The 57252-nt window shown below is 63.3% G+C and carries 52 protein-coding genes (2 of these 52 only partly in view); 22 read left to right on the top strand and 30 right to left on the bottom strand.

Annotation, left to right across the window (positions count from 1 at the left end; translation table 11 throughout):
- Both JQ628_RS04300 and JQ628_RS04295 read right to left on the bottom strand, forming a co-directional pair.
- Position 1, bottom strand: a 1-nt sliver of a protein-coding gene (locus JQ628_RS04300) for a GDP-mannose 4,6-dehydratase (protein ID WP_212219802.1). It extends 932 nt beyond the left edge of the window; only 1 of the gene's 933 nt is visible here; only part of the start codon is in view: it crosses the left edge, with 1 base visible at position 1; the stop codon falls past the left edge of the window.
- A gap of 78 nt (positions 2–79) precedes the next feature.
- Positions 80–1324 carry a class I SAM-dependent methyltransferase gene (locus JQ628_RS04295; RefSeq protein ID WP_249127480.1) on the bottom strand — a complete coding sequence of 415 codons (1245 nt, stop codon included), beginning with the start codon at positions 1322–1324 and terminating at the stop codon, positions 80–82.
- 163 nt (positions 1325–1487) lie between these two features.
- On the opposite strand from JQ628_RS04295, the gene JQ628_RS04290 reads away from it, so the two are divergent.
- From JQ628_RS04290 to JQ628_RS04255, 8 genes are all read left to right on the top strand, one after another.
- The gene (locus JQ628_RS04290; protein ID WP_212219796.1) at positions 1488–3281 is read left to right on the top strand and encodes a hypothetical protein; all 1794 of its coding nucleotides are present in this window, start codon (positions 1488–1490) and stop codon (positions 3279–3281) included.
- Between the two features lie 331 nt (positions 3282–3612).
- Complete coding sequence (locus JQ628_RS04285) at positions 3613–5523, top strand: peptidylprolyl isomerase (protein ID WP_212219793.1); 1911 nt, start codon at positions 3613–3615, stop codon at positions 5521–5523.
- 76 nt (positions 5524–5599) lie between these two features.
- Positions 5600–6613, top strand: coding sequence for an anthranilate phosphoribosyltransferase (gene trpD, locus JQ628_RS04280; RefSeq protein WP_212219790.1), 1014 nt, complete (start codon positions 5600–5602; stop codon positions 6611–6613).
- 83 nt (positions 6614–6696) lie between these two features.
- On the top strand, positions 6697–7518 hold the full coding sequence (gene trpC, locus JQ628_RS04275) for an indole-3-glycerol phosphate synthase TrpC (protein ID WP_212219787.1): 822 nt from the start codon (positions 6697–6699) through the stop codon (positions 7516–7518).
- Between the two features lie 3 nt (positions 7519–7521).
- A complete protein-coding gene (gene moaC, locus JQ628_RS04270) occupies positions 7522–8025 on the top strand; it encodes a cyclic pyranopterin monophosphate synthase MoaC (protein ID WP_212219784.1) in 504 nt (167 codons plus the stop codon).
- A gap of 38 nt (positions 8026–8063) precedes the next feature.
- Complete coding sequence (locus JQ628_RS04265; protein ID WP_212219782.1) at positions 8064–8363, top strand: hypothetical protein; 300 nt, start codon at positions 8064–8066, stop codon at positions 8361–8363.
- Between the two features lie 73 nt (positions 8364–8436).
- Positions 8437–8706, top strand: a complete 270-nt coding sequence (locus JQ628_RS04260) for a hypothetical protein (protein WP_212221158.1) — start codon at positions 8437–8439, stop codon at positions 8704–8706.
- A 291-nt stretch (positions 8707–8997) separates the two neighbouring features.
- Entirely contained in the window at positions 8998–11727 is a 2730-nt protein-coding gene (locus JQ628_RS04255) for a bifunctional diguanylate cyclase/phosphodiesterase (protein ID WP_212219779.1), read from the top strand.
- A gap of 79 nt (positions 11728–11806) precedes the next feature.
- Here the strand turns inward: JQ628_RS04255 and JQ628_RS04250 are convergent, their stop codons facing one another.
- Entirely contained in the window at positions 11807–13132 is a 1326-nt protein-coding gene (locus JQ628_RS04250) for a S41 family peptidase (protein ID WP_212219776.1), read from the bottom strand.
- A 118-nt stretch (positions 13133–13250) separates the two neighbouring features.
- Positions 13251–14423 carry an NADH:flavin oxidoreductase/NADH oxidase gene (locus JQ628_RS04245; RefSeq protein WP_212219773.1) on the bottom strand — a complete coding sequence of 391 codons (1173 nt, stop codon included), beginning with the start codon at positions 14421–14423 and terminating at the stop codon, positions 13251–13253.
- Positions 14424–14529: 106 nt separating this feature from the next.
- On the opposite strand from JQ628_RS04245, the gene JQ628_RS04240 reads away from it, so the two are divergent.
- From JQ628_RS04240 to JQ628_RS04220, 5 genes are all read left to right on the top strand, one after another.
- Positions 14530–15159 (top strand): HAD-IA family hydrolase, encoded by a 630-nt coding sequence (locus tag JQ628_RS04240; protein ID WP_212219770.1) that lies wholly within the window; start codon positions 14530–14532, stop codon positions 15157–15159.
- Positions 15160–15185: 26 nt separating this feature from the next.
- Positions 15186–16397 (top strand): molybdopterin molybdotransferase MoeA, encoded by a 1212-nt coding sequence (locus JQ628_RS04235; RefSeq protein WP_212219768.1) that lies wholly within the window; start codon positions 15186–15188, stop codon positions 16395–16397.
- A 193-nt stretch (positions 16398–16590) separates the two neighbouring features.
- The gene (gene lexA / locus JQ628_RS04230; RefSeq protein WP_212219765.1) at positions 16591–17295 is read left to right on the top strand and encodes a transcriptional repressor LexA; all 705 of its coding nucleotides are present in this window, start codon (positions 16591–16593) and stop codon (positions 17293–17295) included.
- A gap of 316 nt (positions 17296–17611) precedes the next feature.
- A complete protein-coding gene (locus JQ628_RS04225; RefSeq protein WP_212219763.1) occupies positions 17612–18031 on the top strand; it encodes a hypothetical protein in 420 nt (139 codons plus the stop codon).
- 56 nt (positions 18032–18087) lie between these two features.
- The gene (locus JQ628_RS04220) at positions 18088–18306 is read left to right on the top strand and encodes a hypothetical protein (protein ID WP_212219760.1); all 219 of its coding nucleotides are present in this window, start codon (positions 18088–18090) and stop codon (positions 18304–18306) included.
- Between the two features lie 3 nt (positions 18307–18309).
- Here the strand turns inward: JQ628_RS04220 and JQ628_RS04215 are convergent, their stop codons facing one another.
- The 4 genes from JQ628_RS04215 to JQ628_RS04200 all read right to left on the bottom strand — a co-directional run bounded on the left by JQ628_RS04215 (position 18310) and on the right by JQ628_RS04200 (position 22472).
- A complete protein-coding gene (locus tag JQ628_RS04215; RefSeq protein ID WP_212219757.1) occupies positions 18310–20589 on the bottom strand; it encodes a ComEC/Rec2 family competence protein in 2280 nt (759 codons plus the stop codon).
- 200 nt (positions 20590–20789) lie between these two features.
- Positions 20790–21650, bottom strand: coding sequence for a hypothetical protein (locus tag JQ628_RS04210; protein WP_212219754.1), 861 nt, complete (start codon positions 21648–21650; stop codon positions 20790–20792).
- Positions 21651–21874: 224 nt separating this feature from the next.
- The gene (locus JQ628_RS04205; RefSeq protein ID WP_212219751.1) at positions 21875–22219 is read right to left on the bottom strand and encodes a hypothetical protein; all 345 of its coding nucleotides are present in this window, start codon (positions 22217–22219) and stop codon (positions 21875–21877) included.
- Between the two features lie 10 nt (positions 22220–22229).
- On the bottom strand, positions 22230–22472 hold the full coding sequence (locus tag JQ628_RS04200; RefSeq protein ID WP_212219748.1) for a hypothetical protein: 243 nt from the start codon (positions 22470–22472) through the stop codon (positions 22230–22232).
- 368 nt (positions 22473–22840) lie between these two features.
- Between JQ628_RS04200 and JQ628_RS04195 the strand changes: the two genes are divergently transcribed.
- The gene (locus tag JQ628_RS04195) at positions 22841–23014 is read left to right on the top strand and encodes a hypothetical protein (protein WP_212219745.1); all 174 of its coding nucleotides are present in this window, start codon (positions 22841–22843) and stop codon (positions 23012–23014) included.
- A gap of 2 nt (positions 23015–23016) precedes the next feature.
- On the opposite strand, the gene JQ628_RS04190 is transcribed toward JQ628_RS04195, so the two are convergent.
- Entirely contained in the window at positions 23017–23196 is a 180-nt protein-coding gene (locus JQ628_RS04190) for a hypothetical protein (protein WP_212219743.1), read from the bottom strand.
- 782 nt (positions 23197–23978) lie between these two features.
- Here JQ628_RS04190 and JQ628_RS04185 point away from each other — a divergent pair.
- The 3 genes from JQ628_RS04185 (at position 23979) to JQ628_RS04175 (ending at position 26675) form a co-directional block, all read left to right on the top strand.
- Positions 23979–25220, top strand: coding sequence for a glycosyltransferase (locus JQ628_RS04185; RefSeq protein ID WP_212219740.1), 1242 nt, complete (start codon positions 23979–23981; stop codon positions 25218–25220).
- Between the two features lie 61 nt (positions 25221–25281).
- Entirely contained in the window at positions 25282–26379 is a 1098-nt protein-coding gene (locus JQ628_RS04180) for a glycosyltransferase family 4 protein (protein ID WP_212219737.1), read from the top strand.
- Between the two features lie 137 nt (positions 26380–26516).
- Positions 26517–26675 (top strand): hypothetical protein, encoded by a 159-nt coding sequence (locus tag JQ628_RS04175; RefSeq protein ID WP_212219734.1) that lies wholly within the window; start codon positions 26517–26519, stop codon positions 26673–26675.
- A 757-nt stretch (positions 26676–27432) separates the two neighbouring features.
- Here JQ628_RS04175 and JQ628_RS04170 read toward each other — a convergent pair.
- The 3 genes from JQ628_RS04170 to JQ628_RS04160 all read right to left on the bottom strand — a co-directional run bounded on the left by JQ628_RS04170 (position 27433) and on the right by JQ628_RS04160 (position 30162).
- A complete protein-coding gene (locus JQ628_RS04170) occupies positions 27433–27813 on the bottom strand; it encodes a nuclear transport factor 2 family protein (RefSeq protein WP_212219733.1) in 381 nt (126 codons plus the stop codon).
- Positions 27814–27822: 9 nt separating this feature from the next.
- Positions 27823–29505: a glutamine--tRNA ligase/YqeY domain fusion protein gene (locus JQ628_RS04165; RefSeq protein ID WP_212219730.1), complete on the bottom strand. Its 1683-nt coding sequence runs from the start codon at positions 29503–29505 to the stop codon at positions 27823–27825.
- 69 nt (positions 29506–29574) lie between these two features.
- On the bottom strand, positions 29575–30162 hold the full coding sequence (locus JQ628_RS04160; RefSeq protein WP_212219727.1) for an NAD(P)H-dependent oxidoreductase: 588 nt from the start codon (positions 30160–30162) through the stop codon (positions 29575–29577).
- A 67-nt stretch (positions 30163–30229) separates the two neighbouring features.
- Here JQ628_RS04160 and gltX point away from each other — a divergent pair, with 67 nt between their 5' ends.
- Together gltX and gltA are read left to right on the top strand one after the other, a co-directional pair.
- A complete protein-coding gene (gene gltX, locus JQ628_RS04155; RefSeq protein WP_212219724.1) occupies positions 30230–31657 on the top strand; it encodes a glutamate--tRNA ligase in 1428 nt (475 codons plus the stop codon).
- 170 nt (positions 31658–31827) lie between these two features.
- On the top strand, positions 31828–33132 hold the full coding sequence (gene gltA, locus JQ628_RS04150; RefSeq protein WP_212219721.1) for a citrate synthase: 1305 nt from the start codon (positions 31828–31830) through the stop codon (positions 33130–33132).
- Positions 33133–33194: 62 nt separating this feature from the next.
- On the opposite strand, the gene lpxB is transcribed toward gltA, so the two are convergent.
- From lpxB to dnaE, 17 genes are all read right to left on the bottom strand, one after another.
- Positions 33195–34376, bottom strand: coding sequence for a lipid-A-disaccharide synthase (gene lpxB, locus JQ628_RS04145; protein WP_212219718.1), 1182 nt, complete (start codon positions 34374–34376; stop codon positions 33195–33197).
- Positions 34373–35230: an LpxI family protein gene (locus JQ628_RS04140; protein WP_212219715.1), complete on the bottom strand. Its 858-nt coding sequence runs from the start codon at positions 35228–35230 to the stop codon at positions 34373–34375. The genes lpxB and JQ628_RS04140 overlap by 4 nt, the downstream gene beginning before the upstream one ends.
- A gap of 20 nt (positions 35231–35250) precedes the next feature.
- Positions 35251–36048, bottom strand: coding sequence for an acyl-ACP--UDP-N-acetylglucosamine O-acyltransferase (gene lpxA / locus JQ628_RS04135; protein WP_212219712.1), 798 nt, complete (start codon positions 36046–36048; stop codon positions 35251–35253).
- A 170-nt stretch (positions 36049–36218) separates the two neighbouring features.
- Entirely contained in the window at positions 36219–36854 is a 636-nt protein-coding gene (locus JQ628_RS04130) for a histidine phosphatase family protein (RefSeq protein ID WP_349628016.1), read from the bottom strand.
- Positions 36855–36995: 141 nt separating this feature from the next.
- Positions 36996–37454, bottom strand: a complete 459-nt coding sequence (gene fabZ / locus JQ628_RS04125; RefSeq protein ID WP_212219708.1) for a 3-hydroxyacyl-ACP dehydratase FabZ — start codon at positions 37452–37454, stop codon at positions 36996–36998.
- Positions 37454–38515, bottom strand: a complete 1062-nt coding sequence (gene lpxD / locus JQ628_RS04120; RefSeq protein WP_212219705.1) for a UDP-3-O-(3-hydroxymyristoyl)glucosamine N-acyltransferase — start codon at positions 38513–38515, stop codon at positions 37454–37456. The genes fabZ and lpxD overlap by 1 nt, the downstream gene beginning before the upstream one ends.
- Positions 38516–38647: 132 nt before the next feature.
- Positions 38648–41212: an outer membrane protein assembly factor BamA gene (gene bamA, locus JQ628_RS04115; RefSeq protein ID WP_212219702.1), complete on the bottom strand. Its 2565-nt coding sequence runs from the start codon at positions 41210–41212 to the stop codon at positions 38648–38650.
- 177 nt (positions 41213–41389) lie between these two features.
- On the bottom strand, positions 41390–42547 hold the full coding sequence (gene rseP / locus JQ628_RS04110) for an RIP metalloprotease RseP (protein WP_212219699.1): 1158 nt from the start codon (positions 42545–42547) through the stop codon (positions 41390–41392).
- 43 nt (positions 42548–42590) lie between these two features.
- On the bottom strand, positions 42591–43814 hold the full coding sequence (gene dxr / locus JQ628_RS04105; RefSeq protein ID WP_212219696.1) for a 1-deoxy-D-xylulose-5-phosphate reductoisomerase: 1224 nt from the start codon (positions 43812–43814) through the stop codon (positions 42591–42593).
- Positions 43815–43818: 4 nt separating this feature from the next.
- A complete protein-coding gene (locus JQ628_RS04100; RefSeq protein ID WP_212219693.1) occupies positions 43819–44667 on the bottom strand; it encodes a phosphatidate cytidylyltransferase in 849 nt (282 codons plus the stop codon).
- Positions 44664–45422 (bottom strand): isoprenyl transferase, encoded by a 759-nt coding sequence (locus tag JQ628_RS04095; protein WP_212219690.1) that lies wholly within the window; start codon positions 45420–45422, stop codon positions 44664–44666. Before JQ628_RS04095 ends, JQ628_RS04100 begins: the two co-directional genes overlap by 4 nt.
- An 11-nt stretch (positions 45423–45433) precedes the next feature.
- Positions 45434–45997: a ribosome recycling factor gene (frr, locus tag JQ628_RS04090; protein ID WP_212219687.1), complete on the bottom strand. Its 564-nt coding sequence runs from the start codon at positions 45995–45997 to the stop codon at positions 45434–45436.
- 69 nt (positions 45998–46066) lie between these two features.
- The gene (pyrH, locus tag JQ628_RS04085) at positions 46067–46783 is read right to left on the bottom strand and encodes a UMP kinase (RefSeq protein ID WP_212219684.1); all 717 of its coding nucleotides are present in this window, start codon (positions 46781–46783) and stop codon (positions 46067–46069) included.
- Between the two features lie 75 nt (positions 46784–46858).
- A complete protein-coding gene (tsf, locus tag JQ628_RS04080; protein ID WP_212221090.1) occupies positions 46859–47782 on the bottom strand; it encodes a translation elongation factor Ts in 924 nt (307 codons plus the stop codon).
- Positions 47783–47971: 189 nt separating this feature from the next.
- On the bottom strand, positions 47972–48964 hold the full coding sequence (locus tag JQ628_RS04075; RefSeq protein ID WP_212219681.1) for a 30S ribosomal protein S2: 993 nt from the start codon (positions 48962–48964) through the stop codon (positions 47972–47974).
- Between the two features lie 225 nt (positions 48965–49189).
- Positions 49190–51685, bottom strand: coding sequence for a caspase family protein (locus JQ628_RS04070; protein ID WP_212219678.1), 2496 nt, complete (start codon positions 51683–51685; stop codon positions 49190–49192).
- Between the two features lie 127 nt (positions 51686–51812).
- Positions 51813–55316 carry a DNA polymerase III subunit alpha gene (gene dnaE, locus JQ628_RS04065; RefSeq protein ID WP_212219675.1) on the bottom strand — a complete coding sequence of 1168 codons (3504 nt, stop codon included), beginning with the start codon at positions 55314–55316 and terminating at the stop codon, positions 51813–51815.
- A 505-nt stretch (positions 55317–55821) separates the two neighbouring features.
- Here dnaE and JQ628_RS04060 point away from each other — a divergent pair.
- The 3 genes from JQ628_RS04060 to JQ628_RS04050 all read left to right on the top strand — a co-directional run bounded on the left by JQ628_RS04060 (position 55822) and on the right by JQ628_RS04050 (position 56708).
- The gene (locus tag JQ628_RS04060; protein ID WP_212219672.1) at positions 55822–56112 is read left to right on the top strand and encodes a DUF3551 domain-containing protein; all 291 of its coding nucleotides are present in this window, start codon (positions 55822–55824) and stop codon (positions 56110–56112) included.
- 84 nt (positions 56113–56196) lie between these two features.
- On the top strand, positions 56197–56448 hold the full coding sequence (locus JQ628_RS04055; RefSeq protein ID WP_212219669.1) for a DUF3551 domain-containing protein: 252 nt from the start codon (positions 56197–56199) through the stop codon (positions 56446–56448).
- Positions 56448–56708: a DUF3551 domain-containing protein gene (locus JQ628_RS04050; protein ID WP_212219666.1), complete on the top strand. Its 261-nt coding sequence runs from the start codon at positions 56448–56450 to the stop codon at positions 56706–56708. The genes JQ628_RS04055 and JQ628_RS04050 overlap by 1 nt, the downstream gene beginning before the upstream one ends.
- A gap of 3 nt (positions 56709–56711) precedes the next feature.
- Here JQ628_RS04050 and JQ628_RS04045 read toward each other — a convergent pair whose 3' ends face one another.
- Positions 56712–57252, bottom strand: the 3' portion of a protein-coding gene (locus JQ628_RS04045; RefSeq protein ID WP_212221087.1) for an ABC transporter ATP-binding protein. Its footprint extends 164 nt past the window's final position; only the last 541 of its 705 coding nucleotides appear in the window; the start codon falls outside the window, past its right edge; its stop codon occupies positions 56712–56714.

Raw genomic sequence — 57252 nt, 5'->3', positions numbered from 1 at the left:
CGACAGCCGTCCGGGTTTCGGCGCGACTCGGGGATATTGTGGCGTCGTTTACAGCCGGCGGCATTTTCTTCGCAAAACTCTATTTCGTTACGATGTCGAACACCGGCAGCGGAAAAACGAACTTGCCGCCGCGCTCGATAAACGCCCTCTCCCGCTTGAGAAATGCATCCCGGAAATGCCAGGGCAGGACGAAATAGTAATCCGGCTTTGCCGCACGAGACTGCTCTTCCGAAATGATCGGGATGCCGGTCCCGGGCGTTCGCGCGCCGTCCTTGTCAGGGTTGCGATCGGCAATCACCGGAAGAAGGCGCGAGGTAATTCCGAAATACTGGAGCAAGGTGTTGCCCTTCGTCGAAGCGCCGTACCCATGCACGGTTTTTCCACTCGCAAGGCAGTGCTCGAGAAAGTCCAGCGTTTGCTGACGGGCGGCTTCCGCGTTGCTGCGCAGGGATTGCAAGGGCCGCTTGCCAAGATATCCCTCTAGCCGTTCCTTGCGGAGCAAAAGATCCACGGCCGCGGCGTTGGTCGGATAGGGTCCGCCGAGGTGACACGCCCAGATCTGGAAGCTGCCGCCATTGACGTCGTTGACGCGGACGTCGAATGCTCGCAGTCCATGCCGCGCCAGCAAATCGTTGATCTGATGCATGCCGTAATATTCAAGATGCTCGTGGCATATCGTATCGAAAGACCCGCGCTCGACCATGAGCGGCAGATAGCTCTGCTCGAATACCCAAAGCCCGCCGGGGGCAAGGACGGAGGCGATGTCGCCGACGAATGCGTTCGGGTCGGGCAGATCGTACAGCATCGCTATGCTGGTAATGGCTTTTGCCTGGACGTCCCCGACGCTTTTCCGGTACTGGGCAGCGGTGAAGAAATCCTCGACCGTCTCGATGCCGCTCTGATAGTAGGATTTGAATTTGGCTATCGTGGGATCGATACCCAGTCTTCGTATTCCCTTCTCGTCCTCGTAAAACGAGAGCAGCGTTCCATCGTTGCTTCCGATGTCGAGAACGATGTCTCCAGGCGAGAACGCCACCCGGTACTTCACGTTGAACACGATTTCGCGCAAATGCCGGATCATGCTCTCGTTGAGCCCGGATCGATATCCGTAAGAGAGCCGGAATAGATCGTTGCCGTCGAAATTGTGCGCGAGTTGAACGAGGCCGCACGATTCACACTGCATGAGCTGAAGCGGCGCGCTTGTCGGATCGGGCTGGCCCTTCGACGAGAATGCGCCGCAAGAAACCAGATCGCCTAACGCAAACACTTCTTCCAAATTTTCCCCGCCGCAAATTCTGCAGCGACTAATCGGGAAACTACGCATAGGTTATTACTTTCAGTGGCTTGTTGATCGCGCGCATTTTGCGTAATTGCCCTTGAAACGCAAGACGAACGGCCGGTGTCGACAGCACACCAGGCCCCTCCTACAGCCAACCGCGACGGCGAAGGTCGAGCAACGATCGCGTCGTCCATCAATTCCGAGTAGCATGTTGCATCCAATCCGCAAGCCCCTTAACTTCTCCGAAGATCGGCTTTTTGGAGTTGGACCAATTCCGGCAATCAGGCTTTTGAATAGAACTGCGCCCTGGTTTCTCGCGGCCCTAATTGTCCTGATCTGCGCCGCCTTGATTACGCGAACAGTCTGGTTTCTGGACCGCGGCTTCGACTTTACCGACGATTCCTTTTATCTGATGACCATTCAGCGGCCATCCGATTACAAGTGGAACTATGGTCTGTTTGGCTACGCGTTAAAGCCTCTGTTCGGCTTAGCCGGAGAATCGATTGCCGGCTTGAGACGAATAGGCGCGCTCATTCTCGTGGGACTTGGGGCGGCGATCGGGCTCATCGTTCTGAACAAGGCAAAGCTGAGTTGGCGAGGCCCGGCGGGAATGCAGGTCCTGGCCGTTTGTGCAGCTCTTCCGCTTTGTTATTACGCGCTGTGGCTAACCAGTCCCTCCTATAATTGGTTGGCGCTGGTGGGCGCCCTCCTTTTGTTTATCGCGATCCTGCTTCTTCATCCGCCGGGTACGACCTCATATTCAGCCGTCTGCGCGGCGATGGCGGGTGCTGTGGCGGCGCTTGGGCGTCCGCACGGCGTGTTGAGCTTTGGCGTAATATACTTGGCTGCCGTCCTCCTCATGCTTCCGACCATGAAGGCTCGGCTAACTCAAATTATCCGGGCAGCCGGCGCTGGCATTTTAGTCATCGCCATCGTGGCGTTATTCCTGCCGATAGACGCCATCTTCAGCCAGATCAAGGAATACAACACGATTTTCGGAACATCTCATCCCGTCAATTTTTCTGTTCTGGACCGGCAAGTGGCGTTTCTGGCCCAGGGCAAGACGTGGTTTCTGTCCGTTTTGATGTTCGTTGCCGTGCTTTTCATGAGGCGTGGCGGCAGAAATATTCCAAATCTTCTGACACTGCTCCTGTTTGCTGCCGCGCTCGCAATCGTATTTGCTGCCACGCTCAGCCAGCTTCTTCACCCTCGCGAATATGATTTCGGCATAAAAGCGACAGCGGTTGCATTCTCGGTGCTGACGTTGTGTTGTCTGAGGACAACCGTCGATATTCGGCTGATCACGCTTCTTGCGTTGGCTGCTCTCATCCCCTCGGCCGCAACGGCCGGTTCATCCAACACGGTATCTCTGACATTCGCACAGCTCTTCGGCCTGTCGATCGCGGGCGCGTTCGCAGCATTTGTCCTGGCCTTCGAAAAAAGCACAACGGCGATTGCGGCAGCTTCCGCCGTTGCGCTTTGTCTCGCATTCTCCGGTTTCAACTTCGGACTAACCTCGCCTTACCGGCTGGCCGGCCCACTCGCGATGCAAGTTGTCCCCACGCCGGTCGGATGGGGCTCCGAGTTGAAACTCGATCGCAAGACAAGCGAGTTCATCGAGGCTCTGCGGAATACGACGAAGGCAGGCGGATTCTGCAAAGGTGGCCTTGCCATTGACCTGAGCGGCTCTTCGCCCGGCCTGGTTTTCGTCATCGACGGCCAGATGCCGGTTTTCCCATGGATCTTCGGCGGCTATTCGATCTCGGATCATTTCGCCCAGGAATATTTCAGACGCCTGCAACCGGATCACTTGAAACAATCATGGTTGTTCACCAGATCGTCCGGATCATTCTCGATCGAAGAATTGCAGGCGCTTGGGGTCGATTTTGCAGCGTATCGCCTCGCTTCGGAATTGCGATATCCCGTCGATGATTCATTGGTGAAAATCTACGCTCCCTTGCAGCCGGCCGCCTGCCCGGCCGGCCAGGACAATGGGCGGTAACCATGAGCAGCGATGGGACGGCACTTCGTGGCAGTCAAAGCTTCGCTGTCGTCCGTCAATTTGCGGAATCGCCGCAGGGCCTGCCGCGACCGGATATGCTAACGATGGGCGCCCCAATGCGATCTTCGGTTGATCGGCAGGGCGGATGGTGAAGCCCTCGGGAGAGCGCAAACGGGACCGGGCCTTGCAGTAAGGGCCATAGGCAAGCTAGACCCGTGCCGGGATCGAAAGTGGCACAACTGTTCGCCGTACCTATCGGCTGAGGTGCGAGCGTAGGCCAAAAATTTTCTAGTAAAATCAGCCTCTTAACTTACCGATAGAAGTTGGACCCATGCTTCGAGGAATGCGCAAAGCCTCATCAAACTGGCTCGGCAAGATTGTCATGGCCGTGGTGATGGGCGTCCTGATCGTCAGTTTCGGCATCTGGGGCATTGCCGACATCTTCAAGGGCTTTGGGCAGTCGACGCTCGCTACAATCGGCCGCACCGAGATTTCGACCGAACAGTTCCGCCAGCTCTACACCGACAAGCTCCAGCAGATCGGCCGCCAGTTCGGCCGGCCGCTGACGCAGGAGCAGGCGCGCGCCTTCGGCTTCGACCGCCAGATCTTGCAGCAGACCATCGCGGAAGCAGCCCTCGATGAGGAGGCGCGCCGCATGGGCCTTGCGATGTCCGAGGCCGAGATCATCCGGCAGATCCATAGCGATCCGAACTTCAAGGGCATCAACGGCCAGTTCGATCCCGCGCGCTTCCAGGCCGTGCTCAGGCAGTTCGGCTACAGCGAGCCGCGCTATTTCGCCGAACAGCGCAAGGTGTCGCTGCGCCGGCAGATCGCCGGCACCATCACGGCCGGGGTCGAACCGCCGCAGGTGCTGATCGATGCGCTGACGCGCTTCCAGAACGAGCAGCGCTCGATCGACTACATCAAGCTGGATGCAGCCCAGGCCGGCACGATCGATCCGCCCTCGCCGGAAACGCTCGCCGCCTATTTCGAGGAGCGCAAGGTTCAGTTCCGCGCCCCTGAATACCGAAAGATCTCGTTTGCGGTGATCACGCCGGACGAGCTCGGCAAATGGAGCGAGATCTCCGACGAAGAGGCGCGAAAGGTCTTCGACCAGCGCAAGGACAGGCTCGGCACGCCGGAAAAGCGCGAGGTGTCGCAGATCATCTTCCCGAACATGGGCGAAGCGGAGGCCGCGCGCGCCAAGATCACGTCCGGAACCTCGTTCGAGGACCTCGCCAAGGAGCGCGACCTCAAGCCGTCGGACTATGAACTCGGGCTGGTCGCGAAGTCCGCGATCCTCGAACCCGCCGCCGCGGACGCCGCATTTTCTCTCGCCTCCGGCGCGGTCAGCCAGCCCGTGCAGGGCCGGTTCGGTGCGCTCCTCGTCAAGGTTGGCAAGATCGAACCCGGGACCACGGCGACGTATGAGAGCGTTGCAGCCGAGATCAAGAAGCAGCTCGGCGCCGAGAATGCGCGCGTAAAAGTCTCCGAGCTCCAGAACAAGATGGAGGACGAGCGCAGCGGCGGCGCCAGTGTCGCCGAGGCCGCCAAGAAGCTGGGCCTTACCGCCGTCACCATCGAGGCGGTCGATCGCTCCGGCCGCACGCCGGACGGTCAGCTCGCCACCAACATTCCGCGCGGGCTCGACGTTGTCTCGCAGGCCTTCAACAGCGATGTCGGCGTCGACAACGATCCGATCTCCTTCAACGGCGGCTATGTCTGGTACGACGTGACGGGCATCACGCCGTCGCGCGAGCGCACGCTCGATGAAGTGCGGTCCCAGGTCGAGGCGAAATGGCGCGAGGACCAGATCTCGAGCCGGCTGCGGACGAAGGCGACCGAGATGGTGCAGAAGCTCGAGCAAGGCTCGACGCTGGCCGAGCAAGCCACCGCGATCGGCGCCAAGGTCGAGACCGCAAAGGACTTCAAGCGCGAGGGATCGCCAGCGGGCTTGCCCGCCAGCGCCGTCACGGCCGCCTTCCGCACCGCCAAGGATGGTTTCGGCCAGACATCGAGCGGCGGCGGCAGCGAATGGGTCGTGTTCAAGGTCACCGACATCACGGTCCCGCCGGTCGACATGGCTTCCGACGAGGTCAAGAAACTGAAGGAGACGCTCGATCGCGGCCTGTCCGACGAACAGGTCGCCCAGTTCGTGAACAAGATCGAGCAGACCATCGGTACATCCATCAACCAGGCCGCATTCGCGCAGGCGACGGGCGCAGCCAGTTCGAATAATTGAGCTACATCATGATCCGAAAAAGTGGGAACCGGTTTTTCGAATCGGATCATGATCAAACAAGAGATTTGGCGGGGCGATGGACGACCTGAAATCGATTATCGGAAAAGTCGCGACCGGCGCGACGCTGTCGCGTGACGAGGCGGCTGCCGCCTTCGACGCCATGATGTCGGGCGAAGCCACGCCCTCGCAGATGGGCGGGCTGTTGATGGCGCTGCGTGTGCGCGGCGAGACGGTCGAGGAGATCACCGGCGCAGTGTCGGCCATGCGCGGCAAGATGCTGCGCGTGACGGCACCGGCCGATGCGGTCGACGTGGTCGGCACCGGCGGTGACGGCTCGGGCTCGGTCAATGTTTCCACCTGCGCCTCCTTCATCGTCGCCGGCGCCGGGGTGCCCGTTGCAAAGCACGGCAACCGTGCGCTGTCGTCGCGCTCGGGCGCGGCCGACGTCTTGTCCTCGCTCGGGGTGAAAATTGATCTTACGCCGGAAAAGGTCGGCGACTGCGTGCAGGAGGCCGGCATCGGCTTCATGTTCGCGCCCGCCCATCATCCCGCGATGAAGAATGTCGGGCCGACCCGCGTCGAGCTTGCGACCCGTACGATCTTCAACCTGCTCGGACCGCTCTCCAATCCCGCCGGCGTGAAGCGGCAGATGGTCGGCGTGTTCTCCAAACAGTGGGTGCTGCCGCTGGCGCAAGTGCTGAAAAATCTCGGCGCGCAAGCCGTCTGGGTGGTGCACGGCTCCGACGGACTCGATGAGATCACCCTCACCGGCCCGACCTCGGTCGCCGCGCTCGAAAACGGCAGCATCCGCAGTTTTGAAGTGACTCCGGAGGAAGCCGGCCTGCCGATCGCTCCGGCCGGCGCTCTCAGGGGCGGCGACGCCGACGCCAACGCAGCGGCGCTCAGAAGCGTGCTCGAGGGCAAGCCGAGCGCGTACCGTGATGTCGCATTGTTGAACGCGGCCGCGGCCCTGATCGTCGCGGGCCGTGCTAGCAATCTGAAGGAAGGCGTCGCCATCGGCACCAAATCGCTCGACAGCGGCGCCGCGGCGGCACGGCTGAAGCAGTTGGTCGCGGTCTCCAACGCATAGAGCATGATCCGGAAAAGTGGAAACCGGTTTTCCGAAAGGATCATGCTCAAACAAGAAGATGAGAGCATGATGCAGGCACGGCGATGTCGGACATCCTGAGCAAGATCGAGACCTATAAGCGCGAAGAGATCGCTGCCGCCAAGCGCGCACATCCGCTTGCCAGCGTCGAGGCGTTGGCAAGGTCGGCGCCGCCACCGCGTGGCTTTGTGCGGGCTATCAAGGAAAAGCTCGCTCGCGGCGACTACGCGCTGATCGCGGAAGTGAAGAAGGCCTCGCCCTCAAAGGGCCTGATCCGCGCCGACTTCGATCCGCCGGTGCTGGCCAAGGCCTACGAAGCGGGTGGCGCCGCCTGCCTGTCCGTGCTGACCGACACGCCCTCTTTCAAGGGCCATCTCGATTTCATGGTGGCGGCGCGCGCCGCAACCAATCTGCCGGTGCTGCGCAAGGATTTCATGTTCGACACCTACCAGGTGGCGGAAGCCCGCGCCCACGGCGCCGACTGCATTTTGATCATCATGGCGGCGCTGAACGACGGCGCAGCCAGGGATATCGAGGATGCCGCGATCGCGCATGGCATGGACGTGCTGATCGAAATCCACGACCGCGCCGAGCTCGACCGTGCGCTAACACTCCGTTCGCCGATGATCGGCGTCAACAACCGTAATCTGCGCACCTTCGAGACCACGCTGGCCACCAGCGAAGCGCTGGCGCCACTGATCCCCAAAGATCGCCTGATGGTCGGCGAGAGCGGCATTTTCGCGCCTGCGGACCTTGCGCGGCTGGAACGCGTCGGCATGTCGACCTTCCTGGTCGGCGAAAGCCTGATGCGGCAGGCCGACGTCGCGGCCGCTACGCGCGCGCTGCTCGCCCGCGACCGCACGACCCGCGCTACCGGGACAGGCTAGGTCATGGCGCGGAAGGTTTTGGGGAAAACCTCCACTCTCACCCATATCGACGCCAGGGGCGAAGCCCGCATGGTCGACGTATCCGAAAAGCCGGCGACCGAGCGCGTGGCGGTCGCCGAGGGCCGCGTCATCATGAGCAAAGCGACGCTGGACTTGATCGTCTCGGGCAACGCGAAGAAAGGCGACGTGCTGGGAACCGCCCGCATCGCCGGCATCATGGCAGCCAAGCGCACGTCCGAGCTGATCCCGCTCTGCCATCCGCTCGCGCTGTCCAAAGTCACCGTCGATATCACGCCGGACAGGAAGCTGCCCGGTTGCGTCGTGCAGGCCACCGTCAAGGTCACCGGCCCCACCGGCGTCGAGATGGAGGCGCTCACCGCCGTATCGGTCGCGTGTCTGACGATTTACGATATGATCAAGGCCGCCGAGCGTGGCGTCCGCATCGAGGGCATTCACCTCGTCGAGAAAATGGGTGGGAAGTCCGGGCATTATCGCTCAGCCGGCTGACAAGCCGGCGGCGAACAGCCCCAAAAAGGAAAGAAAACATGCTGAAGCTCGCTGCATGCAGCGCCGCCGCACTCCTGTACATCGCAACCGTTCCACAAGCGCTTGCCTGGGAAGCCAACCCCGAGCCCGGCTATTGCGCTCAATTCTTCACGAACATCGATTGCAACACCATCGGCGCCGATCCGCCGGGCAAAGGCCTGGTAGCGGAACCGGAAGAAGAGGTGCAGGCCGCTCCTGTCGTTCCGCCAAAGCCCGAAAAGAAAAAGAAGAGCAAATCGGCCGCCGCGCCGCAGCAAGCAAAGCAGCCGCCCGCGGGAGCCGCACCCGTTTCACGCTAGCGTGAAGGCCCCTCCGGACTAACGGGCGGACCGCGGTGTTTTTCCTTTGGCCAGACTTGCAAGGAGGAATGCGATGTCCGCCTTCAGGCTATTTGCGTCAGCAGCAATCCTGCTCTGCCTCACTGCCCCCGCACTCGCGCAGCAGGTGATCTCGGAGCCGGGCTATTGCGCATTTTTCTATCCCAATGCGAATTGCCAGAATAAGGGACCGGGCAATCCGTACACCGATCCCAACGCGCAGCGCAGTATGAATCCCTACCCGCAGGGCAGCATGTCGGCGCAGGGTCAAACAGTGGGTGTCGCCGTCAAGCGGCCGAAGAAACCGGCTACCCGCAGGTACTAGCGCCATCGAGACGGCGAAGCGATCCGGTCCTCGCCGCAGGCCGCAGTACTTCGGCTCGCGATCGCTTCAACGACAAGTTGATCGCACTTTTACGAGAATTAGCGCTGCATCGCACGCCTGACGTCGGGACTGCCTGATTGCACTGCCATATTGCACCGCCTGCCCGTCCCGGTAACGACTCATTAACCAGAATTCCTAACCGCAACTCCATCTCGCTGCGATACCCGTTCTGGATGTCGGGGGCATGAGAAGATCGCCTCCGGGTGAGTCGCGGCCGCAGCAAAAAAAGAAATGCATTCAAACAATTCCGCCACCCCCAATGCAGCAAACGCTCTTCGCGGCAGCCCGATCCGCTGGCTGATCCTCGGCGGCACGTTGCTGATCGCGGCCATTGCCGTCGGCGCCACCGTGATGGCCAGCAATTTCCGCGAGCGCGCGCTGCGCAACGCCGAGCGCGAGCTCGACAACACCGTGCTTCTGCTCGCCCGTCATTTCGACCAGCAGCTCGAGGATTTCGAGGTCGTTCAAAAAGACCTGATCGACTACATGCGCGTCAACGGCATCGCAACGCCCGAGAACTACCGGCGTCAGATGTCGACCGAGGCGATCCACCTGATGTTGAAGTCGAAGATGAGCGCGCTGTCCTATGTCGGCGGCATCAACGTCTTCGATGCCGACGGCAAGCTGATCAATGCGTCGGCGGCCTGGCCGGTGCCGCCGGTCAATGTCGCCGACCGCGCCTATTTCAGGAACTTCCGGTCGGGTCCTCACTCGCCGGACATGATCACCGAACCGGTGTACAGCCGCATCACCGGTGTCTGGACCACCGTGATCGCGCGCAAGGTGAAGGGACCGCGTGGCGAATTCCTGGGCGTCATCGGCCGGGGCATCGAGCCTGCCAATTTCGAAAAGTTCTTCGCCTCCGTAGCGCTCGGGGACGGCGCCGCAATTTCGATGCACCATCGCGACGGCACCCTGCTCGTCCGGCATCCCCATGCCCCGCAGATGATCGGCAAGAACTTCAAGACGGGGCCGGCCGCACAGCAGCAGGTGTTCGAGCTCAGCCACAGCGCCAGCCGCCTCGCCAGCCCGATCGACGGCAAGGACAGGTTGGTCGCCTCGCGGGCGCTTGCCAATTTCCCGATCGTCATCGTCGCCACCAACACGACGGAAGCCGCGCTGGCCGACTGGCGCGAGCAGATCACGATCCTGGTCGTGATCACCGGTCTCTTCGTGACCGCGATTGCGTTCCTGCTGTTCCTGGTCGTCCGCAAGCTGTCGCAGCAGCATCGCGCGTCACAACAGCGCCTGACCCTGGAGAAGCTGCGGCTCGATACCGCCGTCAACAACATGACGCAGGGCCTGTTGCTGTTCGACTCCTCGCAGCGGCTGGTGATCTGCAATCACCGCTACATCGAGATGTATGGCTTGTCGGCCCAAATCATCAAGCCCGGCTGTACGTTCCGCGAGGTGATCGTACACCGCAAGCAGACCGGATCGTTCACCGGCGACCTCGAGCAATACGTCAATCTGGTGCTGCGCGACATCGGCGTGCGCAATTCGATGGTGATCGAGACGCCCGATGGACGCTCGATCCACGTCGTCAACGAGCCCCTCGCCGACGGCGGCTGGGTCGCGACCCACGAGGACGTCACCGAGCGCCGCCGCGCCGAGGAGCGCATTACCCGCCTCGCCCATTACGACGCGCTGACCGACCTGCCGAACCGCGCCCTGTTCCACGAGCAGCTCAAGCACGAACTGCCGCACATCGCGCCGGACCGCCAGCTTGCGGTGCTCTATATCGACATTGACGAGTTCAAGGGCATCAACGACTCGCTCGGCCATCTGGTCGGCGACGAGTTGCTCAAGTCGGTGGCGGCGAGCCTGCGCGGCTGCGTGCGCGAGACCGATTTCGTCGCCCGTCTCGGCGGTGATGAATTTGCGATTGTACAGACCGACGTCCGCGATCCCGGCGCCGTCACGGATCTCGTTGCCCGCGTCTTCGCGGCGATCCGCGCGCCTTACGAATGTCTCGGCCATCAGGTCACCACCGATGCCTCGATCGGCATTGCGCTGGCGCCGCAGGACGGTTCGGATCTGGAAAAAATCCTGAAGAACGCCGATCTGGCGATGTACGCCGCCAAGGCCGCCGGACGCCGCACCTATCGGTTCTTCGAACCGGCGATGGAGGCGCAGGTAAGGGCGCGCCGCCTGCTCGAAATGGATCTGCGCCAGGCGGTCGCCGATGGCGGTTTCGAGGTCTACTACCAGCCTTGCCTCAGCCTCCAGGACAACCGGATCACCGGCTGCGAAGCCCTGATACGCTGGCGCCATCCGGTACGCGGTCTGATCTCGCCGGCCGATTTCGTGCCGGTCGCCGAGGAGACCGGCCTCATCAACCAGCTTGGCGAATGGGTCTTGACCACGGCCTGCATGGAAGCCGCCAAGTGGCCCGAGCACATCCGCCTTGCCGTCAACGTCTCGCCGGTGCAGTTCAGGAGCGGCACGCTGGCGCTGAAGGTGATCGCGGCGCTCGCCGCCTCCGGCCTGCCGGCGGGCCGGCTCGAGCTCGAGATCACCGAGGCCGTGCTGATCCGCGACGACGATGCGGCACTCGCGATCCTGCACCAGCTCCGCGCCATCGGCGTGCGCATCGCGCTCGACGATTTCGGCACCGGCTATTCCTCGCTGAGCTACCTCAAGCGTTTCCCGTTCGACAAGATCAAGATCGACCGCTGCTTCATATCGGATATCAGCGAGCCGTCCGGTTCGGCCGACATCGTGCAGGCCGTCGTCAACATCGCCGCCGAACGCGACATGACCACCACGGCCGAAGGCGTCGAGACGGTGGAGCAGCAGCAAATGCTGCGCACGCTCGGCTGCTCGGAAATGCAGGGCTACCTGTTCAGCGCGCCGAAACCGCCGGCCGAGATCAGAGACATGCTGTCACATGAGCCGCCCCCGGCCGCATCGCCCGCGCGGCGCGAACGCAAGCGCAAACGGGTCGTTCACCCGGCGTAAGCGCCCCTGATGTTTGACAGAGATACAGTCGTCATGCCCGGGCTTGTCCCGGCCATGACGAGTAAAGCCGGACTCAGGCTCAGTTCGGAACCGGCCGCTTCGCCGGGGCGCCGGCGCTGACCGTGACCCCGCGCAGCAGATTGAACGCCGCGCCCAGCGCCTTGTCGTCCTTCTCCGCCGGCGGAATGTAGGATTGCGAGCCGACCTGCTCGGCGCCATCGGCGGAGAGATGTCCGCGCATCGATGCTTCGCTCCTGGCCTGGTACCGGCTCTTCAGGTCTTCCGGCACGTCCTGAAGGATTTCGATATCGGGCGCGATGCCTTTGGCCTGGATCGACCGGCCGGACGGCGTGTAGTAGCGCGCGGTGGTGAGCGCGAGCGCGCCGTTGCCGCTGCCCAGCGGAATGATCGTCTGCACCGAACCCTTGCCGAACGAGCGCGTGCCGATCAGCGTGGCGCGCTTGTGGTCGTGCAACGCGCCGGCCACGATCTCGGAAGCCGATGCCGATCCGCCATTGATCAGCACGACGAGCGGCTTGCCTTTGGTGAGGTCGCCGCCGCGCGCGATGAAGCGCTGGGTTTCTTCCGAACTGCGGCCGCGGGTGGAAACGACCTCGCCGCGGGTCATGAAGGTGCCGGCCACCGACACCGCCTGGTCGAGCAGTCCGCCCGGATTGTTGCGCAGATCGAGCACATAGCCCGACAGCTTCTCAGCAGGGATTTCCTTGGCGATCGCCGTGATCGCCTTGCGCAAGCCGTCGGTGGTCTGTTCGTTGAACGAGGTGACCCGGATGTAGCCGATATCGCCGCCGTCGGTGTGATAGCGGACCGGCCGTACGCGGATGATTTCGCGCACGATCGCAACGTCGATCGGCTTTTCGACACCCTTGCGAAGAACTTTTAGCCGAATCTTGCTTTTCGCCGGCCCCTTCATCTTGCGCACGGCCTGATCGAGGGAGAGGCCCTGGATGCTCTCGTCGTCGATCTGGCTGATGAAGTCGCCCGACAGCAGGCCGGCCTTTGCCGCCGGCGTATCGTCGATCGGCGCGACCACCTTGACGAGCCCGTCCTCCATCGTGACCTCGATGCCGAGCCCGCCGAACTCGCCTTGCGTGTTCTCCTGCATGTCGGCCCAGCCCTTGGCATTCATGTAGCGCGAATGCGGGTCGAGCGAGCCGACCATGCCGCTGATCGCGCCCTCGATCAGTTTGGTGTCGTCGGGTTTTTCGACATAGGCGCCGCGGACGCGCTCAAACACGGCGCCGAACAGGTTGAGCTGTGTATAAGTGTCGGAACGGGCTGCGTTGGCGGAGGCGACCAGATGCGCTCCATACGGCCCGCTCACGAGCAGGGTCACGCCCATGCCCGTCATCGCGCCGAGGAAAAAGGTGAGATTCCTGCGCATCTTATACCCCCAACGCTGTTGTCGGCCGCGATTCAGTTGAACCTTCCCCCGGCCCGGCGCGGGCAAGCACACAATGGCTTTTTGGTCGGAAAATGGCGGGTCGAAGGCAAGCAGGCGTTCAGGACACTTCGCCGGGCGCATTGAGGCCATTCTGCCACGTCGAGGGTTTTGTACCGAAACCGCGCTTGGCGCGGGTGCCGAGCCAGTAGCCGAACTGCGGCGGCACGTTGCGGAACGGGCCGTCGACGCCGAGTTTGAGCGCTGCATCCATCGGCCAGTTCGGATTGTTGAGGATCTCGCGCCCGACTGCGATCAGGTCCGCCTGCTTGTCGCGTAAAATCTGCTCGGCCTGGTCGCCATGGATGATCAGCCCGACCGCCATCGTCATGATGTCGGCATGCGTGCGGACATATTCCGACAGCGGCACCTGATAGCTGTACTTGATCTCCTTGCCGAGGATCGGCGCCGCGTCGGTGATGCCGCCGGACGAGCAGTCGATCGCGTCGACGCCTTTCGCTTTCAGTATCCTTGCAAGCTTCGCACTCTGCTCCGGTCCCCAGCCGGCATTATCCTCCACCGACAGCCGCACAAACAGCGGCTTGTGATCGGGCCAATGCCCGCGCACCGCTTCCGCCACCTCGATGATGAAGCGCATGCGGCCCTCTTCGGATCCGCCATATTCGTCGGTGCGCTGGTTCGATCGTTCGGACAGGAATTCATGCACGAGATAGCCGTGCGCGCCGTGCAGCTCGAGCATCTCGAAACCGGCCTCATGCGCGCGCCGCGCCGCCTGCCCCCAGGCCTGCACGAGGTCCTTTACCTCGCCGCGTTCCAGCGCGCGCGGCACCGGCCATTTTTCGCTGTGCGCGATCGCGCTCGGCGCCACCGGCGTCCATTCATCCCAGTCGTCGATCTCGTCCGTTCGCGCCAGCGGCCCATCGCCCTCCCACGGCCGCCTCGCGCGCGCCTTGCGGCCGGAATGGCCGAGCTGGATGCCGGGGACCGAATTCTGCTGCTTGATGAATTTCACCAGCCGCGACAGCGGCTCGATGAACTTGTCGTCCCAGATGCCGAGATCGCCGACCGTGCCGCAGCCGCGCCGCTCCACTTTCGTTGACTCAACCACCACCAGCCCCGCGCCGCCGGCGGCGAACTTTCCGGCATTCATCAGGTGCCAGTCGGTCGGAAATCCCTTCACGGCCGAATATTGATGCATCGGCGGCACCACGATGCGGTTCTTCAATTCGAGCCCGCGGATGGTCATGGGCGAAAACAACAGCGTGCCGGACATGGGATTACCTTGGGGTTTCCTCGGCCGGGAACGATATACGGGCCGCCAGCGCCAGCAAGGCCGCATCGTTGCATGGCGGCCTCGTTTTTCGTACATCCTCGCCGCAATGAGCGTTCCCGTTATCTTCCCCGGCTCCGCCGACGTGCTGCTGTTCGACCTCGGCCGCGTCGTGCTCGACATCAGTTTTGACCGGGTGATGTCGGTGTGGGCGGGCCATGCCGGCTGTGCGGCCGATGACCTCACGGCCCGCTTTATCGTCAACGACCATTTCCGGCATCACGAGACCGGCAGGATCGACGATGCCGCCTTCTTCGAAAGCCTGCGGCAATCGCTCGGCATCGCGATCACGGATGCGCAATTCCTCGAAGGCTGGAACTCGATCTTCACTGGCGAGATGGCCGGTGTCGCCCCGCTGCTGGCGCGCGCGGGACAACAATTGCCGCTTTATGCCTTCTCCAACACCAATCCGGCCCATGTCGCGCACTTCTCGACCGCCTATGCGGACGTGCTCGGGCATTTCAAGAAAATCTTCCTCTCCTCCTCGATCGGGCTGCGTAAACCCGACGCCGAAGCCTATGATCATGTGGTAAGAGCGATCGGCGTGCCGGCCTCGAGGATCCTGTTCTTCGACGATTCGGCCGCCAATATCGAAGGGGCGCGGGCGCGCGGCCTTGTGGCTGTCCACGTGACATCGATGGATGACGTGGCACGGGCACTCACCTCACTTGGGATATAGATTCCCGAGCAATTTGGAGTTTGCCCGTGGCCCTGATGCCGGTTGCCGACGCCCTTGCCGCGATCCTCGACGGCGCTGATCCGCTGGGAGAAGAAATGGTGGCGCTCGATGCCGCCTTTCACCGCACGCTGGCGCGCGATGTTGCGGCAAGGCGCACCCAACCGCCGCAGGCGATGTCGGCGATGGACGGCTATGCCGTGCGCGCTGCCGACGCGGCGGATTTGTCCGCCCGGCTGAGCGTGATCGGCGAGGTCGCGGCCGGCCGGCCGTTCGGCCGCACCATCGGCAAGGGCGAAGCGGCGCGCATCTTCACCGGCGGCGTGATCCCCGACGGCGCCGACGCCGTCATCATCCAGGAAGATACAAGACGCAACGGCGACACCATCGCCATCACGGAAGCCGCCACAAAGGGCCGCCACATCCGCCCCGCCGGCGTCGACTTCAGGGAAGGCGACGTACTGCTCGCCAGGGGGATCCGCCTCGCCGACCGCGACCTGTCGCTGGCCGCGGCCATGAACCATCCGCAGCTTGCGGTCTATCGCCGCCCCAAAGTCGCCGTGCTCGCCACCGGCGACGAGCTGGTGATGCCGGGCACCACGCCCGGCCCCGCCCAGATCGTCTATTCCAACGGCTATGCGCTGCGGGCCCTCGCCCGCGCCGAGGGCGCCGACACCATCGACCTCGGGGTTGCCGCCGACACGGTCGCCGCCACCACCGACGGCATCCGCCGCGCCCGCGATTCCGGCGCCGATATCCTGATCACCTCGGGCGGCGCCTCGGTCGGCGACCACGACCTCGTGAAGCAGTCGCTGGAGGCCGAAGGGGTCACCTTGGCGTTCTGGCGCATCGCGATGCGGCCGGGCAAGCCGATGATGCACGGCCGGCTCGGCGCCATGCGCGTGATCGGCCTGCCCGGCAATCCGGTCTCCTCTTACGTCTGCGCCTACCTGTTCCTGGTGCCGTTGATTCGCGCGCTGTCGGGCCGCAAAGCGGTCCATCACACCAGGGAAACGGCGCTGCTTGGCCGCGACGCCGCCGCCAACGACCAGCGCGAAGACTATCTGCGCGCGCGGATCGAGAAGCGCCGCGACGGCCAATTGATCGCCACGCCGGTCGATCGCCAGGACTCCTCGCTGCTTGGATTTCTCGCTGCGGCACAGGGCCTGGTGATACGTCCGCCGTTCGCACCGGCAGCCGCGAAAGGCTCCGAAGTCGACATCCTGCGCCTGCCGGAATGAGCCGCGCGATTCGCAGCTCCTGACAAAAGCTCACGCATTCACCCAAAATTAAGGGGTTGCAGAACATGTATCGAACATATAGTGTCCGTTCATGATTTGTTTCGAGGACTAGTGTCTGGAAGAAGAACTTCCGGAGTCCAACCTCAGAGTCTCGGAATCGAACGACGCTATCTAACCGGGGGATTTGCTCGAGATGCTCACGCGCAAACAGTACGAACTTCTGCGTTTCATCAATGAGAGGCTGAAGGAAGCGGGCGTGCCGCCCTCCTTCGACGAGATGAAGGACGCGCTCGATCTGCGCTCGAAGTCCGGTATTCACCGCCTCATCACCGCGCTGGAAGAACGCGGCTTCATCCGCCGCCTGCCCAACCGCGCCCGCGCCATCGAGGTCATCAAGCTGCCCGAGCTTGCCGCCGGCAACGGCGGCAGCCGCCGCGGCTTTACCCCGAGCGTCATCGAGGGCACGCTCGGCAAGCGCGCCGCGAGCGCAGCCGCCGCCGAGAGCGACGGCGAACGTCCCGTTGCCGTACCTGTGATGGGCCGGATCGCCGCCGGTACGCCGATCGAGGCGCTCCAGACGCGAAGCCACACCATCAGCGTGCCGCCGGACATGCTCGGTTCCGGCGAACATTACGCGCTCGAGGTGCGCGGCGATTCCATGGTCGACGCCGGAATCCTGGACGGCGACGTGGCGCTGATCCAGCGCAACGAGAGCGCCGACACCGGCGACATCGTGGTCGCCCTGATCGACGAGGAGGAAGCGACGCTCAAGCGCTTCCGTCGCCGCGGCGCCTCGATCGCGCTGGAGCCCGCCAACACTGCCTATGAAGTGCGCATCCTGCCCCCGAACCGGGTCCGGATTCAGGGCAAACTGATCGGGCTGTATCGGAAATATTGATTGAAATATTGATTCTTGGGCCGCTCCGCCTGAGTCAGACCTGTCAGCCTAGCGGCGGCGCCGGGATCGGTGCCGCCGTTTTTCTATGGCCGGCGCGATGCGCGGCAAAGGCAGGTCGAGCATTCGTGATTTGGCGCTTCGCATCGGGCCAAAGAATTGCCCGCAAAGAATAGCAACCTTTCGGCCTTGTCCCACTTTGATAGAGGCCTGCGCCTCTCGGGCATGATCCGAAAAAGTGGACACCGGTTTTCCGGAAAGGATCGTGCCCAAAGACAGAGTTCGCGGGTTGGCTATCTCGAACGAGGGAGCACATCCGATGTGTGACTACAGTCTGCAAGCCGTCGCAAACCGTCCCGCCAAGGTTGGCGAGACGCTGATAACTACAACCTTCCGCGGCACTTCGACCCGCGGCTTTGCCTCCGAAAGCGATCCGAACGTTGCGGTATGCCTGCTTCCGGGCACAGAGCTCGCGTTTGCCGAAGAGGTCAAATACGACAACCGCTGGATCTGGACCCGGACCACCGACTATCGCGTCGGGAAGTTCAATCAGATCGATGCGCACATTCCGGACCGTCACCATGACGCGATCGAGTTTCCGGACGGCAGCCACGTGCTGCTGACGCAATTGTGTGAGGGACAGCGGGCCACCGTGCTCCAGATGCCGGTAACCCAGCCGCTGCCCGAGCGCGCAGAAGTCGTCGAGCGGCCCGCCGCAACGTCGCTCTTCATGGGCTAAGGGGATCCTGAGAGGATCGTCCAGGCACACGGTCAGTCCTAAAGGGGACAGGCTCCGTGGTCGACAAGGTGACATGGCAGAAGGTCGGGCACGTAACAGAGCCCGGCCGGTATATGTTTCGTTTTGGCTGGCTGACGGTGACCGACGCCGATCTCGCGATCTGGCGGCGGTACCCGGAAGCCCAGTTCACATTGGTGATGCTGCCCGCGGCGGGCGCCTCTGAGGATGAGTATCACCTCGGGGCTTTCGACCTGGCACCGCCGCGCAGCGAGTAACGGCTAGTCGTCGGATTGCAAATCTGCTTCCGACGGCGTTGCATCCACCGCGCGCGGTGACGTACGCGGCGTGCGGATGTTTGTTTCCATTTCGCCCTCACCTCCGCTCGCCCGCGACCATGGCCGGTCGATCCCGCCGGGCCTCACGGCGTCCACCGCAAATCCCTCGCGCGTCCGTCGCAGCGCCAGCGCGCCCTGCCGCTTGAGCCGCTCGGCATCGATCACGTAGGCAGCGCAGCCGGCCGGCGTCTGCCGTGTGACGATCAGCGCGGTGCGCGCGCAATCGTCCGGCAGCGCGTCGGGCCGCAGCGCCAGCGCCACCAGGCCGCCGCCTGCGGCTTCCGTCACGCAGCCGCTGCCGTCGCAGGAAACGCCTTCTAACAGCGAGGCATCGGCGGCAAGGCGCGCGTCGGCATCGGCCGCCAGCCAATTCCGGGTCAGAAACGCATCCTTGCCGCTGCGCATCAGGTGCAGCCGCCCGTCCTTGCCGCGGACCGCGACGTTGCGGCCGTCGCCGGAGATCAGGATGTCCGGCTTCGGCGCGCTGGCTGCCCACAGCACGGCCAACGTCAGCGCCACCGCCCCCGACCAGCGCAGCGGGGTGCGCAACAGCCCCATCACGATGATGCCGAGGCTGGCGAGGATCAACGGCACCATTCCGAACGCCGCCATCCGCCCCACCGCGCCGGGCAGCGCCGCCACCCATTGCGCCACCGTGATCATCCAGTCGATGCCGAGCCCCATCAGCCACCAGAAAAACCCGTCAAAGCCGAACGGCATCGCGGCAAGCCCGAGCAGGCCCGCCGGCATCACCAGCGCCGATACCACCGGCATTGCCGCCAGATTGGCGAGCACGCCATAGGGCGCGATGCGATGGAAATGAAACGCCGCATAGGGCGTGGTCGCCAGCCCGGCCACCAGCGAAGCCAGCAGCAGCATCGTAAATTCCCGTCCGCCCCACAGCGCAACGCGCGCGGTCGCCGAATGATCGGGGGAGGCAAACAGCTTTGGCATGCCGATCTGCACCAATGCGACGAGGCCGAGCGTTGCCGCGAACGACATCTGAAAACTCGGATGCACCAGCGCTTCCGGCGCGATCGCCAGCACGATCATTGCCGCCACCGCGAGCGTGCGGAACGTCACCGCGCGGCGGTCGACCATGACCGCGATCAGCACCACCGCCGTCATGAAGAACGATCTTTGCGTTGCGACCTCCGCGCCCGACAGCAACAGATAGAAGGCGGCGGCAAACAGCGCCGCCACCGCCGACCATTTCTTGATCGCAAAACTCACCGTCAGCGCCGGGATCAGCGCCAGCAGCGCCCGTACCGCGAAGAACACCACGCCAGCGACCACGGCCATGTGATAGCCCGAGATCGACAACACGTGCCCGAGGCCGGAGACGAACATCGCATCGTTGACCGGCTCCGAAATCGCATCGCGCCGCCCGGTCAGCAGCGCCGTCGCAATCGCGCGCTTGTCGCCCTCCAGCACGTTGCGAATTCGCGCATCGATCGTATCGCGCAGCCCCTGCATGAAGGCGGAGTAGCGCAGCCGCCATCCGCCATCGCCGGGTGGATCGGCCGCCTTGATCGCGCCCATTACGAAGCCGGACGCGCCGATCCCGGCAAAATACATGTCGCGGCCAAAATCATAGCTGCCCGGCCGCTGCGGCCCGGGCGGCGGCTGTAGCCGCGCCTTCAACTCGACAAAGCTGCCGACCGCGGGCGCCGTGCCCTTCTTCACCGACAGCCGTACGCGCTCCAGCCTCATCTCGCCGCGCGGGCTTTCCATGCTCACCACCCGCAGCACAAAGCGGTCGGTGCGCTCGCGGATGTCGCGCGTCTCGACAAAACCGGTCAGCGCAACGGAGTAGATCGGCCGCGCCAGCACGCCATGGGCCACCCGCGCCGTCTTCCAGGTCGCGACGGCAAAGCCTGCCGCCACGGCGGCCATCATCACCGCAACCGGAAACGCCTTTTGCCGCCGCAGCAGAAACGCCGCTGTGCAGAACACGATCGCCGTGACCGCGGCGACCCAAAGCACCGGCTCATGCTCGGCCGCAAAATAGAGCGCGATCCCCGTACCGAACGCGACCGGCACCCACGGCAACAGCCGCCCGGGCCCGGCCTCGGCCCGCACCCAGTCGCGCAGCGTCGTGACGATGGAAGGCCACAGGCTGAATCCGGCGGGCACGTAGCCGCCCGCCTGCGCGGCAGCGCGCGGCGGCCATGTCCCGGCATAGCCGCGCCTCCCACCCGGCGTCTCCCCCTGCTCCGCCACCCAACTGCACCCTGCGACGTCACCAGGCTGCGAGGCTAGCGGAACGACTCCGTGCCAGATAGTGGAACGGATCGGGGACAACCTGACGACCTATCCGAACGAGGGACCTGCTTCTCGTCCGTCAGTCGCGAGCTGTGGTACGGCCTCTGAGCGGCCTCACCCTGTCGAGATCGATGCAACCTCGACACGGTATCATCGGCTTATAACGCAGGCCCGGTGCGGGGCGCCTGCGAACTCGCCTTGCGATTGATCTCGTCCATCAGCCATTTGTCGGTGGCCCGCGCATTCTCCATGAAGCGGGTCTTATCGACCATCTCGACATCGAGAGAATATACCAGCGCTCGATTGTTGCTGGCCGAACTCACCCTGAAGAACATGACGGCATCACACCCGTCAAACTGGTCGTTGCGGCGCTCTTCGAATTGATACCGGAGTCCGTAGTTGGACAGCCTCAAGCATCCCTCGGGCGTGCCCTCGTTACCGTATGAAGCGCGGCGCCTGCGCGGATCGTTTTCAGGGAATGCCACCCGCTTCCCTCGAAACCACACATACGACATCTGGGCTGGAAAGGTCTGTAGGTCCTCGAAGGACGGCTGACCGTACTTTTTCTTGATGCTGCTGATGAGGTCAGCAAGATTTGCCCGCGTGGCATCGGAGTCATAGATCAAATTTCGAGTGACCCGATAGGCCCGGACTTCGTTCAGGCGCGTTGTGAAATAGACGGCGAGGTTTTCCCTGGCGCCATCGACGCCGGTTATCGCCGAGCCTTGCAAACTCTGGCGAAGCTTGAATCCCGCCGTGTTGCCTTTGTTATCCTTGATTTGCAGATTGTATATCTGAGCCTGGGGATCCTTCGATCCGAGTTTCTGTAGAACTTGCTCGACTTCGGAATACGTCATTCCAAGCGTGATACCGCGAACGTCGAATTCACCATCCGCCGGCACTGTCTGGGCTTTCGGAATGTCTTTCGCAACCGGAAGTTCTTCCAGAGTCTGCGCATAAACCGCGAAATTGAGAAGGCTTGCCGAAACCAACACACAAATTCGAATAATCACACTCATTCTGAAATCTCCCTTCCGCGGGAACATTATTTCGCCCGTCCAAAGACGGCAGCAAATTGCAGGTTGCAGGAAGGGAAAGAGATGGTGTGTTGCATTATTGCATCACGGTTGCAGTTCTATAAAATTAACGCCATAGTAGCAGGACATGTCGCAAACATTCGCGCTGGCACGAGATATCCGGCGTCACTGGCACAACGGATGTGGAATATGACGCGTTCGCCGAGTTAGTGGCGCGGGATCGGGCGCGGCCTCGGCAAGGGCACAGGGCCGGTGATGACCGGCGTCGGCTTGGCGTCAACGGCGGACGCCGTCGCATTCTGCGCGCGCCTGAGGATAGCCTCTGCGGCGCGCTCGAACGCTTCTTTGTCGATGTGACCTTTGACCGGTGGCTGCTGAATGTTCGGCGGCGTCCCGGGGTCGGGGCGGTCCGTCACATTGATCGCGGTCAGCGGCGTCCGCTGATGGGTTTCGACCGGCGGAGGCGCGGCCGGGATAAGGAGATAGGTGATACACCCCGCCGCAACAGCGGCGGCCAGGACGGCCGGCACGGCAAATTGGAGGCTGACCATCTCCCTGCTTTCAGTCCCGGCCTTTTCCCGCTTTCAGGCCCTCGTAGATACCCCTTATATCCGTTGAATAGATCGAGCGGCTACCCGTCATGATCATCGAGGTTGCGCGCTCTGTCGCCGAAAGCTTCTCCATGACGAACGCCGCGGCGTTCTCGACGCTTTCGAATTTCCGGTCTCTTCCGCCGAGCCTGGCACCATCAGCGGGTTTCTTGGCTATTTGCGCGTACCAAAACACTGTCGCAGCTTCACCCATGACCTGTCTCCGCCCAACGGTGATTAGTTTCGTCGTTGGCTCCGAGCAGATCGCCCCATCCCGAGTCAGGGGTTGAGGTTAAGCCGCGATGGGGCGAAGGCTCTGGAAGCCATCGGCGCCGCCGCGTCGATGGACGCAAAATGCGATCGTGATTCGGGCAACTTTAGGGATGCCCCAGTTCCCGGTCGTGCTGCCCGCGGCCGTCAGGCAGATCAGACGGTGTGTCCTTTGATAAGCGCGGCATGCGTAGTGTCACCGCTTTGCCACGCGTGAGCACGCTTTTCAACCATGGGATGTTTTTGCGTTCCCCGACTCAATGAAACCTGTTCTTACTGACTCTTGGGGTAGGTCATAGCGGAGTATCAGCCGTGACCGAAAATGTCATCACGCTTGAGTTCGTTGTTCCAACCGCGTTAGCCATCGCGCTCGGTATCGCGCTCTCTGTGAGCGCCGTCTATCTGACAGACAGATATCTCTTTCCCGTCGATCAGCTCGTCGACCAACTCGAAGCGAACTCCTCGCGCGATCCGCCGCTGCGATGAGGTCAACGCTCGGTCCGCATGTAGGGGCTGCGCTCGGAAATCAGCTTCAGATCGGGATCCGCCGCCAGTTCCTGGTGAACCGGTTGCGCGCGTGTCACGGTCTCGGGATTGCCCCAGAACGTCCAGACAACGGTTCCGAAAGCGATCAGCCCACCGCTGATGGCAAGGATATCCCATTTCATGGCGTGCTCCGTTTTGTGTTCTTCTAAAAGCACGATCCGGGCCAGACGCCCTGCAACGGCGGCTGACTGCACCGGGGCTCAACGCAAGTCGTCGTATACAGTTCGACGCTAGTTGCTCACAAAATCAACTTGCGGGAATACATCTAACGCGCTTTTGATTTCCCGCGGGTCCTTGGCGCGACACCCGGGTTTTCCCGGCCTCGCGCCATCCACCTGCAAAGACCCTCGCCCTCCTCCCGGTCGGCGAGGGTTTTGCATTGTGGAATAGATTGTGGATGATCGCGCAAACCGCGGAAGGTGATGTTCTTCCCGCGGGGGTAGGTCATGGCGAGTATCTGCGATGACCAGAAAAGTGATTACGATCCAGTTCGTTTTTTCAACCGCGTTAGCCATCGCGCTCGGTATCGGGCTCTCTGTGAGCGCCGTCTATCCGACAGACAGATATCTCTTTCCCGTCTCACCCAGCGCAGGGTTTGATCCCTGGGCGTGATCGCAATCGCTCCGATCTCCACTCGAGCGAGTTACGGTTTCGCGGGAAGTGCGCCAGGCGAACCCATAACCACAAGGCATCGCTTCGCCCTCCCTTCACAAAGACCGGGAGCTTTGGGAGCGGCGCAGTGATGGTGGATTGGGCAGCGGCAGCCAGTGTGCCCCAATGAACGACTATTCATCAAAACGGCCGACCAAAGCAGCGGGCGCATGAACGCAACTTCAGTCCTCGTTCAGACTTATTGCGGGGTGGGAAATATCGGCAATCCATATTCCCGGAAGGAGGCAGTTCGATGCCCTTGCACAGCTCCGTTGTTGCGCAGTCGACGCTCGGCCTGCATTCGCTCGAGCACTATGAGCCATTGATCGGCGCGTCGTCGCTCGAACGGATAAGCAGGAAGGCCGATCGCGTTCGTACGATGCGTATTGCGCATGTGAGTTCGACATTCTACGGCGGCGGCGTGACCGAGCTGCTTACACCGTTGACGCTGATGCAGAATGCCATGGGGATCGAGACCGATTGGCATCTGATCCAGGGCACGCCGGGTTTCTTTGCCGGCACCAAGAAGCTTCATAACGGCTTGCAAGGCGAGGACGTCGATTTCTCGGACACCGAACGCGCCGTCTACGAAGAGGTCGTGTTCGAGAATGCAACGAGGATTCACCTCGACGATTGCGATGCAGTGATCGTGCACGACCCGCAGCCATTGCCTTTGATTTCGCATTTTTCCGATCGCGAGATGCCCTGGCTGTGGCAATGCCATGTCGATCTTTCGCAGCCATTTGGGCCGACACTGGCCTATCTGCGTAACTTCGCCGAGCAGTATGACGGCGCGATATTCTCGCTGCCGGAGTACGCCCAGGATTTCGCGGTGAGCCAGCATTTCGTGCGTCCGGCCATCGATCCCTTCTCTCCAAAGAATTGCGAGCTGTCGGATGCGCAGGTCGAGCGGTGCCTCTCCGGTCACGGTATTCCGACGGACCGTCCGCTCGTAACCCAGATCTCGCGGTTCGATCGATGGAAGGATCCGCTGGGCGTCATCCAGGCGTTTCGGCTCGCCCGGCAACAGGTCGACTGCCGGCTCGTGCTGATCGGCAGCAGCGCCTCCGACGATCCTGAGGGCGCTGCCGTTCTCGAGGCGGTCAAGCGCGCGGCTGATGAATCCGTAATCGTGCTCGCGGTAGACGATCCCGTTCTGGTCAACGCGCTACAGCGCAGGTCCGCAGTGATTTTGCAGAAATCCACCCGCGAAGGTTTCGGTCTCACCGTCACCGAAGCGATGTGGAAGGGCGCCGCCGTCATCGGCGGCAATGTAGGCGGTATCCGGCATCAGATCGAGGATGGGTGGAACGGCTTCCTGGTCAATAGTCCCGACGAGGCCGCCGCAAGAATAGTTCAACTGTTGAAGGATGCCCGCCTTCGCGAACAACTCGGCTCGCGGGCAAAGGAAAGCGTGCGCGAGAAATTTCTGATGAGCCGCCTGCTGGAAGACTGGCTCGATCTTCTGATCAGCTATGAGCGGATCGCCGTCTGAACGGTGATCCGCAAAGCACTGAGCAAAGGATGGTAAAATCTGATCTCGACGGAGAAGGCGGATGCGAATTGCACAGGTTTCCCCTTTGGCGGAAAGCGTACCTCCGAAGCTCTACGGCGGCACCGAGCGCGTCGTGGCATGGCTGGTCGACGAACTCATTGACATGGGCCACGAGGTCACCCTCTTCGCCAGCGGCGACTCCGGAACGCGAGCTCAATTGAAGTCGGTGTGGCCACGGGCGCTCCGGCTGGGCCGGCCCCGCACCGATCCGGTGGCAGTGCAAGCCGCGCTATTGGAGGAGGTGGCGCGCATGGCCGGCGAGTTCGAAGTCCTCCACTCCCACATCGATTGGGTCCATCTGCCGCTGTTCAGCCGGCTCGGTGTCCCCTTCCTGACCACGTGTCACGGCCGCCAGGATTTGCCGGGCTTCCCCGAAATGATCGGCCGTTTCCCCGATGCTCCCTTCGTATCGATATCGGATAACCAGCGCATTCCCTTGCGCGAGGCCAACTGGATCGGCACGGTCTATCATGGCCTGCCGCCCGACCTGTTTCGCCCCGCCCACGAGAGAGGTTCCTACCTCGCCTTCCTCGGCCGGCTCACTGCGGAAAAAGGACCTGAGGACGCCATTCGCATTGCGCGAAGGGCGGGAATGCCGCTGCGAATTGCGGCAAAGGTGCCGCGGGGTGAACGAACCTATTTTCGCGAGCGCCTTGAACCGCAAGTGGACGGAACCCAGGTTCAGCTTACCGGAGAGGTCAACGACGAAAAAAAGCAGCAATTTCTGGCGGGCGCCGCAGCATTGCTGTTTCCGATCGACTGGCCCGAACCCTTCGGCCTCGTCATGATCGAAGCAATGGCTTGCGGCACGCCGGTCATCGCCTACAGGTCAGGGTCGGTACCCGAAGTCATCGATGAGGGAATATCCGGCTACGTCGTGTCCGGAGAAGATGAAGCCGTCGAAGCCGTTCGGCGCCTTGCTCAGCTTGACCGACGCCGGGTGCGCGCTCAGTTCGAAAACAGGTTCACCTCGAAGCGAATGGCTGAAAAATATCTCGAGCATTACCATGCGTTGGGAGGTGAGCCGTTGCTGGCCTCCAAATCCGCGCCTGCCGATCACGCGCATCTGCCCGACGCCGCCAGCATTCCGCTGGAGTGACAAGGTAAAAGACCGCCGCTTGCAAACCGAGAGAAATTTCGCCTGTGATTTGATTGTGGATGATCGCGCAAACAACTTCCCCGAATCCGCGGAAAGTGATGTTCTCCCCGCGGGGTAGGTCATGGCGAGTATCTGCGATGACCAGAAAAGTGATTGCACTTGAGTTCGTTGTTCCCACCGCGTTGGCTGTCGCGTTGGGCTTCGCGCTGTCGTTCGGCGCTGTCTATCTCACAGACCACTACCTCTTCCCTGCCGACCCCTTTGAGGCGGATTTTCCCATCGTGCGCAGTCAGTGACGGCCGGTTCCGGGTCGCGGACGCCTGCGCGTAAAAACCAATTTCGGTAAGCGGATCAAGGTGATTTGAGCTGTCCAGATCGCCGAGCAAAATATTTCGCTTGCCAATTCTGAAAATCAGAATTATAACAGAGCCACCTCATCCCCGAGGAGGGGCGTCGGCCGTCGTCACTGAACGTTGGGGTGAGATGCGGTGGACGCTTTGGCGTGGTGAATCCTCACCAGACGAAAACGCCAAAGCGTACGGCGAAGTCGTGTGGTTCTGACGCCGCGATGCTGGCGTCAAGTTGGCGGGAGTCATTCCGCCAGCGACGGTGACAACAAGCCCGCTCCACCGGGAAGAGCACGAAGTAAGCCGTAAAGCCATTGCGCAGGGGATGTCGGAGTGTTCTCCGCTCACCTGTATGCTCGTGTGCGCTTTTTTTGCTTGCGCATCAGGCACACGAGACCGCGGGTGCAGCGCGCACCCGGCATTCCCTGCGCCCTCTATGCTACGGAGGGACAATGAAATTGAAAAGCTCGGGCAGATGATGTCGCGAGAACGAGAACACACATTCAGTCGTCATCCCCGCGAAGGCGGGGATCCAGTATTCCAGAGGCAGCAGCGATAGAGTCGAGAGGCCGCGGCGTACTGGATTCCCCGCCGGAGCTTGTCATCGGGCTCGCCGAAGGCGAGACCCGGTGGCGGGGAATGACGGCCGTTGGCAACGATAGAGTGTGGCTCCCGCAGGGACGACGAACCGGCAGGGCGTGCCGCGCTAGATCAACGGCGCCTTCGACGAGGCGTGATGGCTGACGATCTTCCAGTCAAAATCCTCGCGGCCGATCACCCAGGTCATCTTGACCGAGAGCGTATCGCCGTCAAAAGCAAAATGCGCAATACCGGCGAAGTTGACGAGATCGGCATTCACCTGCTCGGCCACCACTTCGGTGAACCGAACCGACTGCGACTGCCATCGCGGCAATCCCCGAAAATAGGACGCAACGCCGTCCCTGCCCCGATAAAGGTTTGGATTCGATCCGAAGAACAGCGCGTGCTTCGAATACAGCGAGGAGAGCGCATCGGCGTCCAGCTTGCTGAACGCGGCCGTCCATTTCGCCATCACGCCGGAGGCAATGTCTTCGGCCGTGCTCCCCATCCGATTCCCCTACCCCTTGCCGCTGACTTCCTTCGCAAACGTATCGCGCAGACCAATGGTGCGGTTGAATACCAAGCGCTCCGACGTCGAATCCGGATCGCGCGTAAAATAGCCCTGCCGCTCGAACTGCATCGGCTCCGGCGAATTGGCTTCCGCAATCGCCGGCTCGATCCGGGCGTCCTTCAGGATCTCCAGCGACTCCGGGTTGAGGTCGGCGGCGAAGTTGGAGGCATCAGGGTTCGGCTTCGAGAAGAGCTGGTTGTAGATGCGGATTTCCGCTGGGATCGAGTGCTCGGCGGAGAGCCAGTGCATCGTCGCCTTCACCTTGCGGCCGTCGGGCGCGTTGCCGCCCTTGGTCGCGGGATCATAGGTGCAGCGCAGTTCAACGATCTCGCCGGCCGCGTTCTTGATCGCCTCGCGGCACTTGATGAAATAGGCGTAACGCAGCCGCACCTCATTGCCCGGCGACAGCCGGAAGAATTTCTTCGGCGGGTTCTCCATGAAATCGTCCTGCTCGATATAGAGTTCGCGGCCGAACTTGATCTTGCGGGTGCCGGCGGCGGGATCGTCAGGGTGATTGACGGCCTCGAGTTCCTCGCTCTGGCCTTCCGGGTAATTTTCGAGAACCACCTTGAGCGGTCGCAGCACCGCCATTCGCCGCAGCGCGGACTTGTTGAGGTGCTCGCGGATGCAGAATTCCAGCATCCCGACATCGACGACGCTGTTGGCTTTGGCGACGCCGATGCGCTTGATGAATTCCCTCACCGCCGCCGGCGGCACGCCGCGGCGCTTCAATCCGGCGATCGTCGGCATGCGCGGATCGTCCCAGCCGGCGACATGGCCGTCGCGCACGAGCTGGGTCAATACGCGCTTGGACAGCAGCGTGTAGGTCAGGTTCAGCCGCGCCATTTCGTACTGCCGCGGCTTCGACGGCACCGGCAACTTGTCCAGCAGCCACTCGTACAGCGGCCGGTGATCCTCGAACTCCAGCGTGCAGATCGAATGGGTGATGCCTTCGATGGCGTCCGACTGACCGTGCGCGTAGTCGTAGCTCGGATAGATCGACCAATTATCGCCGGTGCGCGGATGATGCGCATGCAGGATGCGGTAGAGCACGGGGTCGCGCAGGTTGATGTTGCCCGCGGCCATGTCGATCTTCGCCCGCAGCACGCGCGTGCCGTTCGGGAATTCGCCGGCCTTCATGCGGCGGAACAGGTCGAGGTTCTCCTCCACCGAGCGGTCGCGGAACGGCGAGTTCTTGCCCGGCTCGGTCAGCGTGCCGCGCGAGGTGCGGATTTCTTCCTGGGTCTGGTCGTCGACATAGGCGTGGCCGGCCTTGATCAGCCCCTCCGCCCATTCGTAGAGCCGCTCGAAATAGTCGGAGGCGTAAAAGAGGTTCTTGCCCCAGTCGTAGCCGAGCCAGTGCACGTCGGCCTGGATCGAGTCGATATATTCCTGCTCTTCCTTGGTCGGGTTGGTGTCGTCGAAGCGCAGGTTGCACTGGCCGGCAAATTCCTGCGCGATGCCGAAATTGAGCGCGATCGACTTGGCGTGTCCGATATGCAGGTAGCCGTTCGGCTCCGGCGGAAATCGGGTCACGATCCGGCTGTGCTTCTTGGAGTCGAGATCGGCCTGGACGATGTCGCGAATAAAATCGCGCCCCGCCTCTGCCGTTACCGTTTCAGTGGTCATTCCGGGTTCCTGTCTGGGGCCCTTCTGCCAAATTCGGCCCCGCCAGCCAAGCCCCGCGACATCCCCCGTTCAGAGGCTGGAGACCTTGGCTCGCACCCGCTCCATGAAGGCATTCCGGGAGGCCGGCGTCGAGCGGTCCATATCATAGTGGGCCAGGTAGAACGACTGCACGGCGGGACCACACATCGGCTTGAGGGCGCGAAACAGCACCTTACGGCCGGGATCCTGCATCACGATGCGGGTGAGCCACCATGCCGAGCCATAAGTCGTCACGACGCCGAACAGACGGATGTTGATCAAATGGGGTTTGATACGCCCGCCCGCCAGATCGTGGGTGAACGCGGTTCCGGGCGCCCAGACACGGTCGAAATAACCCTTGAGCATGGCAGGCATCGAGAACCACCAATGCGGAAAGCAGAAGATGATTCCGTCCGCCCGCCGCAATTGCCCGATCAGGCGCGATACGCCCTCCTCGGCGTAGTGCCCCTCATAATAGCTGCGCCGCTCCGCTTCGGTCATGGCAGGCGAGAACTGCTCGCGGTAGAGATCGGTCGCGATCACCTCGTGCCGCCGTTCGAGCGTCTCGACGATGGTCTTGAACAGAGCGTGGTTGTAGCTGTCCTCAAGCGGGTGGCTATGAACGACCTGGATTAGCATTGGCAAACTCTCCCAAGCCTATGATACACGGACGCCCAAATCCCCTACCTGGTTTCTTCAGCCTCGAATGACCTCTCCCATCGTCACGCGCTTTGCCCCCTCGCCGACCGGCTTCCTCCACATCGGAGGCGCGCGCACGGCGCTGTTCAATTGGCTTTACGCCAAGAAGCTGGGCGGCAAGATGCTGCTTCGGATCGAGGATACCGACCGGGAGCGCTCGACGGAGGCCGCCATCGCAGCGATCCTCGACGGGCTGAAATGGCTGGAGCTCGATTGGGACGGCGAAGTGATCTACCAGTTCAGCCGCGCCGCCCGCCACCGCGAGGTCGCCGAATCCCTGCTCGCCGACGGCAAGGCTTACCATTGCTACGCCACGCCGGAGGAGCTCACGGCGATGCGCGAGAAGGCCCGCGCCGAGGGCCGCACGCGCCTCTACGACGGCATGTGGCGCGACCGCGATCCCGCAACCGCGCCAGCCGGCATGAAACCGACGATCCGCCTGAAAGCCCCGCAGACTGGCGAGACCGTGATCGAGGACCAGGTGCAGGGCCGCGTGGTCTGGCAGAACGAGAACCTCGACGACCTCGTCCTGCTGCGCGGGGACGGCACCCCGACCTACATGCTCGCCGTCGTCGTCGACGACCACGACATGGGCGTCACCCATGTGATCCGCGGCGACGATCATCTGATTAATGCCGCGCGCCAGAAGCAGATCTACGATGCGCTGGGGTGGGACATCCCGAGCATGTCGCACATCCCGCTGATCCACGGGCCCGACGGCTCGAAGCTGTCGAAACGCCATGGCGCGCTCGGCGTCGACGCCTACCGCGCCATGGGCTATCTGCCGGCGGCGCTGCGCAATTATCTCGTCCGCCTCGGCTGGAGCCATGGCGACCAGGAGATATTTTCCACCCAGGAGATGATCGACGCCTTCGACCTCTCCGGGATTGGCCGTTCGGCGGCGCGGTTCGATTTCGCCAAGCTGGAAAACCTCAACGGCCACTATATCCGCCACGCGGACGATCAATCCCTCGTGACCCAGTTCGAGCAGATACTGGATTATGTCCCTGAGGGCGCCGAACTAAAGCCAAAGCTCAACGAGCGGACACGCGCGCAATTGCTACAGGCAATGCCGAGCCTGAAGGAGCGCGCCAAGACGCTTTTGGAACTGATCGCCGGCTCCTATTTCATCTTCGCCGACCGGCCGCTCGAGATCGATGCGAAGGCGGCGGCACTATTGACGCCGGAAGCGCGCGAACTGATCGGCCGGCTCAAACAGGCGCTGGAGAAGGTCTCGCCGTGGAGCACCGAGACGACCGAAACCGCCATGCGGAATTTCGCGGAGGAAAATAATCTCAAGCTTGGCGCCGTCGCCCAGCCGCTGCGGGCAGCGGTCACGGGGCGCACGACATCGCCTGGCATTTTCGAGGTTTTGGCCGTGCTCGGACGGGACGAATGCCTCGCCCGGTTGGGCGATCAGGCCGCTCCGCCTTAGCTCCGCAGCCATCGCAAGGCACCCTACTTGGGTCCATCTTGCAGCGCACAGGGCAATAAGCTACCCCTTTTCCGCCGCCTTCTAGACAATCCGGCTCTGCCTCGCCATCTCCATCGAGAAGGCATCCAGCCAGCCCGGTTTTCGCAACGATTTCATCGGGGACTACAACGATGGACGCAAAATCCAGCACCAAAACAGCCACGCTCACGGTCGGTAACAAGACCTACGATTTCCCGATCCTGAGCGGCACCGTCGGGCCCGACGTCATCGATATCGCCAAGCTTTACGCCCAGGCCGGGATGTTCACCTACGATCCCGGGTTCACCTCCACTGGAAGCTGCCAGTCCAAGATCACCTATATCGACGGCGATGCCGGCGTTCTCGAATACCGCGGCTATCCGATCGAGCAGCTCGCCGAGCACGGCGACTTCCTCGAAACCTGCTATCTGCTGCTTTACGGGGAACTGCCGACCGCCGCCCAGAAGAAGGATTTTGACAGCCGCGTGACCCATCACACCATGGTTCACGAGCAGATGGCCCGCTTCTTCCAGGGTTTCCGCCGCGACGCCCATCCGATGGCCGTCATGGTCGGTTGCGTCGGCGCGCTGGCGGCGTTCTATCACGACTCCACCGATATCAACGATCCGCAGCAGCGCATGATCGCCTCGATGCGGATGATCGCCAAGATCCCGACGCTGGCGGCGATGGCCTACAAGTACACCATCGGCCAGCCCTTCATGTATCCGAAGAACTCGCTGTCGTTTGCGGAAAACTTCCTGCACATGTGCTTTGCGGTGCCGTGCGAGGAATACAAGATCAACCCGGTGCTGGCCGACGCGCTCGACAAGATCTTCATCCTGCACGCCGACCACGAGCAGAACGCCTCGACCTCGACGGTGCGCATCGCCGGCTCCTCCGGCGCCAACCCGTTCGCCTGCATCGCCGCCGGCATCGCCTGCCTGTGGGGCCCTGCGCATGGCGGCGCCAACGAGGCCGCGCTCGCGATGCTCGCCGAGATCGGCTCGGTCGACAAGATTCCCGAGTTCATCGCCAAGGTGAAGGACAAGAACAGCGAAGTCCGCCTGATGGGCTTCGGCCATCGCGTCTACAAGAACTACGATCCGCGCGCCAAGATCATGCAGAAGATGTGTCACGCGGTGCTGAAGGAGACCGGGCACGGCGACGATCCCATGCTCAAGGTGGCGCTGGAGCTGGAGAAGATCGCGCTCAACGATCAGTATTTCATCGACCGCAAGCTCTATCCGAACGTCGACTTCTATTCGGGCATCACGCTGAAGGCGATGGGCTTCCCGACCTCGATGTTCACCGTGCTGTTCGCGGTCGCCCGCACCGTCGGCTGGATCAGCCAGTGGAGCGAGATGATCGAGGACCCGCAGCAGAAGATCGGCCGCCCGCGCCAGCTCTACACCGGCGTCGGCCGCCGCGACTATGTCGCGATGGACAAGCGGAAGTAAGCGACCTCGCTTTGAACGATACACGAAAGCCGGATGCAACCACCGCATCCGGCTTTCGCCTTTCAGCGCCGCTGCTTGCGCATCTCGGCCAGCACGATGTCGGCAGCGCGTACGCTCGGCGGCTGGTTGCCGGTCGACATGAGGGAATCGAGCCGGGCGAACGCCTCGACCTGCTTCCGCCGCGCCTCCGTCGGCTCGATGATCTCGCGCACCGCCGGCGCCAGCTTCGCAGCGGTGCAGTCCCGTTGCAGGAATTCCGGGATGACGTTCTCCCCGATCACGAGGTTCGCCAGGATCACCGAGTTCACCTTGATCGCCCGCTGGAGGATGAAGGCTTCCATCGCGCCAGTGCGATAGGCCGTCACCATCGGCACGCCCGCCAGCGCCAGTTCCAGCGTCACGGTGCCGGACTTGGCGAGCGCCGCATGCGCGATCCGGAACGCTGCGCGCTTCTCCTGCTCGCCGATCACGACGCGCGGCTGCACCTTCCAGACCTTCAGCGCCGCCCTGACGGCCTCTTCGAGATGCGGCATCGTCGGCAGCACCGCCTCGAACGCGACGCCTGACGCCTGGAGGCGGGACAGCGTGACGCCGAACGTCGTCATGTGATGACGGATCTCGCTGCGCCGGCTGCCGGGCAGCACCAGGAGCACCGGCGGGCTCTCGTCCCGTCGCCTCTGCTCGTCAGCGTTGGGGCGGAGCTGGCCGATCTGCTCGACCAGGGGGTGGCCGACATAGCTGCAAGGCGGGCCGCGCAGGCGCTCATAGGCGGCCGGCTCGAACGGCAGGAGCGCCAGCACGTGATCGATATAGGGCAGCATCGCCCGCGCCCGCCCGGGCCGCCACGCCCACACCGTCGGCGAGACGTAGTCGACGATCGGAATCAGCGGCGCGCGGGCGCGGACGCGCTTTGCCACGCGGAGATTGAAGTCCGGGCTGTCGATGATGACGAGGACATCCGGCTCGGCCGCGATCACCGCCTCCGCCGTCTCCCTGATCCGCCGCAGGATCATCGGCAATTGCTTCACGACCGCAGCAAGCCCGATAATGGAAAGTTCCTCGATCGGAAAGCGCGAGGTGAGCCCCTCGCGCGCCATCGCGCGGCCGCCGATACCGTCGAACTGGACTGCGCCGCCGAGCCGCTGGCGCAGCACCTTCATCAGGTTGGCGCCCAGCCGATCGCCGGACTCCTCCGTGGCGATCAGGAAAACCTTTCGCCCGGGAATGGCGCGCGCCGCCGTCATGTCGGCACGCCCATAATGAACAGGCCGGCCTTGTCGGCAGCCTCGATCATGGCCTGCGGCTCCGCGACGATCGTATTGCCGGCGGCGATCGCAATGCCGGCGAGCCCGGCTTTCGCGGCGCCCTCCACCGTGTTCGGCCCGACCGTCGGCAGATCGAAGCGAAGGTCCTGGCCGCGCTTGGGCACCTTCACCAGCACGCCGCGGCCGCTCTTGGCGCGGATGCGTCCCTCGGCGCGAAGCCGTGCCACGCGGGCCAGCAGGCCGTCGGTGCCCTCGATGTCCTCCACCGCCACCACATGGCCGTCGATGACAACCGCAGCCTGGCCTATGTCGAATGGGCCGAGCACGCCCAGTACTTCGCGCCCGCGTGCGATATCGGCCGCGGCGCTACCATCCGGCGCGGCGCGGCTCATCGCCCCTTCCGGCATCAACAGATCGGGCGCAACGTCCTTGACGCCAACCATGCGAAAGCCGTCCTGCTCGAGGATGCGGCCGATGCCGGACAACAGATGATCGTCGCCGCCGCGAAACGCCGACAGGACATGAGGCATCGCGCGCAGGGTTCCCCAGTCCAACCTGATTTCCGAAAGCGCCGGCCGCGCCAGGCTGCCGATGAAAATAAGATCGCGGCACCCCTCGCTGCGGAACAATTTCGTGGCCTTGCCGAGTTGGCCGACTGCGATCCAGTGGTGACGGAAACGCGCGACGCGGTCGGGATCACAGGCGCCCTTGAGTGCAAAGATCACCGCTGAGAGGCCGCGTGAGCTGAGCGAGTCGGCGACCGCAAACGGCATCGCACCGCCGCCCGCGACGATGCCTACCGGCGCCGTAATGTCCGAAGCCGCTGAGGTCATGATTGCGGCCGTCCCTGCATTCAATGCCCGTCGCCGGCCGGAAGACACAACGGACGGTGCTTGCCGTCACCGATGAAGGTAAGGATTTCAGCAATCGCCGGATCGTCCTTCGCCATCGGCTGCGCCGCCTCGAGCCGTTCGGCAAAGATGCCGGGGCCATGAAACAGTCTTTGATAGAACGCACGGACGGTCGCGAGCCGCTCGCGCGTGAACTTGCGGCGTTTCATGCCGATGATGTTGAGGCCTTCGAGGGCCGCGTACTGGCCGTTGACGAGCCCGAACGGGATCACATCGCCGCGTACGCCACAGACACCGCCCACCATCACCTGCGGCCCGATCCGCGTGAATTGATGCACGGCAGAAAGGCCGCCGATATAGACGAAGTCGCCGACTTCGACGTGGCCGCCCAGCGTCGCCGACGTCGCGAAGATCACGTTGTTGCCGACCGTGCAGTCATGGCCGACATGGCTGTTGTTCATGAAGTAGCCGTTGTCGCCGACGCGTGTCAGCCCGCCGCCCTTGACGGTACCGATGTTCATGGTGACGCCTTCGCGGATGGTGCAGCCGGAGCCGATCTCGAGCCGCGTCGACTCGCCGCGATAGCTGAGATCCTGCGGCGGGCCGCCAAGCGCCGCGAACGGCGAAATCACGCAATTGGCGCCGATGCGCGTGTGGCCGCTGACGGTGACATGAGCGGTCAGCGTGCAAGCCTCGCCAATCACGGCATTGCTGCCAATCACGCAATAGGGCCCGATCGTGGTCCCCTCGCCGATCACTGCGCCGTCTTCAATCCGCGCGGTGGGATCGATCGAACTCATCGGGGACCTTCATCAAGGCAGCTGGGAATACGTCAGATTTTCCGGTGGTTAGCGCGTGGGAACGGTGATGTCCAGTGACGTGCGGTTACCCTGTGTTTCATGCCATGCGACATGGCGCGGGCCCCCTTGCGGGGACAAACCGCGCTCTCCGTTCTGATCCGCGCTGACTGTTAGCTGCCGGCGCGCGCGATCCATTCACTGGCCTGCACGCGAGCGACCAGCACCGCTGGACCCGAGGCGCTGGTCTTGTAGACGAGGGCCTCGCCCTCCTTGATGTCGGCGAATTCCTTGCCGAAGGCGTCCGCGACATTCGTCTTGTGGGTGACCGCGAGATTATTCAACCCCGGCTTGGGAGCCACGTCGACGAGTTCGCGAACGGCGCGTCCAGCCTTGGCATTCTTGCCGTCCGGATTGGCCATCCCGGACGCACTGCCCGCGCTGCTGTCGGTCAGCGCATCAATCGACGACACTTCCTTGCCGCTGATCAGCTTGGCGGTTTCGACCGCTCGGTTGAGCCGGCTGGTGTAGACCTCGCCGATCGGCACGCCGAGCTTCTTCAGTGCCGCGCCGATCTCGCGCGCCAGGTTGCGGCCCTTCTCGCTCAGTTGCCGCTGCGCACTCATGTCGTCGAACTTGAAGGGATAGACGTCCTTCTGACTGTCGTCGGTGGCGCCGTGTCGAAACACGATCACATAGCCGCCGCCCTTCAAGGCCGATACGAGACCATCCAGTTCGGATGCGCCGCTTTGCGGCGACATCAGGAGAAAAACGATACAGCAAGCGATTATGGAAACGAGCTTGTTCACGGAATTCCTCCGTTAAAAAAGCCCCTGCCCGGTAAAGTGCCCTGCCGAAGAGAAACCGATGCCGCAAGCGTCGTCAACAACGCTAGCGCGGGTCGACGACGACGGCTCAACAAAAAAACGGCAGTTACGCGAAAAAGGCAATTAATCGGTCAGCATCGCGCCGACATCGGCTTCCGCAACGATTGCGCCATCCACCTTGGCGTCGCCGTGGAACCACCACATGGCCTTGCGCCGCCCGATCGAGCGCATGTGGTATTCGATGGTATCGCCCGGCTTCACGGGCTTGCGGAACTTGCATTTGTCGATGGTGAGGAAATAAACCGCGCGCGGCTTTTCGGTGCCCTCAACCGACTTGATGCCGATCACACCGGCGGTCTGCGCCATGGCCTCGATCATCATCACGCCGGGATAGACCGGGCGATCGGGGAAATGTCCGAGGAACGGCGGCTCGTTGAAGGTGACGTTCTTGATGCCGATGCCGCTGTAGTCGGTCCGGATCTGGATCACGCGATCGATCAGCAACATGGGATAGCGGTGCGGCAGCGTTTTCAGGATTTCCTCGATGTCGACGCGCTCGAACCTGACCGGTGCTTCCTCCATTACTCCTGCCCCTCGCCCTTCGGATCGGCGTCGCGCACGAGGCGCTCGACCGCCACGATCTCCCGGAACCATTGCTTGGTCGGTTTGGCAAAATGGCCGCCCCAACGGCCATTGGCCGGGATATCGTCCTTGACTGCGCTCATGGCGGTGACCTGAGCCCCGTCGCCGATCTTGAGGTGATTGTTGATCCCCACCTTCGCGCCCAGCGCCACATTGTCACCGATGGTCAGACTGCCTGCGAGCCCGATCTGGGCCGCAAGCAGGCAATGCCTGCCAATGGTCACATTGTGGCCGATCTGGACCTGATTGTCGATTTTGGTGCCTTCCCCGATCACGGTGTCGCGCAGGCTGCCCCGGTCGATGGTGGTTCCGGCGCCGACCTCGACGTCATTCTGGATCAGCACGCGTCCGGTCTGCGGCACCTTCAAATGCCCGTCCGGCCCGAAAAAGACAAAGCCAAAACCATCCTGCCCGATGCTACAGCCGGGATGGATCAGCACGTTGTTGCCAATCATGGCGGCCTGGATCGCGCAATGTGCCCCGACATTGCAGTCCCTGCCGATCTTGACGCCAGGTCCGATCACCGCGGCCGCCCCGATCACCGTGCCGGCGCCGATTTCGACGTCTGCGCCGATCACCGCCAGCGGATCGACCACGACGCCATCTTCCAAGCGCGCCGACGGATCGATGATCGCTGATGGCGCGATGCCTTCCATGCCGAACCAGGATTGCGGGCGCAAAGCATCGCTGTGCCATTCCCTCGCAACTTTCACGAAGGCGCGGAACGGCTGCGCGGCCCGCAGAACCACTACGTGTGACGGCACGCGCTTCTCGAAACGCTCGCTGACGAAGCACGCTCCCGCCCTGGTCAGAGCGAGCTGGTCGGAATATTTGAGGTTATCGAAGAACGTCAGGTGCATCGGGCCGGCTTCGTCGAGCGAAGCCAGTCCCCTGATTTGCCGGCCGCCCTGCGATGGATCGGCCAATTGGGCCTGCACCGACGCTGCGATCTCAGCGAGCGTCACCGGAGGCGGCTTCTGAAAAAAACTCGGCTGTGCCATTCAACCCGTCGTGGACCGGACGGCGCTTACGAAGCTCGAATCCGGTGCCTCGGCTCCTGCCTTTCACTTGAAGCCTTCTTTTGAAGCATTTTCTTCGGGCGAGCCAGTACCCTAGCTCACCCGAAGACGTTCTTAGAAGGAGGTGCCGCCGCCGAATTTGAACTGCTGGACCCGATCAAACTGACCCTTGGTCAGCGGCACGGCGTAGTCGAAGCGCAGCGGACCGAATGGCGAGGCCCAGATCAGACCGACACCCACCGAGGTACGGACAACGTTGCCGTCGTCATACTGCAATCCGAGGCAGGATCCGACATCGCTTGGCCCATTCGTACGCGCCGGCCGGCAACCTGCCACGTTGACCTCGCCCGTCTGCGCCCATCCCGTGGGGCCCTTGTAGTCAAACAGGCCGCCGGCATCGGCGTAAACCGAGCCCTTCAGACCGACTTCCTTGGGCAGGAACCAGAACGGCATCTGCAACTCGAACGAAGCGCCCCAATATTTGGTGCCGCCGAGCGCATCGCCCGTTCCGTACGGGTTGATATCGCGCGGACCGATGCCGTTCGGCGCAAAACCGCGAACCAGGTTCGGTCCCATCTGGAAGTGATCGAGCATGCGCAGATCGCTTCCGAGCTTGTTGAGCATGCCGCCCTGTAGATGGATCAGGCCAACAATATCGCCAACCAGCGGGGTGTAGTACTTCGCGTCGACCGCGCTCTTGAGGTAGCTGACATCGCCGCCGACGCCGGCAAAGTCTTGTTTGAAGTCGACCAACAGGCCATCGGTCGGGTTCCTGTTGTTGTCGAGCGTGTTGTAGGCCAGCGAGTAGCCGACTGCCGAGGTCAGCGTCTTGCCGCCGGCCAATTCCCGGCGAACCGGCAGCGAGGCCTCGCCGTCGCTGTAGCACCAGAGGCCCACGCCCGAAGTGTCGGTCGCGCCGAACTGCGTGCTGCCATTTGGATAATTGTTCCCGGGCAACTGCGCAAAGGCCGGCGTCGGATTGAAGGCCAGCAGTCCATTGCCTCCAATGATGTTGTTACAATTGGACAGATAGTCGGGCAGCGAAATCTTCTGCTGATAGATCGAATAGCGAAGCTGGAGCGACAGATCCTCGCGGAGCTGGAAACCGAGCCGCGGGCTGAAGCCGATCGTGCTGGTGCCGTAGGAAATGTAGCTGTTAGCCAACTGCTCGCGCTGGAACAGGTCGAGACCGAGCGCGACGCGGTAGTCGAGCAAATAAGGCTCGACGAACGACAGCGAATAGCCGCGCGCATACTGGCCGTAGGTCACCGATGCCTTGGCGTACAAGCCACGGCCGAGGAAGTTGCGTTCGGAAATGCTGACTTCCGCGAGCGCGCCGTCGGTGGTCGAATAGCCGCCCGACACCGAGAAGTCGCCGGTCGACTTCTCCTCAAGATCGACGATCAGGATCACGCGATCACTGGATGAGCCGGGTTCGGTAACGATCTTCACGTTCTTGAAGAAGTCGAGATTCTTCAGCCGCCGCTCGGCGCGATCGACCAGCGCGCGGTTATAGGCGTCGCCTTCGGAGAGATCGAACTCGCGGCGAATCACGTAGTCGCGGGTGCGGGTGTTGCCGCGAATATTGATGCGCTCGATGTAGGTTCGCGGGCCTTCGTCGACCGCAAAGGTGATCGCAACGGTGTGCTGCTCGAAATTGCGGTCGCCGCGCGGACGGACCACCGCGAATGCATAGCCGCGGCGCGAGGCCTCGATCTGCATTTCCTCGATCGACTTCTCAAGCGCCTCGGCGTTGTACACCGAGCCGACATTCACGCGCGAGAAGCCGCGCAGCGTGGTGGCATCGAGGGTCGGGATCGACGAGACGAAATTGACCTGAGCAACACGATATTGCTGGCCTTCCTCGATCTTGAAGGTGACCGAAAATCCCTTCTTCTCCGGGTCGTATTCGGTCAGCGCAGCGACCACCTGAACGTCGGCATAGCCGTTCTTCAGATAAAAACGGCGAATCAGGTCGCGGTCGGCCTCGACGCGGTCCGGATCGTAGACGTCGGCGCCGCCGAGGAAGCTCAGCAGGTTGGATTCGCGCGTCTTGATGACATCGCGCAGGCGATAGGACGAATAGGCGACGTTGCCGACGAACTCGATGGAACGGACGCCGGTCTTGACGCCCTCGTTGATCGTGAAGATCAGGTCGACGCGGTTGTTCGGCTGCTCGATGATTTCCGGGGTGACGCGCACGTCGTAGCGGCCGGTGCGGCGATAGATCTCCGCGATGCGCTGGGCATCGGACTGCACCAGCGGACGCGAGAATGTGCCGCGCGGCTTGGACTGGATTTCGGCCTGGAGCTGGTCGTCCTTGACCTTCTTGTTGCCCTCGAAGGCGACGCGGCCGATGACCGCGTTTTCGACCACGGTGACGACGATGCGGCCGCCCTGCTGGCTGATCCGGACGTCCTGGAACAGGCCGGTCTCGATCAGCGCCTTGAGGCCGTCGTCGATCTGAGCCTGGCCAAGCCGGCCGCCGGGACCGGGGCGGAAGTAGGAACGGATGGTCTCAACTTCGACGCGGCGGTTCCCCTCAACCACAATCGACGCAGCCGTCTGGGCAACCGCCTTCGACGAGACAAACGTCACCGCCAGCGTGGCGGTAACCGGCACAGCGAACATGATCAGGGCGGCGAGCAAGCCCCCCCGTACTCGCAATCCAACTTTCATGCGCGACGCGCCCTCGTCATTCCGGTGCCGACCCCATTACCCCCGAGGACCGGCCGATTCCCAACCTGTTGCTCTGCTTGTAGCCAAATTCGCCGGAGCGGCAAACGACTGAGGGCAGCGCAATTCCATTTTCATTCCAAGACGTTGCCAATGGGCAACGTCACAAAAAAGGCCCAATCAAGATTTCGTCGGCCAGAGGTGCAAAATGTCGTTGTAGGTGGCAAACACCATCAACATCAGCACCAACGCCAATCCGATTCGGAACCCCATTTCCTGCGCCCGCTCCGAGAGCGGACGTCCCCGTATCGCCTCCACTGCATAGAACAAAAGGTGACCACCATCGAGCAACGGCACCGGGAACAGGTTCAGAAGCCCGATCGAGATCGAAAGCACGGCCGTGAGGTGAATCAGGGCGGCAAGACCGATCGTGGCGACCTGCCCGGAGATTTGCGCGATTCGCAGCGGACCGCCGACCTGATCGGCCGCCTCGCGCCCGCTGAACACCCCGCCGATATAGGCAAAGGTGCGCTCCACCACGAACCAGGTTTCCTTCACCCCCAGCCAGGCGGCGGTGGCGGGATCGACACGTTCGGTCACGACGTCGCCGGGCGCAGTGGCGCGGGTGATTCCGAGCACGCCAAGCCGGTGCGTGTTGCCGAAGGCGTCCTTCACCTCGCGCAGCTCGGGCGTGCCCTTCAGCGTCACGGTCGCATCGCCGCGCTTGACGCTAAAGGTCAGTTGCTCGCCGGCGCGGACCCCGACAATGCGCTGCATGTCGGAGAACGATCCGATCGTCTTGCCGTCGATCGAGGTGACGATGTCGCCGACCTGGAAGCCGGCCGCGGCAGCGGCGCTATTGGCCTCGACCTTGTCGACGCGCGCGGTCGTGCTCGGCTTGCCGAAGAACGTGAACAGACAAGTGAAGATCACGATCGCGAGGATGAAATTCGCAATCGGACCGGCCGCGACGATGGCGGCGCGCGGACCCACCTTCTTGTGATGGAAGCTGCCGGCGCGCTCTTCCTCCGTCATGGTGGCCAGCGTCTCGGCCGATGGCGTGGAGGCCTCGGTATCGTCGCCGAAGAATTTGACATAACCGCCGAGCGGGATGGCGGAGACCTTCCAGCGCGTGCCGTGACGGTCATTGAAACCGAACAGCTCTGGCCCGAAGCCGACCGAGAACGTTAACACTTTCACGCCCGCCCAGCGGGCGACCAGAAAATGGCCGAGCTCGTGGAAGAACACCACGATCGTCAGCACGAACAAAAAGGGGATCACGTAACCGATGAGCCCATGGCTCAACGTATTGAAGCTATTCAGTAAAAGATCGGACATCCGATTCCCCTCGACAAGGGCCAACGGCCCCGTCCCCAACCCTCTAAAATGCCTTTAAGGCAATTTGAGGCAATAGGGAGGCGGCCTTATTTCGCGCGATATGGTCAATGGAAATCGCATCATCCGCTGAGGTCAGCGGCGCGCGATTGCCGGTGCGAATCCAGTCGTTCAGCGTCGCCTCGACGAGGCGTGCGATGCCGCCGAATCTGATCTTGCCGGCCACGAAAGCGGCGACCGCAATTTCGTTGGCGGCGTTGTAGACGGTGGTCGCGCCACGCCCCGTCCGCAGCGCCTCATAGGCAAGCCGCAGCGCCGGAAAACGCTCGAAGTCGGGCGCTTCAAAAGTGAGCTGGCCGATCTTCGCGAGATCGAGCTTGGCGGAAGGTCCGACGATGCGGTCAGGCCATCCGAGGCAATGTGCAATCGGAATGCGCATGTCCGGCGTGCCGAGCTGCGCCACCACCGAACGGTCGGAGAACTCGACCATGCCGTGGATGATCGACTGCGGATGCACCAGCACGTCGATCTCGTCCGGCGTCAGCGCAAACAGGTAGGACGCTTCGATCACCTCGAGGCCCTTGTTCATCATCGACGCGGAATCGATGGTGATCTTCTGGCCCATGCTCCAGTTCGGATGCTTGAGCGCCTGCTCGAGCGTCGCCTGCTCGATATCGGCAGGTGCCCAGGTGCGGAACGGTCCGCCGGAGGCCGTGATGATGACGCGAACAAGCTCTTCGCGATTGCCCGAGGAGAGCGCCTGGAACAGCGCGTTGTGTTCGGAATCCGCGGGCAGAATGCAGGCGCCCGCTTTCGCCGCCCGCTGCATGAAGAAATCGCCGGCACAAACGAGGCATTCCTTGTTGGCGAGCGCCACCGCGGCACCACGGTCGACGGCGGCAAGCGCCGGCTTCAGCCCGGCGGCGCCGCTGACGGCGGCCATCACCCAATCGGCCGGCCGCGCGGCAGCTTCGATGATGGCGCTCTCGCCCGCCCCGCATTCGGTACGGGTGCCGACAAGCGCCTCCTTCAATTCGCCAAGACGCGAGGGATCGGCGATGGCCGCGAAACGCGCATTGAATTCCTTCGCCAACTTCGCCAGCGCCTGCACATTGCCGTTCGCGGTCAACGCCTCGACCTGGTAGCGGTCGCGTGCGCCGCGCAGCAAATCCATGGTGCTATCGCCGATCGAGCCGGTCGCGCCCAGCACCGTCACGCTGCGCACGGCGGACGCGGCAGCTTTGTTGTTACGCAATGGAACAGCGCTCATAGCCTCACCAAACCATAAGACCGCGGCCGACGCCATCGGCGCCACCCCGCAAAAATCCTAAAATCGCCGCAACCACGACGGCGGCGACAAAGCCGTCCAGCCGATCCATCAGCCCGCCATGGCCGGGAATGATGTGGCTCGAATCCTTGACGCCGAAGCGCCGCTTTACCGCGGACTCGAACAGATCGCCAAGCTGAGAAACGACCGAAAGAAACCCGCCTAACAGCAGCAACGGGCCGGCTTTTCCGAGATTGAGCGCGGCAAAGCCCGCCGCCACGGCAAGGCTCAGCGCGAATCCGCCGATCGCACCGGCCCAGGTCTTGTTGGGGCTCACGCGCGGCCACAATTTCGGGCCCCCAATACCCCGGCCGGCAAAATAGCCGCCGATATCGCTCACCCAGACCACCAGCAGCACGAAGATCAGCGCTAAAAAGCCGCTGCCGGGATCGAGACGCACCAGGACCGACGCAACTTCAGCCGCTGCCGCATATAGAAATCCCGCGCCCGTCCAGTTCCGCCGCTCCGATGACAACAGCGTGACCACGACAAATCCGCTCAGCAAGACGATCAACGCTGCATCAATGCGTCCGGCGATGAGGCAAATCCCGGCGACCGCCAGCGACGCAACACCGGGCACGGTGACACGCAGGTCGCGGGCGAGGCCTATGATCATCAGCCATTCGAGAAACAGCCCGATGCATGCGAGCGTCACCAGCACGGCCCACAGCCAGCCGCCGGCATAGGCCATCGCAAGCGCCAGCGGGGCGAGCACCAGCGCGGCCACGACCCGCATCAGGAGATTACGCGATCCCTGCCCGGCTGCCGCCGCCGGCGCGGCCTCGCCCTCGGTCACGAGCCGGTTTTCGCGGCAAGGCCGCCGAAACGGCGTTCGCGCCGGGCATATTCGGCGACCGCGCTTTCAAGCGCGGCCTTGTCGAAATCCGGCCAGTGGATCGGCACGAACACAAGCTCGCTGTAGGCCGCCTGCCACATCAGGAAGTTCGACAGCCGCTGTTCGCCGCTGGTGCGGATGATCAGGTCGGGATCGGGAATGTCGGGAGCATCGAGATAGCGGCCGAGCGCGTCGGCATCGATCGTGGCCGGATCGCGCTTGCCTTCGGCGACTTCGTGCGCGAGGCGCTGCGCGGCGGCAGCGATCTCCTGACGCGAGCCGTAGTTGAAGGCGACGATGAGATTGAGTCGGGTGTTGTTGCGCGTCAGTTCTTCGGCTTCATTGAGCAGCGCGCAGATATCGCTCTCGAGGCCCGCGCGCTCGCCGATCACGCGCACCCGCACGCCGTCGCTGTGCAGGGTTGCGAGATCGTTGCGGATGAAGCGGCGAAGCAGGCCGAAGAGATCGCCGATCTCGGTCGCCGGGCGCGACCAGTTTTCCGAGCTGAACGAGAAGATGGTGAGATAGACGATGCCGAGCTCGTGGGCCGCGCGAACCACGCGGCGCAGGGCTTCGACGCCGCGGCGGTGACCTTCTGCGCGCGGCAGCCCGCGCGCCGCCGCCCAGCGCCCATTCCCATCCATGATGATGGCCACATGGAGGGGACCAGCGGATCGGTCCGGTCCATCGGTTGCAGGCACTGCGGCGTTCGTCATTCGATCAATTCCTAGACCGTAAGGATTTCCTTTTCCTTCGCCGCAAGCAACGCATCGATTTCCGAAATCGTACCATCGGTCGCCTTCTGCACATCATTGGAGAGGCGCTCCTGGTCGTCTTCGGATATCTCGTGGTTCTTCTCGAGCTTCTTGACGATATCGAGCCCGTCACGACGCACGTGGCGCACGGCAACGCGCGCCGCTTCCGCATATTTGTGCGCGACTTTTACCAATTCCTTGCGGCGATCCGCGTTGAGTTCGGGAATCCGCAAGCGCAGCACCTGGCCTTCGGTCGCCGGGCTCAAACCAAGATTTGAATCCACAATCGCCTTTTCGACGGCTTTCACCATCGACTTGTCCCAGACCTGAACCGAAAGCATCCGGGGTTCCGGCACGCTGATGGTGGCAAGCTGATTTAGCGGCATATGCGAGCCGTAGGCCTCCACCTGCACGGGTTCCAGCATGGAAGCCGCTGCACGGCCGGTCCGCAATCCGCCGAGCTCATGTTTGAGCGATTGGGTGGCGCCCTGCATGCGGCGCTTCAATTCATTGATATCGAAACCAGGCGTGGGCATAACCCTCTCCCTTCCTCAAGATTCTCGCCGCCTTGCTCCGCCTCGAATCTGACGCGGCGGAGAGACCGTTCAACCGGCGACGATGGTACCGTGGCCTGTGCCACGCAAGATCGCGCCGATCGAGCCCGGCTCGGCGATCGAGAAGACGATGATAGGCAGCGATGTCTCGCGGGCAAGCGCGAATGCGGTGGCGTCCATCACCTTGTAGCCGCCTTCAATCGCCTGTGAATGGGTCAGGCGGTCGAAACGTTTGGCCGACGGATCCTTCTTGGGGTCGGCCGTGTAGACGCCGTCGACATTGGTGGCCTTCAGCACCGCCTGGGCGCCGATTTCGGCCGCGCGCAGCACCGCCGTCGTGTCGGTCGTGAAGAAGGGATTGCCGGTTCCGCCGCCGAGCAGCACGATCCGTCCCTCGGCCAGGTATTTGTGCGCCGCACCGCGGGTAAAGAGCTCCGAAATCTCCGGCATCACGAAGGCCGACAGCGTGCGCGCCGGAGAGCCCTTGCGCTCGATCGCCGCCTCCAGCGCGAGGCAGTTCATCATGGTAGCTAGCATGCCCATGGTGTCGCCGGTCGGACGGGAGACGCCACGGGAGGAAACTTCCACGCCGCGAACCATGTTGCCGCCGCCGACAACCACCGCGACTTCAGAACCAAGCTGGCGCGCGGCGATCAATTCGCCCGCAATGCGGTCCACCGTCGGCTGATCGATGCCGAAGCCGTGGCCGCCGGCGAGATATTCGCCCGAAAGCTTGACCACGACGCGACGATAGACCGGCTCAGCCATTTCGAATCGCTTTCCTGTCCCGCGCAGGCCTGCCCTTCGGGCGCTGTTAGCGCCCGCAAGAGCCTGGCCAGCGGGTTACTTCTTGCCGCTGGCGGCCGCGACTTCGGCTGCGAAATCGGATTCCTGCTTCTCGATTCCCTCGCCGAGAGCATAGCGCACAAAGCCAGTGATCTTGATGGGACCGCCGACCTTGCCCTCAGCTTCCTTCACGGCCTGGGCAACCGACTTGCCGCTGTCGTGGATGAAGGCCTGCTCGAGCAGACAGACTTCCTTGTAGAAGGTTTTCAAGCCCGACTCGACGATCTTCTCGATCACGTTCTCCGGCTTGCCCTGCTGACGATACTTGTCAGCGAGCACGTCCTTTTCGCGCTTGACGATTTCAGGATCGAGGCCGGCCGGGTCCAGCGCCTGCGGATTGGCCGCGGCGACGTGCATGGCGAGCTGACGCCCGAGTACGGCGAGCTCATCGGTCTTGCCCGAAGACTCCAGCGCGACGATCACGCCCATCTTGCCGGCACCGTCGATGACGGCGTTGTGGATGTAGCTCGATACCACGCCCTGCTTCACTTCGAGCAAAGCTGCGCGGCGCAGCGTCATGTTCTCGCCGATGGTGGCGATCGCGTCCGAGATTGCGGTCTCGACCGTGACAGAGCCGACCTTGGCGGCCTTGATCTTCTCGACATCCGCGCCGACGTCGAGCGCGACCTGGGCGATCATCTTGACGAGGCCCTGGAACTGCTCGTTGCGCGCAACGAAGTCGGTTTCCGAATTGACCTCGACCACGACGCCCTTGGTGCCCTTGGTAAGAGCGCTGATCAGGCCTTCAGCCGCGACGCGGCCGGATTTCTTGGCGGCCTTGGAGAGGCCCTTCTTGCGCAGCCAGTCCTGCGCAGCCTCCATATCGCCACCGGTCTCGGTAAGCGCGGCCTTGCAATCCATCATGCCCGCGCCGGTTGACTCGCGCAGATCCTTGACCATCGCTGCGGTGATTGTGGCCACTTTTGTGTCTGCCATCTCTGGATGTCCTTTGTGCCTGTCTGAGCGACCACCGCGGGACCAACGTCCACGCCGCCGTCGACTATCAGGGCCTATTTAGTTGGGAAGCGCGTGGCCGGAATGCCCGGCCACCTTACTATTATCGTTTGAGCATGATCCTTTTCGGAAAAACCGGGATCATGCTCCGCCCGCTTATTCCGCTTCCGCGGTGAGCGCCTTGGCCTTGGCGACCCAGGCATCGGCGCGGCTCGAAAGACCGACCTCTTCGCCGATCTTGTGCGCGGTGTCGTGATCGAGTTCGGCAAGCTGCCAGTAGTGGAAGATGCCGAGGTCGTTGAACTTCTTCTCGATCGCGCCGGACACGCCCGGCAGCTTCTTGAGATCGTCGGCCGGGCCGCGCGGACCGGCGAGACCCTGGAAGCCCGATGCCGTCGCCGGGACTTCCTCCTGCACCGGCTTCGTCGCGGCGCCGATATCGATACCGGCGTCGCCCTGCGCACGGGAAATGCCGTCGATCACAGCCCGGGCCATCAGGTCGCAATACAGCGAAATGGCACGGCCGGCGTCGTCATTGCCCGGCACCACATAGGTGATGCCCTTCGGGTCGGAATTGGTATCAACGATCGCGGCAACAGGAATATTGAGCCGCTGCGCTTCCTGGATCGCGATGTCTTCCTTGTTGGTGTCGATCACGAAGATCATGTCGGGAAGACCGCCCATGTCCTTGATGCCGCCGAGCGAACGGTCGAGCTTGTCGCGCTCGCGCTGTAGCGTCAGCCGCTCCTTCTTGGTGTAGGAGTTGGCTTCGCCGGACGAGAGCACTTCGTCGAGGTGACGCAGGCGCTTGATCGAGCCGGAAATCGTCTTCCAGTTGGTCAGCGTACCGCCGAGCCAGCGCGAGTTGACGAAATACTGCGCCGAGCGCTTGGCGGCTTCGGCGACGCCATCCTGCGCCTGCCGCTTGGTGCCGACGAACAGCACGCGGCCGCCCTTGGCGACGGTGTCGCTGACGGCCTGCAAGGCACGGTGCAGCATCGGCACGGTCTGCGCGAGGTCGATGATGTGGATGTTGTTGCGGGCGCCGAAAATGTACTCCGCCATTTTCGGATTCCAGCGGTGACTCTGGTGGCCAAAGTGCACGCCAGCTTCGAGAAGCTGACGCATAGAGAATTCGGGTAGCGCCATAGGTTTAGTTCTCCGGTTGGTTCCTCCGGAAACGTGTGAGCAAACGAGCCTTTTGCGGCCCGGTTGCCACCGGACGGCCTTCTACAGCCATGTTTCCGTGTGAGATGGCGCGGCTTATAGAGGCGCGGAAGCGATTTCGCAAGGATTTCTCGCGCCTCTGCCCACGAACCGTCCGGAAAAAAGCCTCCGGTCAGCCCCCGGGAAAGGGACTGACCGGTGCGTTTTTCAGCATCTGGGCACGCCGGGCGGGCACCGCTTGGCGGCCGCCGCCGGCGGGGGTGCCGCCGGCCGGGCCATTGGCGGTGGCGCCATGGGTCTCGCCATCGCCGGCGGTGGCGCGGCTGGACGAGCCATCTGGGGCATCGGGCGAGCCATCTGCGGCGGCGGGGCCGCGATTCTTGGCTGTGGCGGCGGGGCCGCGATTCGCGGCGCCGGCGGTGGCGGCGCGGCCATCCGCGGCGGCGGAGCCGTCATCCGTGGCGCTGGCGCCGGCGGAGGCGTTGGCCTTGCCAGTTGCGGCGCGGGCCGCGGCGGTGCCGCAGTTGGTGCCTGCACCGACGGCGGCGGACCGGACGGCCTCGGCGCAACGGCCGTGTTCGGCCTCGCCGGCAGATTGGCTACGCCGGGCGCAGGCGCCGGAGGCGCCATCCCCGGCCTGGGCCGCGAATCCGGCGCGATCGGCCGGGCGCCAGCCGGTCCTGGGCCAGCCCGTCCTGGCCCAGCCGGTCCTGGACCCGCGGCATTCGGAGCACCGGCCCCTGGAGGTGGCGCATTCGCAGTCTGCCCCCTTGGGGCACCTACGGCGCCGGGCACGGTAGCGGCGGCAGGCGGCTGCTGACCAGGTGGAAGGCCGGGCCTGGCATTGGGACCACCGGCTGGCGGCCCTCCGGTCGCCGTGCGCGGCGGCGCCAGCGGGGCCCCTTTGGTGCCCGGCACGGGCAGCGTATTGGCCCTCGGCAGTGGTTGGCCCGCAGGCGGCGCAGTCGGCGAAACATTGGCCGGCAGCGGCGCAGGCGCGCCACCTCCCCTCGGGCCCTGCGGCCCCTGGAGCCCTTGAGGCGCACCACCAAGCGCCCCCGGAGGTCCCCGCCGCCCCTCCCGAGGATTGATCGAGGCGCTTGGCGGCACTGGCGCCTTTCCCTGCTGGATCAGCGAGGCTCTTTGCGCGACTGACGGAGGCAATCCCGGCGAGGCCATGCCGCGCGGCGCAATCATAGGAGGCCCACCCGGACGGCCGCCCGGGCCGGGTCGGCCGCCGGGCGTCATTGCACCCGGTGGCGGCGGGCGGTTGATGACGGTGTCGATCATCCGCCTGTTGTGGATGTTGGCGTAGATGATGTTGTTCGGCGGCGGCCGAACGTAGATCGGCGGCCGGACATAGACCGGGAACGGCACGAACACCGGCTGCGGCAGGATGAACAGTCCGATCGGCGGCGGCGGTGGCTCCAGCACGACAAAATCGGCCGGCGGCGGCGGCAGGAAGAATACCGGCGGTGGCGGCGGCGGCGCGAAGTCGAAGTACGGATCGTCGAATGCCAGCACGGGGCGATCGACATAGACGAACTCTTCGGGCGGCGGTGGCGGCACGTCGTAGTCCATCATGGCGAACGATGGCGGCGGCTCTGCGGGCGCCGTCAGGATGGCGAGGCGCCGGCGCGCATCAGCCGCGTGGGGACCGTTCGGATAGCGGCGCAGATACGACCAGTACGCGTCCGGCGTATCGGCGCGATAGGTACGCTGCCAGACGGTCGCCTCGCGCCGCGCGGCCGCGAGCGCCCGCACGCGTTTGGCCATGGGATCATCGGGATAGGCTGCGATAAATTCGTCGTAGCCGGCCAGCGTGTCGCGCTCGAGTGCAGCGGCATAGGCGTCCTGCACGCCGAGATCGCGGATCGGCTTGTTGCGGACAGCCGCGGCCTGATCCGGCGGCGCCTGCACCGGCGCATCGGGCGCGCGGTCGAAGAACACGAAATTGGTGTCGACCTTCTGCGCATGCCAAGGCACTTGCGCACCCTTGGTGGCCTCATTGACGCGCAGCCTCACGCGGTCGAACAGCTCGGGAAGCGGCAGGCCGCCGGTGCGGATCATCTCGGCGAGCGCCTGCGCATAGGCGCCGTAGGACCCCTCCTCGAGCGGCGCGACGGTGCCCGGCGCGGCGTTGAAGGCGATCAGCATATGCGGCTCGGGTTCGATCAGCGCGAGGCCGCTGGCGATCGGCTGGCCGCCCTCGATAAACGGCTGCGGCCGCGCCGTATCCAGCACGACGATCCCTGCCTTCAACGGGAGCGAGGCAAGCAGGCGCAGATAATCGCTGATCCGCAATCCCTCGACCGGGATGTCCGTCTCGCGGTTGATCGGAGCGTCGACGGGAATGAAATAGTTCTCGCCGGCAAGCTGCATGCCGTAGCCCGCCAGATAGACCATCGCGACCGTGTCCGGCCCCGACGTCTCGGCTTTTTGGATAAAATCGCGAAAACTCTTGCGCAGCGTGTCGCCGTCGAGATCGCGCGCGCCGACGACGTCGAAGCCTGCCGCCTGTAGGGTTTGCGCGATCAGGCCCGCGTCATTGGCGGCGGTCGCCAGCGGCGACTTGGCGTAAGCGCCATTGCCGACCACGAGCGCGATGCGCTTTTCCTGTTGCTGGGCAGCCGCGAGACCTGGAACCCCGATCATGAGGGTCAGGGACAGCAGGAAAATGGAAAGGCCGGTAGCCGCGCGCATGGTTCATCCACCCAAGGTGCTCGAAGGTTCTTGCGTCGCGTATCAGGCGCGCCGCTTGCTGAACAGGATTTGAACGAATAGCGCTGCGATTAAGGCGAAAACAGTCCCGTTCACATGTTCCGGCGTCCTAGAGGGTCTGCACGTCCACCACGCCTGACACCGCTTTCAGGGCTCCGGCGATCTGCGGGGAGACCTTGAAGCGGCCCGGCAGCTTCATTTCCACCTCGGTCTCGAGGTCGAGCATGATCACCAGCGAGACGTCGGCATCGCCACCATTGGAGGCCACTGGCGCCGCCTTTGCGGGGGATGCCGCCTTGCCCGAGCCGTTTGCGGGCGCTGCCTCGGGCATGTTGAGACGCCTTGCGATGGAATCGAGCGGCTTGGTGTCGCGAACGAAGATGCGAAGTCCCTTTTGTGTCTTGGCGGCGGCGTCATCCAGCGGCTCGGCATGCAGCACGCGGGCGCGCACGTCCTCGCCCTGTAGTTCGGCGCCGAGCTGCAACAGCACCGCCGCGCCCGGCTCCAGCACGTCGCGATACTGCGCCAGCCCTTCGGAGAACAGCACCGCCTCGAAATGGCCGGTCGGATCGGACAGGCCCATGATACCCATCTTGTTGCCGGTCTTGGTGCGGCGCTCCATGCGTGAGACCACCGTGGCCGCCACCTTGCCGGCCGTCGCGCCGGTTTTGACCGCACGCGAAAACTCGGCCCAGGACTGCACGCGCAGACGCTTCAGGATGGTGGCGTAATCGTCGAGCGGATGGCCGGACAGGAAGAAGCCGATCGCGTCATATTCGCGCCGCAGCCGGTCGGCCGGCAGCCAGGGCTCGACCTGCGGCAGCATGATGGTCGGCGCGTCGGCGGCGCCGCCGAACATGTCGTTCTGCCCGATCGTCGCCGCCTCGTGGCTGCGCTGACAGGCAGCTAAGATCGCATCCGCACCGGCAAAGACGCGCGCGCGGTTCGGCTCCAGCGTGTCGAATGCACCGGCCGCAGCCAGGCTCTCGATGATGCGCTTGTTGATGGCGCGGGGATTCACGCGGTTGGCAAAATCCGCAAGCGAGGTGAACAGGCCCTTCTTGCGTTCCTCGACGATCTGCTCGATGGCCTGCGGACCGACACCCTTGAGCGCTGCGAGCGCATAGTGAATCTTGCCGTCGCTCACTTCAAAGGTGGGACCGGAGCGGTTGATGTTGGGCGGCTCGACCTTGATGCCGAGGCGCTGCGCCTCGGAGCGGAATTCGGAGAGCTTGTCAGTATTGTTGAGATCGAGCGTCATCGACGCTGCGATGAATTCGACGGGGTAATGCGCCTTCATATAGGCGGTGTGATAGGACACCAGTGCATAGGCCGCCGCGTGGCTCTTGTTGAAGCCGTAGTCGGCGAACTTTGCCAGCAGTTCGAAGATAGTGTCCGCCTGCCCTTTCGGCACGTTGTTCTTGACCGAGCCGGCGACGAACACCGCGCGCTGCTTCTCCATCTCGGCGCGGATTTTCTTACCCATCGCGCGGCGAAGCAGGTCGGCGTCGCCGAGCGAATAGCCGGCCATCACCTGAGCGATCTGCATCACCTGCTCCTGGTAGATGATGACGCCGAACGTCTCTTTAAGGATCGGCTCCAGCATCGGATGCAGATATTCCGGCTCCTCGTCGCCATGCTTGCGCGCGCAATAGGTAGGGATGTTCGCCATCGGACCCGGCCGATACAACGCGACCAGCGCGATGATGTCCTCGAAGCGGTCGGGCCGCATGTCGACCAGCGCGCGACGCATGCCCTGACTTTCAACCTGGAACACGCCGACCACGTCGCCCCGCGCCAGCATCTGGTAACTGGGCGCATCATCCAGCGGCAGCGTCGGCAGATCGACATGGATGTCGCGCTGCTTGAGCAATTTGACGGCGACATCCAGCACCGTCAGCGTCTTCAGACCCAGGAAGTCGAATTTAACGAGGCCGGCCGGCTCCACCCACTTCATGTTGAACTGGGTGACCGGCATGTCGGATTTGGGATCGCGGTAGAGCGGCACCAGTTCGCTCAAGGGGCGATCGCCGATCACGATGCCGGCGGCATGGGTGGAGGCATGCCGCGTCAGGCCTTCGAGGCGTTGCGCAATGTCGAAGGCACGCGCGACGACGGCGTCCTCATCGCGGAACGCCTGAAGCTTTGGTTCGCTCGCGATCGCCGCCGCCAGCGTCACGGGCGCTGCCGGGTTCTGCGGTACCAGTTTTGTCAGCTTGTCGACCTGCCCATAGGGCATCTGCAAGACGCGGCCGACGTCGCGCAACACGCCGCGCGCCTGTAGCGTACCGAAGGTGATGATCTGGGCAACCTGGTCGCGCCCGTAGCGCTGCTGGACGTAATCGATCACCTCGCCGCGGCGGTCCTGGCAGAAGTCGATGTCGAAGTCCGGCATCGACACGCGCTCGGGATTGAGGAAGCGCTCGAACAGCAGCCCAAAGCGGATCGGATCGAGGTCAGTAATGGTCAGTGCGTAGGCGACCAGCGAGCCTGCGCCCGAACCGCGGCCCGGCCCGACCGGAATGCCTTGCGACTTCGCGTGCTTGATGAAGTCGGACACGATCAGGAAGTAACCCGAATAGTTCATGCGGGTGATGACATCGATCTCGAAGGCGAGACGCTTGCTGTAGTCCTCCTCGGTGGTGCCTTGCGAAAGGCCGTGAACCGAAAGCCGGCGGGCGAGCCCCTCCTCCGCCTGCCGGCGCAGCTCCTGATTTTCCTCTTCCTGCGCGTTGGCGCCGGCGCCGACGGTGAAGCGCGGCAGAATCGGCTTGCGCGTCTTCGGGCGGAACGAGCAGCGCTCGGCGATTTCGACGGTGGATGCGAGTGCCTCGGGAATGTCGGCGAACAGCACCGCCATTTCGGCGCGCGTCTTGAAGCGATGGTCCGGGGTCAATTGCTCACGGTCGGTCTCGGCGATCAGCCGGCCGCCGGCGATGCAGAGCAGCGCATCGTGGGATTCGTAATCATCTGTGCTTGCGAAATACGGCTCGTTGGTCGCGACCAGCGGCAGGCCCTTGCCATAGGCGATGTCGATCAGCCCGCCCTCGACGCGGCGTTCCCTGTCGATGCCGTGGCGCTGCAATTCGATGTAGAGGCGGTCGCCGAAGCGGCTGGCCAGCCGCTCGCTGCGCGAAGCCGCAAGTTCGATATTGCCGGCGCCAAGCGCCAGCGCGATCGGTCCATCCGGTCCGCCGGTAAGTGCGATCAGGTCGTCGGCATCGCCTTCCAGCCAGTCGAATTTGATGTGCGGCGCCTGGTGAACCGGTGTCTCGAGAAAGGCGCGCGAATTCAGCCGCATCAGGCTGCGATAGCCGCGTTCGCGGGCGGCGAGCAGCACGATCCTTGACGGCGCGGCCAGCGAATTGCGCGCATTGGGATCCTGGTCGCCGAAATCGATGGCGAGTTCGCAGCCGACTATCGGCTGGATGCCGTAGCCCGCCATCTTGTCGGAGAACTCCAGCGCCCCGAACATGTTGTCGGTGTCGGTCAGCGCCAGCGCGGGCTGGCGGTCGGCCTTGGCCAGTTCGCCGAGCTTGGCGATCTTGATGGAGCCCTTCAGCAGCGAATAGGCGGAATGGACATGGAGATGGACGAATCCGGCGCTGGACATCGGCGGCAAAAACTTCTGCGTCAGGGATGAGGCGATCGCCGGACCTTCGCCGACTCGCTTTCGCGATGGTGGAGCCTCCGACCTGGGGAGTCCACGCGGAACAGCCGATCCGGCGTCACCGTCCCGCTTTTCCCCAACGGCCCCATCCCGCCCTTCGGACGCGACGGCGTCAGAGCTGCGGAATGAGCTGCGCCCATACCGCGATCATGCCCACGAACAGCGTAATCGACGCCAATGCGGCAGCTTCCTCGACGAAAATCTTCAACATGGCCCGTCTCCCATCGGCTCCATCGACCAGAACGTACCGAGAACAATGTTCCTTTTTCGTTCTATCCGTCAAGCCGGGAAATCCGGACACAATTCGCAGCGTTAACAAATGGTTTAAGGCGCTAGGCGTTGGGCCCTTGCGAAGGTGAGTTGACGGAAACCCACCTGCCCGGCTTGGGTGAGACCAGAGAATCGATCAGCGCCGTCGCGGGCCACGGGCCAGAAACTGGAGACTTTCATGCGTAACGCAATCATGGCCATCCTGACCGTCGGCGGACTCGCTGCGATCGGCACCGCGCCGGCCGAGGCCGTCGGCACCCGCTATCCGTTCTGCATCACGGGACCGGAGCAACCGGGCCTGAGCAACTGCACGTTCATCAGCTACGAGCAGTGCCAGGCGACCGCGTCCGGCCGGCGGCTGTGGTGCGTCGAGAATCCCTACTTTGTGGACGAGAGCGCTCCGCCGCGCACCTCCGGGCGCCGCCTGCCCCCGGCCCTGCCTCCGCCGCCGGGCTATCGCACGTATTGACCGCCATCGCGGTTCATCCAGCGAACGTGAATTGACGCGCACGTGTCGGCCCTGTCTGCTCCAAAATTGAAAGCTGGAGCGCCGATGCGAGGCCTGCTGTTGGCGCTGACGTTGGTGGGTGCGGCGTGCGCAATGCCGGCGATGGCGCGCGACTATCCCTATTGCATCAAGGGTTGCGATTTTGATGCATCTCGCGGCGACTGCAGCTTCACGAGCTACCGGCAATGTCAGGCGACGGCCGCCGGCCGCGACGCCTGGTGCGCCGAAAATCCCGACTACAATGCCAAGGCGGAAATGCGTGATGACCGCGGCCGCCAGTCCCGGAGGAGGTTGTGATGCGCATTCCAGCTTTGGCCATTTTGGCGACCGCGGCAGTTTCCCTCGCGAGCCCTGCGACGGCCCAAACATATGCGGGCTATCCGGTCTGCCTGCATGTGTACGGACCGATCACTTATTACGAGTGCAACTATACTTCGATTGCCCAATGCAATATCTCGGCATCAGGCCGGGCAGCCCAGTGCGTGGTCAATCCCTATACAGCCCAGGCCGCCATGGGCCCGGCGCGGGCTTACAAGCGGCGTCCGGCCTATTACTAGGAATTACTCCAGTTCAACCACCTGCCCGTCGACCAGCGAGACACGGCGGTCCATGCGGTTGGCCAGATCCATGTTGTGGGTGGCGATCAGCATTGCCACGCGCGTGGCGCGGACCAATTGCATCAGCGCATTGAAGACGTGATCGGCGGTGCCTGGATCGAGATTTCCGGTCGGCTCGTCGGCCAACAGCACCCGCGGCGCGTTGGCGACGGCGCGTGCAATCGCAACCCGCTGCTGTTCGCCGCCGGATAGTTCCGCCGGCCGGTGTGAGACGCGCTCGCCAAGGCCAAGATACGACAGGATTTCGGTCGAGCGCTTGACGGTCTCGCTGCGCTTCAGCCCGCGGATCATCTGCGGCAGCATGACGTTTTCGAGCGCGGTGAATTCCGGCAGCAGCCGGTGCGACTGGTAAACGAAGCCGATATCCGAGCGCCGGATCTGCGTGCGCTCCGTATCGGACAATTGCGAGGTCGGCGCACCGCCAACATAGACCTCGCCATCGTCGGGGGTCTCCAGCAGGCCGGCGATATGCAGCAGCGTCGAC

Source organism: Bradyrhizobium lablabi (assembly GCF_018129385.1).
Classification (GTDB): Bacteria; Pseudomonadota; Alphaproteobacteria; order Rhizobiales; family Xanthobacteraceae; genus Bradyrhizobium; species Bradyrhizobium lablabi_C.
Note: the sequence above shows the minus strand (reverse complement) of the source record. Positions and strands in the feature narration are given on the sequence as shown.

What these genes read in the sequence shown, in the direction of transcription:
- JQ628_RS04295 (WP_249127480.1), bottom strand. Translation starts at nt 1,324, where the DNA reads ATGCGTAGTTTCCCGATTAGTCGCTGCAGAATTTGCGGCGGGGAAAAT.
- JQ628_RS04290 (WP_212219796.1), top strand. Translation starts at nt 1,488, where the DNA reads ATGTTGCATCCAATCCGCAAGCCCCTTAACTTCTCCGAAGATCGGCTT.
- JQ628_RS04285 (WP_212219793.1), top strand. Translation starts at nt 3,613, where the DNA reads ATGCTTCGAGGAATGCGCAAAGCCTCATCAAACTGGCTCGGCAAGATT.
- trpD (WP_212219790.1), top strand. Translation starts at nt 5,600, where the DNA reads ATGGACGACCTGAAATCGATTATCGGAAAAGTCGCGACCGGCGCGACG.
- trpC (WP_212219787.1), top strand. Translation starts at nt 6,697, where the DNA reads ATGTCGGACATCCTGAGCAAGATCGAGACCTATAAGCGCGAAGAGATC.
- moaC (WP_212219784.1), top strand. Translation starts at nt 7,522, where the DNA reads ATGGCGCGGAAGGTTTTGGGGAAAACCTCCACTCTCACCCATATCGAC.
- JQ628_RS04265 (WP_212219782.1), top strand. Translation starts at nt 8,064, where the DNA reads ATGCTGAAGCTCGCTGCATGCAGCGCCGCCGCACTCCTGTACATCGCA.
- JQ628_RS04260 (WP_212221158.1), top strand. Translation starts at nt 8,437, where the DNA reads ATGTCCGCCTTCAGGCTATTTGCGTCAGCAGCAATCCTGCTCTGCCTC.
- JQ628_RS04255 (WP_212219779.1), top strand. Translation starts at nt 8,998, where the DNA reads ATGCATTCAAACAATTCCGCCACCCCCAATGCAGCAAACGCTCTTCGC.
- JQ628_RS04250 (WP_212219776.1), bottom strand. Translation starts at nt 13,132, where the DNA reads ATGCGCAGGAATCTCACCTTTTTCCTCGGCGCGATGACGGGCATGGGC.
- JQ628_RS04245 (WP_212219773.1), bottom strand. Translation starts at nt 14,423, where the DNA reads ATGTCCGGCACGCTGTTGTTTTCGCCCATGACCATCCGCGGGCTCGAA.
- JQ628_RS04240 (WP_212219770.1), top strand. Translation starts at nt 14,530, where the DNA reads ATGAGCGTTCCCGTTATCTTCCCCGGCTCCGCCGACGTGCTGCTGTTC.
- lexA (WP_212219765.1), top strand. Translation starts at nt 16,591, where the DNA reads ATGCTCACGCGCAAACAGTACGAACTTCTGCGTTTCATCAATGAGAGG.
- JQ628_RS04225 (WP_212219763.1), top strand. Translation starts at nt 17,612, where the DNA reads ATGTGTGACTACAGTCTGCAAGCCGTCGCAAACCGTCCCGCCAAGGTT.
- JQ628_RS04210 (WP_212219754.1), bottom strand. Translation starts at nt 21,650, where the DNA reads ATGAGTGTGATTATTCGAATTTGTGTGTTGGTTTCGGCAAGCCTTCTC.
- JQ628_RS04205 (WP_212219751.1), bottom strand. Translation starts at nt 22,219, where the DNA reads ATGGTCAGCCTCCAATTTGCCGTGCCGGCCGTCCTGGCCGCCGCTGTT.
- JQ628_RS04200 (WP_212219748.1), bottom strand. Translation starts at nt 22,472, where the DNA reads ATGGGTGAAGCTGCGACAGTGTTTTGGTACGCGCAAATAGCCAAGAAA.
- JQ628_RS04190 (WP_212219743.1), bottom strand. Translation starts at nt 23,196, where the DNA reads ATGAAATGGGATATCCTTGCCATCAGCGGTGGGCTGATCGCTTTCGGA.
- JQ628_RS04185 (WP_212219740.1), top strand. Translation starts at nt 23,979, where the DNA reads ATGCCCTTGCACAGCTCCGTTGTTGCGCAGTCGACGCTCGGCCTGCAT.
- JQ628_RS04180 (WP_212219737.1), top strand. Translation starts at nt 25,282, where the DNA reads ATGCGAATTGCACAGGTTTCCCCTTTGGCGGAAAGCGTACCTCCGAAG.
- JQ628_RS04175 (WP_212219734.1), top strand. Translation starts at nt 26,517, where the DNA reads ATGACCAGAAAAGTGATTGCACTTGAGTTCGTTGTTCCCACCGCGTTG.
- JQ628_RS04170 (WP_212219733.1), bottom strand. Translation starts at nt 27,813, where the DNA reads ATGGGGAGCACGGCCGAAGACATTGCCTCCGGCGTGATGGCGAAATGG.
- JQ628_RS04165 (WP_212219730.1), bottom strand. Translation starts at nt 29,505, where the DNA reads ATGACCACTGAAACGGTAACGGCAGAGGCGGGGCGCGATTTTATTCGC.
- JQ628_RS04160 (WP_212219727.1), bottom strand. Translation starts at nt 30,162, where the DNA reads ATGCTAATCCAGGTCGTTCATAGCCACCCGCTTGAGGACAGCTACAAC.
- gltX (WP_212219724.1), top strand. Translation starts at nt 30,230, where the DNA reads ATGACCTCTCCCATCGTCACGCGCTTTGCCCCCTCGCCGACCGGCTTC.
- gltA (WP_212219721.1), top strand. Translation starts at nt 31,828, where the DNA reads ATGGACGCAAAATCCAGCACCAAAACAGCCACGCTCACGGTCGGTAAC.
- lpxB (WP_212219718.1), bottom strand. Translation starts at nt 34,376, where the DNA reads ATGACGGCGGCGCGCGCCATTCCCGGGCGAAAGGTTTTCCTGATCGCC.
- JQ628_RS04140 (WP_212219715.1), bottom strand. Translation starts at nt 35,230, where the DNA reads ATGACCTCAGCGGCTTCGGACATTACGGCGCCGGTAGGCATCGTCGCG.
- lpxA (WP_212219712.1), bottom strand. Translation starts at nt 36,048, where the DNA reads ATGAGTTCGATCGATCCCACCGCGCGGATTGAAGACGGCGCAGTGATC.
- fabZ (WP_212219708.1), bottom strand. Translation starts at nt 37,454, where the DNA reads ATGGAGGAAGCACCGGTCAGGTTCGAGCGCGTCGACATCGAGGAAATC.
- lpxD (WP_212219705.1), bottom strand. Translation starts at nt 38,515, where the DNA reads ATGGCACAGCCGAGTTTTTTTCAGAAGCCGCCTCCGGTGACGCTCGCT.
- bamA (WP_212219702.1), bottom strand. Translation starts at nt 41,212, where the DNA reads ATGAAAGTTGGATTGCGAGTACGGGGGGGCTTGCTCGCCGCCCTGATC.
- rseP (WP_212219699.1), bottom strand. Translation starts at nt 42,547, where the DNA reads ATGTCCGATCTTTTACTGAATAGCTTCAATACGTTGAGCCATGGGCTC.
- dxr (WP_212219696.1), bottom strand. Translation starts at nt 43,814, where the DNA reads ATGAGCGCTGTTCCATTGCGTAACAACAAAGCTGCCGCGTCCGCCGTG.
- JQ628_RS04095 (WP_212219690.1), bottom strand. Translation starts at nt 45,422, where the DNA reads ATGACGAACGCCGCAGTGCCTGCAACCGATGGACCGGACCGATCCGCT.
- frr (WP_212219687.1), bottom strand. Translation starts at nt 45,997, where the DNA reads ATGCCCACGCCTGGTTTCGATATCAATGAATTGAAGCGCCGCATGCAG.
- pyrH (WP_212219684.1), bottom strand. Translation starts at nt 46,783, where the DNA reads ATGGCTGAGCCGGTCTATCGTCGCGTCGTGGTCAAGCTTTCGGGCGAA.
- JQ628_RS04075 (WP_212219681.1), bottom strand. Translation starts at nt 48,964, where the DNA reads ATGGCGCTACCCGAATTCTCTATGCGTCAGCTTCTCGAAGCTGGCGTG.
- JQ628_RS04070 (WP_212219678.1), bottom strand. Translation starts at nt 51,685, where the DNA reads ATGCGCGCGGCTACCGGCCTTTCCATTTTCCTGCTGTCCCTGACCCTC.
- dnaE (WP_212219675.1), bottom strand. Translation starts at nt 55,316, where the DNA reads ATGTCCAGCGCCGGATTCGTCCATCTCCATGTCCATTCCGCCTATTCG.
- JQ628_RS04060 (WP_212219672.1), top strand. Translation starts at nt 55,822, where the DNA reads ATGCGTAACGCAATCATGGCCATCCTGACCGTCGGCGGACTCGCTGCG.
- JQ628_RS04055 (WP_212219669.1), top strand. Translation starts at nt 56,197, where the DNA reads ATGCGAGGCCTGCTGTTGGCGCTGACGTTGGTGGGTGCGGCGTGCGCA.
- JQ628_RS04050 (WP_212219666.1), top strand. Translation starts at nt 56,448, where the DNA reads ATGCGCATTCCAGCTTTGGCCATTTTGGCGACCGCGGCAGTTTCCCTC.